At 71.9% G+C, this 55,389-nt stretch carries 49 protein-coding genes and 2 pseudogenes (1 of these 51 only partly in view); 26 read left to right on the forward strand and 25 right to left on the reverse strand.

All coding sequences use genetic code 11. The features are described from left to right. Window positions 1-50 precede the first annotated feature (50 nt). Both ABZX61_RS59855 and ABZX61_RS59860 read right to left on the reverse strand, forming a co-directional pair. A pseudogene (locus tag ABZX61_RS59855) lies at window positions 51-983 on the reverse strand (IS630 family transposase); the annotation flags it as partial. 820 nt (window positions 984-1,803) lie between these two features. After that, a complete protein-coding gene (locus tag ABZX61_RS59860) occupies window positions 1,804-2,259 on the reverse strand; it encodes a hypothetical protein (protein WP_355210674.1) in 456 nt (151 codons plus the stop codon). Window positions 2,260-2,443: 184 nt separating this feature from the next. Between ABZX61_RS59860 and ABZX61_RS59865 the strand changes: the two genes are divergently transcribed. After that, entirely contained in the window at window positions 2,444-3,535 is a 1,092-nt protein-coding gene (locus tag ABZX61_RS59865) for an aminoglycoside phosphotransferase family protein (protein WP_355210677.1), read from the forward strand. A gap of 28 nt (window positions 3,536-3,563) precedes the next feature. After that, on the forward strand, window positions 3,564-4,907 hold the full coding sequence (locus tag ABZX61_RS59870) for an MATE family efflux transporter (protein ID WP_355210680.1): 1,344 nt from the start codon (window positions 3,564-3,566) through the stop codon (window positions 4,905-4,907). A gap of 6 nt (window positions 4,908-4,913) precedes the next feature. Here the strand turns inward: ABZX61_RS59870 and ABZX61_RS59875 are convergent, their stop codons facing one another. Beyond that, a complete protein-coding gene (locus ABZX61_RS59875; RefSeq protein WP_350724486.1) occupies window positions 4,914-5,513 on the reverse strand; it encodes a TetR/AcrR family transcriptional regulator in 600 nt (199 codons plus the stop codon). Window positions 5,514-5,724: 211 nt separating this feature from the next. Then, complete coding sequence (locus tag ABZX61_RS59880) at window positions 5,725-5,964, reverse strand: hypothetical protein (RefSeq protein WP_355210683.1); 240 nt, start codon at window positions 5,962-5,964, stop codon at window positions 5,725-5,727. Between the two features lie 287 nt (window positions 5,965-6,251). Between ABZX61_RS59880 and ABZX61_RS59885 the strand changes: the two genes are divergently transcribed. Then, window positions 6,252-7,307: an LLM class flavin-dependent oxidoreductase gene (locus ABZX61_RS59885; RefSeq protein WP_350724484.1), complete on the forward strand. Its 1,056-nt coding sequence runs from the start codon at window positions 6,252-6,254 to the stop codon at window positions 7,305-7,307. A 17-nt stretch (window positions 7,308-7,324) separates the two neighbouring features. Beyond that, complete coding sequence (locus ABZX61_RS59890; protein WP_355210686.1) at window positions 7,325-8,809, forward strand: AMP-binding protein; 1,485 nt, start codon at window positions 7,325-7,327, stop codon at window positions 8,807-8,809. 327 nt (window positions 8,810-9,136) lie between these two features. On the opposite strand, the gene ABZX61_RS59895 is transcribed toward ABZX61_RS59890, so the two are convergent. Then, complete coding sequence (locus ABZX61_RS59895; protein WP_355210689.1) at window positions 9,137-9,721, reverse strand: TetR family transcriptional regulator; 585 nt, start codon at window positions 9,719-9,721, stop codon at window positions 9,137-9,139. A 125-nt stretch (window positions 9,722-9,846) separates the two neighbouring features. On the opposite strand from ABZX61_RS59895, the pseudogene ABZX61_RS59900 reads away from it, so the two are divergent. Then, window positions 9,847-10,953 (forward strand): annotated as a pseudogene (locus ABZX61_RS59900) (RNA-guided endonuclease TnpB family protein). A 22-nt stretch (window positions 10,954-10,975) separates the two neighbouring features. Then, the gene (locus ABZX61_RS59905; protein WP_355210692.1) at window positions 10,976-12,136 is read left to right on the forward strand and encodes a cytochrome P450; all 1,161 of its coding nucleotides are present in this window, start codon (window positions 10,976-10,978) and stop codon (window positions 12,134-12,136) included. A gap of 16 nt (window positions 12,137-12,152) precedes the next feature. Here ABZX61_RS59905 and ABZX61_RS59910 read toward each other — a convergent pair whose 3' ends face one another. Then, a complete protein-coding gene (locus ABZX61_RS59910) occupies window positions 12,153-13,310 on the reverse strand; it encodes a phosphatidylinositol-specific phospholipase C1-like protein (protein ID WP_355210695.1) in 1,158 nt (385 codons plus the stop codon). A gap of 101 nt (window positions 13,311-13,411) precedes the next feature. Next, window positions 13,412-14,320 carry a cyclase family protein gene (locus ABZX61_RS59915; protein ID WP_185071702.1) on the reverse strand — a complete coding sequence of 303 codons (909 nt, stop codon included), beginning with the start codon at window positions 14,318-14,320 and terminating at the stop codon, window positions 13,412-13,414. Window positions 14,321-14,358: 38 nt separating this feature from the next. Between ABZX61_RS59915 and ABZX61_RS59920 the strand changes: the two genes are divergently transcribed. Further along, window positions 14,359-15,501: a serine hydrolase domain-containing protein gene (locus ABZX61_RS59920; protein ID WP_355210698.1), complete on the forward strand. Its 1,143-nt coding sequence runs from the start codon at window positions 14,359-14,361 to the stop codon at window positions 15,499-15,501. Window positions 15,502-15,516: 15 nt separating this feature from the next. Here the strand turns inward: ABZX61_RS59920 and ABZX61_RS59925 are convergent, their stop codons facing one another. Then, entirely contained in the window at window positions 15,517-16,254 is a 738-nt protein-coding gene (locus tag ABZX61_RS59925) for an SDR family NAD(P)-dependent oxidoreductase (RefSeq protein WP_350725322.1), read from the reverse strand. Then, window positions 16,254-16,844 (reverse strand): isochorismatase family cysteine hydrolase, encoded by a 591-nt coding sequence (locus ABZX61_RS59930; RefSeq protein ID WP_355210701.1) that lies wholly within the window; start codon window positions 16,842-16,844, stop codon window positions 16,254-16,256. Before ABZX61_RS59930 ends, ABZX61_RS59925 begins: the two co-directional genes overlap by 1 nt. Before the next feature lie 167 nt (window positions 16,845-17,011). Here ABZX61_RS59930 and ABZX61_RS59935 point away from each other — a divergent pair, with 167 nt between their 5' ends. The 7 genes from ABZX61_RS59935 (at window position 17,012) to ABZX61_RS59965 (ending at window position 25,907) form a co-directional block, all read left to right on the forward strand. Next, entirely contained in the window at window positions 17,012-18,742 is a 1,731-nt protein-coding gene (locus ABZX61_RS59935; protein ID WP_355210704.1) for a serine/threonine-protein kinase, read from the forward strand. 53 nt (window positions 18,743-18,795) lie between these two features. After that, the gene (locus ABZX61_RS59940) at window positions 18,796-19,158 is read left to right on the forward strand and encodes an OB-fold domain-containing protein (RefSeq protein WP_355210707.1); all 363 of its coding nucleotides are present in this window, start codon (window positions 18,796-18,798) and stop codon (window positions 19,156-19,158) included. Then, on the forward strand, window positions 19,155-19,478 hold the full coding sequence (locus ABZX61_RS59945; RefSeq protein ID WP_355210710.1) for a VOC family protein: 324 nt from the start codon (window positions 19,155-19,157) through the stop codon (window positions 19,476-19,478). The genes ABZX61_RS59940 and ABZX61_RS59945 overlap by 4 nt, the downstream gene beginning before the upstream one ends. Before the next feature lie 15 nt (window positions 19,479-19,493). Beyond that, the gene (locus tag ABZX61_RS59950; protein ID WP_355210713.1) at window positions 19,494-21,002 is read left to right on the forward strand and encodes a class I adenylate-forming enzyme family protein; all 1,509 of its coding nucleotides are present in this window, start codon (window positions 19,494-19,496) and stop codon (window positions 21,000-21,002) included. Beyond that, window positions 20,999-23,020 (forward strand): acetate--CoA ligase family protein, encoded by a 2,022-nt coding sequence (locus tag ABZX61_RS59955; protein ID WP_355210715.1) that lies wholly within the window; start codon window positions 20,999-21,001, stop codon window positions 23,018-23,020. The genes ABZX61_RS59950 and ABZX61_RS59955 overlap by 4 nt, the downstream gene beginning before the upstream one ends. Continuing rightward, a complete protein-coding gene (locus tag ABZX61_RS59960; protein WP_355210718.1) occupies window positions 23,007-23,756 on the forward strand; it encodes a glucose 1-dehydrogenase in 750 nt (249 codons plus the stop codon). Before ABZX61_RS59955 ends, ABZX61_RS59960 begins: the two co-directional genes overlap by 14 nt. Window positions 23,757-24,032: 276 nt before the next feature. Further along, window positions 24,033-25,907, forward strand: a complete 1,875-nt coding sequence (locus ABZX61_RS59965) for a CHAP domain-containing protein (protein ID WP_355210720.1) — start codon at window positions 24,033-24,035, stop codon at window positions 25,905-25,907. Window positions 25,908-25,928: 21 nt separating this feature from the next. On the opposite strand, the gene ABZX61_RS59970 is transcribed toward ABZX61_RS59965, so the two are convergent. From ABZX61_RS59970 to ABZX61_RS59980, 3 genes are read right to left on the reverse strand one after another with little or no spacing between them, the layout of a single operon-like run. Further along, window positions 25,929-26,750, reverse strand: coding sequence for a TIGR03619 family F420-dependent LLM class oxidoreductase (locus tag ABZX61_RS59970; RefSeq protein WP_355210722.1), 822 nt, complete (start codon window positions 26,748-26,750; stop codon window positions 25,929-25,931). Then, a complete protein-coding gene (locus ABZX61_RS59975; protein ID WP_355210725.1) occupies window positions 26,747-27,772 on the reverse strand; it encodes an acyl-CoA dehydrogenase family protein in 1,026 nt (341 codons plus the stop codon). The genes ABZX61_RS59970 and ABZX61_RS59975 overlap by 4 nt, the downstream gene beginning before the upstream one ends. After that, window positions 27,769-28,872 carry an acyl-CoA dehydrogenase family protein gene (locus ABZX61_RS59980; protein WP_355210727.1) on the reverse strand — a complete coding sequence of 368 codons (1,104 nt, stop codon included), beginning with the start codon at window positions 28,870-28,872 and terminating at the stop codon, window positions 27,769-27,771. The genes ABZX61_RS59975 and ABZX61_RS59980 overlap by 4 nt, the downstream gene beginning before the upstream one ends. Window positions 28,873-28,934: 62 nt before the next feature. On the opposite strand from ABZX61_RS59980, the gene ABZX61_RS59985 reads away from it, so the two are divergent. Beyond that, window positions 28,935-30,026, forward strand: a complete 1,092-nt coding sequence (locus ABZX61_RS59985) for a helix-turn-helix domain-containing protein (protein WP_355210730.1) — start codon at window positions 28,935-28,937, stop codon at window positions 30,024-30,026. On the opposite strand, the gene ABZX61_RS59990 is transcribed toward ABZX61_RS59985, so the two are convergent. Then, complete coding sequence (locus ABZX61_RS59990; RefSeq protein ID WP_355210732.1) at window positions 30,004-30,969, reverse strand: alpha/beta hydrolase; 966 nt, start codon at window positions 30,967-30,969, stop codon at window positions 30,004-30,006. The genes ABZX61_RS59985 and ABZX61_RS59990 overlap by 23 nt on opposite strands. An 85-nt stretch (window positions 30,970-31,054) precedes the next feature. After that, on the reverse strand, window positions 31,055-31,723 hold the full coding sequence (locus tag ABZX61_RS59995; protein ID WP_355210735.1) for a type 1 glutamine amidotransferase domain-containing protein: 669 nt from the start codon (window positions 31,721-31,723) through the stop codon (window positions 31,055-31,057). A 73-nt stretch (window positions 31,724-31,796) separates the two neighbouring features. Here ABZX61_RS59995 and ABZX61_RS60000 point away from each other — a divergent pair, with 73 nt between their 5' ends. Next, on the forward strand, window positions 31,797-32,678 hold the full coding sequence (locus ABZX61_RS60000) for a LysR family transcriptional regulator (protein WP_355210738.1): 882 nt from the start codon (window positions 31,797-31,799) through the stop codon (window positions 32,676-32,678). Here ABZX61_RS60000 and ABZX61_RS60005 read toward each other — a convergent pair. After that, a complete protein-coding gene (locus ABZX61_RS60005) occupies window positions 32,675-33,475 on the reverse strand; it encodes a helix-turn-helix transcriptional regulator (RefSeq protein WP_350724444.1) in 801 nt (266 codons plus the stop codon). The genes ABZX61_RS60000 and ABZX61_RS60005 overlap by 4 nt on opposite strands. A 97-nt stretch (window positions 33,476-33,572) precedes the next feature. Between ABZX61_RS60005 and ABZX61_RS60010 the strand changes: the two genes are divergently transcribed. Further along, a complete protein-coding gene (locus ABZX61_RS60010) occupies window positions 33,573-34,295 on the forward strand; it encodes a dienelactone hydrolase family protein (RefSeq protein ID WP_355210741.1) in 723 nt (240 codons plus the stop codon). Here the strand turns inward: ABZX61_RS60010 and ABZX61_RS60015 are convergent. The 3 genes from ABZX61_RS60015 to ABZX61_RS60025 are packed head-to-tail and all read right to left on the reverse strand — an operon-like array spanning window position 34,287 to window position 38,766. Continuing rightward, window positions 34,287-35,027 (reverse strand): ABC transporter ATP-binding protein, encoded by a 741-nt coding sequence (locus ABZX61_RS60015; RefSeq protein WP_355210744.1) that lies wholly within the window; start codon window positions 35,025-35,027, stop codon window positions 34,287-34,289. The two genes, ABZX61_RS60010 and ABZX61_RS60015, sit on opposite strands and share 9 nt — an antisense overlap. A gap of 2 nt (window positions 35,028-35,029) precedes the next feature. After that, a complete protein-coding gene (locus ABZX61_RS60020) occupies window positions 35,030-37,630 on the reverse strand; it encodes an ATP-binding cassette domain-containing protein (protein ID WP_355210747.1) in 2,601 nt (866 codons plus the stop codon). Then, window positions 37,627-38,766, reverse strand: coding sequence for an ABC transporter substrate-binding protein (locus ABZX61_RS60025; RefSeq protein WP_355210749.1), 1,140 nt, complete (start codon window positions 38,764-38,766; stop codon window positions 37,627-37,629). Before ABZX61_RS60025 ends, ABZX61_RS60020 begins: the two co-directional genes overlap by 4 nt. Window positions 38,767-38,999: 233 nt before the next feature. Here ABZX61_RS60025 and ABZX61_RS60030 point away from each other — a divergent pair, with 233 nt between their 5' ends. Further along, window positions 39,000-40,088, forward strand: coding sequence for an alcohol dehydrogenase catalytic domain-containing protein (locus ABZX61_RS60030; protein WP_355210752.1), 1,089 nt, complete (start codon window positions 39,000-39,002; stop codon window positions 40,086-40,088). A 42-nt stretch (window positions 40,089-40,130) separates the two neighbouring features. Then, entirely contained in the window at window positions 40,131-40,463 is a 333-nt protein-coding gene (locus ABZX61_RS60035) for a hypothetical protein (protein ID WP_355210754.1), read from the forward strand. Here ABZX61_RS60035 and ABZX61_RS60040 read toward each other — a convergent pair. Beyond that, entirely contained in the window at window positions 40,460-42,676 is a 2,217-nt protein-coding gene (locus ABZX61_RS60040) for an MMPL family transporter (RefSeq protein WP_355210757.1), read from the reverse strand. The genes ABZX61_RS60035 and ABZX61_RS60040 overlap by 4 nt on opposite strands. A 94-nt stretch (window positions 42,677-42,770) precedes the next feature. Here ABZX61_RS60040 and ABZX61_RS60045 point away from each other — a divergent pair, with 94 nt between their 5' ends. After that, the gene (locus ABZX61_RS60045; protein ID WP_355210760.1) at window positions 42,771-43,295 is read left to right on the forward strand and encodes a helix-turn-helix domain-containing protein; all 525 of its coding nucleotides are present in this window, start codon (window positions 42,771-42,773) and stop codon (window positions 43,293-43,295) included. Here the strand turns inward: ABZX61_RS60045 and ABZX61_RS60050 are convergent. Next, the gene (locus tag ABZX61_RS60050) at window positions 43,292-44,389 is read right to left on the reverse strand and encodes an ROK family transcriptional regulator (protein WP_355210762.1); all 1,098 of its coding nucleotides are present in this window, start codon (window positions 44,387-44,389) and stop codon (window positions 43,292-43,294) included. The two genes, ABZX61_RS60045 and ABZX61_RS60050, sit on opposite strands and share 4 nt — an antisense overlap. Window positions 44,390-44,489: 100 nt before the next feature. On the opposite strand from ABZX61_RS60050, the gene ABZX61_RS60055 reads away from it, so the two are divergent. Continuing rightward, window positions 44,490-45,707, forward strand: coding sequence for a Gfo/Idh/MocA family oxidoreductase (locus ABZX61_RS60055; protein WP_355210765.1), 1,218 nt, complete (start codon window positions 44,490-44,492; stop codon window positions 45,705-45,707). A gap of 12 nt (window positions 45,708-45,719) precedes the next feature. Here ABZX61_RS60055 and ABZX61_RS60060 read toward each other — a convergent pair whose 3' ends face one another. The 3 genes from ABZX61_RS60060 to ABZX61_RS60070 all read right to left on the reverse strand — a co-directional run bounded on the left by ABZX61_RS60060 (window position 45,720) and on the right by ABZX61_RS60070 (window position 50,124). After that, complete coding sequence (locus ABZX61_RS60060; RefSeq protein WP_355210768.1) at window positions 45,720-47,744, reverse strand: PASTA domain-containing protein; 2,025 nt, start codon at window positions 47,742-47,744, stop codon at window positions 45,720-45,722. A gap of 106 nt (window positions 47,745-47,850) precedes the next feature. Then, window positions 47,851-49,293: a serine/threonine-protein kinase gene (locus ABZX61_RS60065; protein WP_355210771.1), complete on the reverse strand. Its 1,443-nt coding sequence runs from the start codon at window positions 49,291-49,293 to the stop codon at window positions 47,851-47,853. Window positions 49,294-49,302: 9 nt separating this feature from the next. Beyond that, window positions 49,303-50,124, reverse strand: coding sequence for a TIGR03619 family F420-dependent LLM class oxidoreductase (locus tag ABZX61_RS60070; protein ID WP_355210774.1), 822 nt, complete (start codon window positions 50,122-50,124; stop codon window positions 49,303-49,305). Window positions 50,125-50,212: 88 nt separating this feature from the next. On the opposite strand from ABZX61_RS60070, the gene ABZX61_RS60075 reads away from it, so the two are divergent. Together ABZX61_RS60075 and ABZX61_RS60080 are read left to right on the forward strand one after the other, a co-directional pair. Further along, window positions 50,213-51,460: an LLM class flavin-dependent oxidoreductase gene (locus ABZX61_RS60075; protein WP_355210776.1), complete on the forward strand. Its 1,248-nt coding sequence runs from the start codon at window positions 50,213-50,215 to the stop codon at window positions 51,458-51,460. Beyond that, a complete protein-coding gene (locus tag ABZX61_RS60080) occupies window positions 51,457-52,326 on the forward strand; it encodes a TIGR03619 family F420-dependent LLM class oxidoreductase (protein ID WP_355210779.1) in 870 nt (289 codons plus the stop codon). Before ABZX61_RS60075 ends, ABZX61_RS60080 begins: the two co-directional genes overlap by 4 nt. A gap of 2 nt (window positions 52,327-52,328) precedes the next feature. Here ABZX61_RS60080 and ABZX61_RS60085 read toward each other — a convergent pair whose 3' ends face one another. Next, window positions 52,329-52,862: a TetR/AcrR family transcriptional regulator gene (locus ABZX61_RS60085; protein ID WP_355210781.1), complete on the reverse strand. Its 534-nt coding sequence runs from the start codon at window positions 52,860-52,862 to the stop codon at window positions 52,329-52,331. 78 nt (window positions 52,863-52,940) lie between these two features. Here ABZX61_RS60085 and ABZX61_RS60090 point away from each other — a divergent pair, with 78 nt between their 5' ends. Next, window positions 52,941-53,474 (forward strand): hypothetical protein, encoded by a 534-nt coding sequence (locus ABZX61_RS60090; RefSeq protein ID WP_355210784.1) that lies wholly within the window; start codon window positions 52,941-52,943, stop codon window positions 53,472-53,474. Here the strand turns inward: ABZX61_RS60090 and ABZX61_RS60095 are convergent. After that, on the reverse strand, window positions 53,471-53,935 hold the full coding sequence (locus ABZX61_RS60095) for a MarR family transcriptional regulator (protein ID WP_355210787.1): 465 nt from the start codon (window positions 53,933-53,935) through the stop codon (window positions 53,471-53,473). The genes ABZX61_RS60090 and ABZX61_RS60095 overlap by 4 nt on opposite strands. 54 nt (window positions 53,936-53,989) lie before the next feature. Between ABZX61_RS60095 and ABZX61_RS60100 the strand changes: the two genes are divergently transcribed. Continuing rightward, complete coding sequence (locus tag ABZX61_RS60100; protein ID WP_355210789.1) at window positions 53,990-55,159, forward strand: NAD(P)/FAD-dependent oxidoreductase; 1,170 nt, start codon at window positions 53,990-53,992, stop codon at window positions 55,157-55,159. Between the two features lie 42 nt (window positions 55,160-55,201). Continuing rightward, window positions 55,202-55,389, forward strand: partial view of a HipA family kinase gene (locus ABZX61_RS60105; RefSeq protein ID WP_355210792.1) — the 5' end (the start) only. It continues 643 nt past the right edge of the window; 188 of the gene's 831 nt are visible here — the first part of the coding sequence; it begins with the start codon at window positions 55,202-55,204; the stop codon falls past the right edge of the window.

A 55,389-nucleotide genomic window follows, 5' to 3' on the forward strand; every position in this document is an offset into this window, starting at 1 on the left:
ACCGGAAACTACACGATCGACATCAGCCGATCCTCCTTCCGTGTCTTCCACTCACTCCATGCGACCTCGTGTCGCACGATCGGGTTGGCCCAGGACGCGTAGGTCGGGGTGAAGTACAGCTCGACCTTGTTCGTCTTCGCCCAGTGGCGGATGTCGGCGCCTTTGTGGGCGGACAGGTTATCCAAGATCACGTAGAGCGGGGCGCCGTCCGGGCGGGCGGCGCGGATCGACTTCAGCGCGGTCAGCGTGTTCGCGGAACCCTTCCTGCGGTGGTTGACGCCCCACAGCCGGTTGTCGCCGATCGAGTAGCAGCCGTGGAAATACCGGACACCATGGGTGCGGTGGTAGGTGGCGGGCAGTCGGTCGGGGCGTTTGCGCTCGGCCCAGCCCAAGCCCGCGGTGGGACGGATCCCCAGTGGCCCGAACTCGTCGAAGGCGAACACCCGGTCGGGGAAGCGGTCAAGGACCTCCTCGATCCGGTCCAGCTTCCCCTCGCGGTCGGGGTCGGGAGATTCCTTCCAGGTTTTGGTGCGCTGGAAGGTGATGCCGCGGCGGGCGAGTAGGCAGCGTAACGCCTCGCGGCCGATCCGGATGATCCGGCCGTGGACCTTGCGCAGGTAGGCGACGAGCTTGCGCAGGGACCAGCGGGTGAAGGGCTGGCCGAGCTTGGTGGGGCGGGTGATGGCCGTCTGGATGACGAAGTCCTCCTCGTCAGAGCTGAGTTGGCAGGGACGGCCTCCCGCCCACCGAGGGTCCAGGCAGGCCAGGCCGATCTCGTTGAAGCGGTGGATCACATCCCGGACGGTGTCCTCGTCGGCCAGCACCAGCTGGGCAATCACAGGCACCCGGTTCCCGCCAGCCGAGGCCAGCAGCATCATCGCGCGCCGGTAGCGCACCGAGCTGGTGCTGCCCCGACGCACGATCTGCTGCAGCTTCTGCCCCTCCTGGTCGGTCAGTCCGCGCACATGGACAGGCTCGGCCACCGCGCCTCCAGCGGTCGGATCGGACGTCACCGCCCATCAAACCGCCACGATCACCAAACCGGCGAACCTATGCGGTCAGAGCACTAGAAACCGCCCCGCCACTTGCCGCCTCAACGCGTGGCGGGGACGTGCCGGCCAGTCAGCCTTCGGAGCATGCGGTCGTGTGGCCGAAACCCGGAAATGGCTCGCGGCACAAAGCGATTGGCCTGGCGCGGGTATGGTGTTCTGCATCCAGAGCGGAGGATCTTCCACCCGGGTAGCAAATTCTTCACCCGCGTATCAGGGTGTCCGCCGGTCCGCTCGTGAGCGGACCACTCGGCCACGGCCATCGTCTGGCCGCCTCGCAGGTCCTGAAGGTCGCCGGCGATCACGTCCCACCCACTGGTCCGGCCCGCCACGCCGATCGCGCTGAAGGGCCTGTCGCCTGTGTAGACGGTGGTCGGCAGGGTGGAGAAGCCCTGCAAGGCCGCGCCCACGGCATCGGTGAGGCCCCGGTGTGTCCTGCGGCGCGAGCACCCGGTCGGCCTGGACGGCCGCGGCGCGGCGCAGCCCGTTGGCCCCGACGTTGGTTTCCACCATCCCGGTGACCAGCACTGCGAAACCGACCGTGACCTGCACCGGCGCCGCTGTCGAGGCGGTGCGCCGCACAGCGGTCAATGCGCCCTGGCGCACCAGCATGCCGATCGCTCCACTCCGGACCGGCCACGACACGGCACGGCACGCACGAGCGGCGGGATGACCGCGGGCGCAAGCAGCGAGAGCGCAGTGGAAGATCCGCCGAGCCAGGGCATGGCGGCCTTGCGAGAGCGCCCGACCGAGATCAGCTTCTGGTCGATGCGCGGGAAGGGGAGTCTGCGCGTCCGAGGTTGATCATTGCCCGGTACAGGGCGGCGTGCGCGGGCGGGGCAGGGAGCGGGCCACGAGCCGGGGTCTGAAAGGACTGGATCATCAGGGCGAGAACGCGGCGCCAGGCGTCGGCGGTGGCGGTGATGACACCGGCGGTGGCCATGAGCAGCAGGGCCACGTCTTGCGGGGTGAAGTCGTCGCGCAGGTGGCCTGCGGCTTTGGCGCGGTCGATGAGGCTCACCACGCCGTCGTAGGCCTGGCTGCGGCGGCCCTCCAGGGCCTTGGCGGTGGGGAGGGTCATGGTCAGTACGTCGGCGAAGCCACGGTCGGCGGCTTGCATGGCGCACACCGTGTGGAGGTAGCCGGTGAAGCCGTGCCAGGAGTCGGAGTCGGCCAGGGCGGCGGCGACCGCGTCGACGTAGGCGTCCATGCGGTCGGCGAAGACGGCGGCGACCAGGTCGCCCTTGGCGGGAAAGCGGCGGAACAGGGCGGCGATGCCGACACTGAGGGCTGAAACGGGGCGCCAGTTCCCAGCGGCGAACCATGCCGAATCGTCGGCCCCAGCTGGCTCACCGCTCCATTTGGGTTTTGAGCTGGGGCCGGACCCTCGACCGGTGCCCGCAAGGCAAATCCCGTCACTCCTGCCGGTTTCTTGTAGGATCCCTCGGCAGGCAATCGAGCTGAGGCACGACAATGGCGGCCGGATGGGAGTTCCGATGGAGAGCATCACGAAGAACCGGCAGCCGCTGAAGACGCTTCGGGCGATGATCGAGCGAGCCTACGGGGCAGCCCGGGTGCCCGACAGCGACGAATTCGCCGAGGAAATCACGCACGGCTGGTTCAACGTGATCTACCACATCCGGCTCCGCGACGGGCAGCAGGTGGTGCTGAAAATCGCCCCTCCCGCGCACGTGCCGGTGCTGACCCGTGAGCAGAACATGATGCGCAACGAGCTTGCCGCGATGGCGCTGGTCCGGGACCGCACCGGGGTTCCGGTGCCGCGGGTCGATCACGCGGATCTGTCGCGGGAGCTGATCGACGCGGACTACTTCTTCATGGAGTACGTCGATGCCGACAACTTCGGCCTCGCGGCGGCAGCGGGCCACCTGACGGCTGAGGTCGTCACTGCGGCCGGACGACAACTCGGCGCGCTCAACCGGGAGCTGAACTCCATCGTGGGGCCGCGCTTCGGGCCGCTGGAAGGCCCGGGATCGGCAACCTGGCGAGAAGCGTTCACCACGATGATCGAGGACACGCTCACCGATGGCGCCCACGTCCAGGTCGACATCGGCTGGGACTACGACGAGATCCGCGCTGTGCTCGCCAAGAACGCGAGCACGCTCGATGCCGTGACCGAGCCCCGTTTCATCGAGGTCGATCTCTGGACGAAGAACTCGATGATCCGCGACGGTCAGATCGTGTCCATCCTCGACCACGAGCGTGCCGTCTACGGCGATCCGCTCATGGAGGCCGGACTCACCGGGATCGACCTGCCGGCCTTCGGAGATCCCACCGACTTCATGCAGGGATACGGGCTCGGCGAATTGTCCGAGGAGCAACGAGTGCGCCGTCGGCTGTACTCGCTGTACCTGGCCGTCATCATGATCGTCGAGACGAGGTACCGAGGTCACACCGACACCACGACCTACGACTTCGGCCGCGAGCAGCTTGATCTGCTGATGGCGCAGTTCGGCCGTACCCGGTGACACGCTGATGGGCCGGCGCGGACCGGCGGTGCGCGATCACACGCAATCGCTGGGCAGCCGCCCGATCGGGCGGCTGCTGTGGTGGACCTGCTCGCAGACGACGCTCTCGGTGGGCGTTTACGGGATCTACGCACTCACCAATGCTTGGTTCGTCGCCCGAGGCGTCGGCGAGACAGCGCTGGCAGCGGTCAACCTCGTCGCACCGGTCATCTTGATGCTGGGTGCGGTCTCGACGACCGTCGGGGTCGGCGGCGCGTCCGTGGTCTCGCGCAGCCTCGGTGCCGGCCGACCCGATCAGGCCGCACGCGCCGCGGGAAACGCGTTCGTCGTGTTCTGGCTCGTGGCGTTGTCCGTCACCGTGGCCGGTTTTCTCGCGCTCGATCCGCTGCTGACCCTGCTGGGTGGATCCGGTGCGACGATCGCATACGCGCGGCCCTACGCGGCAGTGATCATCGGCGGGTCGATCTTCTCGACCGGGTTCTCGGCTCTGGTGCGCGCGGAAGGGCGGCTGCGGTTCTCGACGATGCTGTGGGTCGTACCCGTGCTGGTGCAGATCGTCCTCGATCCGCTGCTGATCTTCGGCTGCGGCCTGGGTGTCGCCGGCGCGGCGCTCGGCACGGTCGGTGGCCAGGCCGTGTCGGCGGGCATGGCGGTGTGGTTCTTCTTCGTTCAGCGCGGTCGGCCGTACCGGATCCGGGCGGCTGACCTGCGCCCGCACCCGGCGACGATCGGGGCCGTGCTCGCGGTGGGCGCCCCCTCCTTCCTCGCCGGCTTCGGCGCCACGCTGCTGTCAGCACTGATCAACACGACTCTCGCCGCGACCGGCGCGGTCGCTCTGGCCGCCTACGCGGTGTGCGCGCGGCTGCAGACCTTCGTGTTCACGCCGCAGATCGGCATCACCCAGGGTATTCAGCCGATCGTCGGCTACAACGCCGGCCGCGGGTTGACCGGCCGTGTCGACCGGACTCTCACGCTGGCCATGCGAGCCACCGTCATCTACGGGGCGATGACAGCGGCGCTCATCGTCCTGCTCGCGCAGCCGCTCGTGGGACTGTTCATCGGCGATCCGGCAACCACGGCCGTCACGGTCGATGCGCTGCGCATCATCGCGATCGGATTCGTCTTCGCCGGCGTCCCACCTCTGATCTCCGCCTACTTCCAGTCCCTCGGCAGAGCCGCGCCGTCGTATCTGATCTCGATCGGCACGCTGTTGATCATCAAGGTGCCGCTTGTCCTGGCGCTCGGGATGCGCGGGCCGGGAGGGATCTGGATCAGCCTGCCGATCGGTGAAGCGATCTCGGTCGTGGCCGCCGCCGGCCTGCTGTGGAGGTTCGGCAAACCTGCGATCCCAGGGGCGCGAGCCGCCGCGTAGCGGTCATCAGGGCACCTCGACCAGGAGCATCTCGCTGAGCCGCTGCCGGAAGCGGGCACCCATGTCCACGCTGGTCGGGTCGAGGAGCCACTGCACCTGCAGGCCGTCGAGCAACGCCATGAGATCCGATTCGGCGCCCGCGATGCTCACTCCCGGCCGCACGAGCCCTCGGGCGTGGAGTTCCTCAAGCGCATCGCGAATATCCCGGCGGATATTCGTATACCGGTTGACGAAGTACGCATGCGCGGGGTGCGCCGGATCAGCGGCCTCGACCGACAGCATGGCGTACAGCCGCACGAGCTCCGGCACTGTCGCGTTGTATTCCACCAGTCGCGCCAGCCGGGAGAAATAGTCCAAGCCATCCGCCGTGGCGTCGAATTCGGCGAAGAACAACTCGCCGTTGACCCGATCCCGCTCTTCGAGCACGGCGGCGAGGAGAGCTTCCTTCGTCGGGAAGTGATGCGCCAGGCCCATCCGCGATACTCCGCAGTCCGCGGCGATCTGCACCATGCTCGCGTTGCGATATCCGACCGAGGCGAACTTGGCGAACGCGGCCTCGACGATCTCAGCACGTCGCCGTCGCCCCTTCGGATAGCCCGCCCTCATCGATCGACCCCCTTGGCGCATATCGGCCCCTTGACCGGCTCGACTGCAAAGTGTGGCAGCAAGGTGAGCAGCACCATCGAAGATACCCGCAGAACGCCGGCCTTCAGCGGCTCAAGGACACCCGAGCCGGCACAGCAGCGAAGCCTTGCCATCGACCCCGTACCGCGACAGCTCCGCCAGCCGTCACGGCGGCACCCTTGACCCATCCACCTCACCCCACATTCAACGCGGCGGTCTCGGTGGCCCGCTCCAACGCCCGCGTCATCTCCGGGCCCGACACCCGCACCGGCCCGCACCTCAACCGGTCCAGCTCCGGGACCCGCGCCCCCGCCGGCACCGTCAACAGCGAATCCGGCATCGCCCGCCGGCCGATCGTGGGCGACACGCCGAGGTGCTGCGGCGGCTTGGGACCTGTCCTCTCGCGGGCGGGAGAGGGCTCCAGCGAGCCCATCCGGTAACCACGCACCGGGCGGTCGGGTGGCGAGCGAAGCGAACGGGGTTTGGGTGGGCTCCAGCAGGTCAAGCCGGTGACCGGGCAAGGGGTGGGGGCGGGGTTTCGGGGGGTCGAAGGGGAGCGGAGCCCCTTCTGGGAGGCGCTGCCTGGAGCTCCCGTCGCGCGGAGCGCGCCCATTGGCGGAGGACCTTGCGTTTCGCCCGGTATTCCCTAGGGCAACCCTGGGCGGCGTGGTACGCTCCCAAGCGAGCGCTTGGTTTAGTTGCCTGCCGAGAGGTCGCCGCATGAAGTTCTCGACCTTCCACCTCTTCCACCGCTTCGACGGCCATGGCTTCAAGGACGTCTATGACTACCATCTGGAGCTCGTCGAGCTGGCCGAGGAACTGGGGTTCGACGGGGTACGGCTGGCCGAGCACCACTTCCGGGACTACGGCGTCGTCCCCAACCTGTTCACGATGCTGGCTCACGCCGCCGCCCGCACCTCCCGCATCCGGCTCGGCACGGGCATCGTGGTACTGCCCCTGCACAATCCGGTTCACGTGGCCGAGGAGGCCGCGATGGTGGACGTGCTCTCCGGAGGGCGGCTGGACCTGGGGATCGGGCGGGGGTATCAGAGCTTCGAGTTCGAGGGGTTCGGGATAGACCTGGCGGAAGCGCGCGACCGGTTCAACGAGGCGCTGGAGGTGATCCTCGGGCTCTGGACGCAGGACTCGTACCAGCATGAGGGGAAGTTCTACAAAACCGGCTCCGAGGTGAGCCTCGTCCCGAGGCCGCTGCAGTCGCCGCACCCGCCGCTGCACGTGGCGGCCGTCTCCCCCGAGACCGTGACCATGTACGCCGAGCGCGGGCTGCCCATTCTCGCCGACCCGGCGGCGCCGTTCCGCAAGGTCGTCAAGGCGGCGGAGACCTGGCGGGAGACGGCCGCGCAGGCGGGCCACCCCGAGGGCGCGGAGCTGGTGGTGGCGCGCAGCGTGTACGTGGCGCCGACGCTGGAACAGGCACGCGAGGACCAGGCGCGGTTCGAGGCGTCGTTCGACCGCTCGCGGATCTTCAACGAGCGCAGCGCCCCCATCGACCCGAAGACCGGCCGGGCCGCGCAGGGCTTCGAGTACTACCAGGACCGCTACCTCAAGGGCGGCACGCTGTCGACCGACTTCCGGTGGGAGCAACTGGACGTGATCGGGGACCCGGAGCGGGTGATCCAGCAGATCTCCCTCCTGCGGGACTCCGGCTTCTCGAACCTCCTGTGCGACTTCGGCAGCACCCGCCCGATGCCGCTGGAGGACATGAAGCGGATCATGCGCTTCTTCGCCGCCGAAGTCATGCCCGCGTTCCGGTAACCCCTCGGGAGGCTCAGATGATCCACAGCCTGTCCCTGTCAGACCTCCTCGCCGATCACGCCCGCAGCCGTCCCCAGGTCACGGCGGTGGTGGACGGGGATGTACGGCGTACGTACCCCGAGCTCGACGCCCGGGTGACCCGGCTCGCTGACGCCTTGGCGGGGCGGGGTGTGGCGGCCGGGGAGCGGGTGGTGTGGCTCGGCCAGAACTCCCACGCCGTGCTGGAGCTGCTGCTGGCCTGCTCTCGACTGGGCGCGATCCTCTGCCCGGCCAACTGGCGGCAGTCGGAGGACGAGCTGCGGTTCGTACTGTCCGATCTGACCCCAAAGGTCGTTGTATGGGAGCCTTCGGACGCCACCACGGCCGTGTCCGAGAGCACGTGGGTGCGGGCCGGGGACGAGTACGAGGAGCTGGTGGCCGGCGGATCCCCTAGGGACTTTCCGCAGGTGGACGACGGCGATCCGGTCCTCGCCCTCTACACCGCCGCCTTCGACGGACGTCCCAACGCGGCCCTGCTCAGCAGCGCCGCCCTGGTCGCCCACAGCGCCTCACTCCTCGTCGTACGCCAGATGGAGCCCGGCTTCACGTTCCTCAACAACGGCCCCCTCTTCCACGTGGGCACGATGATGTTCTGCCTGGCCACGTTCCAGATCGGCGGCACGAACGTGTTCACGCCCGCTTTCGACCCCGAAGAGGTCTGCCGCCTGATCGACGCCGAGCGGGTGACGCAGGCGTTCCTGTTCGGGCCGATGATCGACGCGGTGACGGCCGCGAACGCCGGAGGCAAGTACGACCTGTCGTCGCTGAGGTTCGTCTCCCATTCGGCCGAGTGGGACAGCATGATCACGGTGGACGACTCTCCCTGGTGCCGGTCCAAGATGGGCGGGTACGGGCAGACCGAGGTCGGCGGGATGCTCACGTTCCTCGGGCTGGCCGATGGGGGCTCGGGGTTCGCGGGACGTCCCTCTCCGCTGGTCCAGGTACGCATCCTGGCCCCGGACGGGACCGAGTTGCCGCCCGGCGAGGTGGGCGAGATCTGCGCCCGCGGCAAGACCCTCTTTTCCGGATATTTCGCCCGGCCCGACTTAAATACGGCCAAGTCCGCGTACGGCTGGCACCACACCGGCGACCTCGGCCGCCGCGAACCCGACGGCACCATCACCTTCATCGGCCCCAAACTCCGGATGATCAAATCGGGCGCCGAGAACATCTACCCGGCCGAGGTGGAACGCGCCCTCAAATCCCACCCGGCCGTGGCCGACGCCGCCGTCATCGGCGTCCCCGACCCCACGTGGCACCAGGCGGTCAAGGCCGTCGTCGCCCTCAAACCCGACGCCACCGCCACGGCGGACGAGCTCGTCGAGCACGTCAGGACGCAGTTGGCGTCGTACAAGAAGCCGAGCCACGTGGCGTTCGTGGACGCGATACCGAAGCGCGGCTTCACCCCTGACTATGACGCCCTGGACTCGGCACACGGCGGCGGCAACTACCCGGGCACCTGACCCCAGGCTGCCGCTACCGGCCAACGGCCGCAGGACGCGGGCGCATGGACGCGGGTGGACGGGCGCGGGCGGATGGGAGGGCACAGCCAGGCGGAGTGCCCGTCGGCCAGCGCCTGCGAGCGGGCATGCGCGCGGGAGGGCGGGCGCTGGACAGACGGGGGCGGCGGGCGCGGCGTGCGATGGCTGGGGGCTTGGCCGGGCGGGTGTAGCCGGACGAGCCCGGATGGACAGCGGGCCGGGCGGGCGCGTGAGGGCAGGCGTGGCCGGGTGGGCGTGGGCTGGGCGGATTGGGGCCAGGTGGGTGGTGGTCAGCCAGGTGGGTGGTGGTTACAGGGGGAGGCCCGCTTCCAGGTGAGCTAGGGCTTTGTCGAGTTCGACCGAGGCGTCCAGAGCCGGGTTCTTTACCAAGTCAAGCCAGACCGCCATGAGCACCCCCACGATCGCCCCCGTGACATTACGCAGCTCCGGATCGTCGGCCGGCCGGCCCTCCCGGGCTGCCAGTTGCTCGTGCATGGTCCTGACCACGCCGCTGATGTTGTCCAGGCTGGCCGCCCACAGCTCGGGCACCGTGAACATGAGCTTCTCCCGCTCCATGCTCTCGGCGAACTCCTCCGCCGTCTGCCCGGCCAGGATCACCCGCATCGCGGCCCTTACCGCCGGCACGGGCTTGAGGTGGGCTGGGACTGACTGGAGCGCCTCCATGAAGGGCGGGAACTGGTCGACCAGCACCAGGTCCTCTTTGGTGGCGAAGTAGCGGAAGACGGTGCTCGGCGCCACCTCCGCCGCCTCCGCGATCTGCTCGACCGTCGTCGCGGCGTACCCCTGCTCCTGGAAGAGCCGCAGCGCCTCCTTCTGGATCAGCGCCCTGGTCTTGGCCTTCTTCCGCTCGCGCAGGCCCGGACGATCGCTCATCAAATCTCCTTGAGCAAGGAAGCCCGTCCTTCAGGGCGGGGGTACGTGGAAACAATGCAGCGGCATCTAACATATGCACAGCGCGTAACTGATCGCGTACTAGAATTTTAACTGCGGCGCAGGCCGTGAAGCGGGCCTACCGATACCGCTTCTACCCGACCCCCGAGCAGGCTGACGAGCTTGCCCGGACGTTCGGTTGTGTCCGCCTCGTCTACAACAAGGCGCTGGAGGAGCGCACTCGCGCCTACGCCATCGAAGGGCGTCGCGTCTCCTACGGGGAGTCGTCGGCGGTCCTCACAGCATGGAAACGCAGCGGCGATTAGGACTTTCTGTCGCAGGTCTCCTCCGTGCCGTTGCAGCAGGCGCTGCGCCACCTGCAGGCCGCGTTCGCGAACTTCTTCGCCAAGCGGGCCAAGTACCCGACGTTCAAATCGCGCAAGAAGTCGCGAGTGTCGGCCGAATACACCCGCTCGGCCTTCCGCTGGCGCGAAGGCCGGCTGTGGCTGGCCAAGATGGACGCGCCGCTCGACATTCGCTGGTCGCGTCCGCTGCCGGAGGGCGTCGCCCCGTCCACGGTGACCGTCTCGCGCGATGCGGCGGGCCGTTGGTTCGTCTCCCTGCTCGTGGAAGAAACGTTCACTCCCCTCCCGCCGGTGGAGCAGGCGGTGGGGGTGGATGCGGGCATCACCGCTCTGGCCACGCTGTCCACCGGGGAGAAGATCGTCAATCCCCGCCACGAACGCCGCGACCGGCGCAAGCTGGCCAGGGCACAGCGGGCGCTTGCGCGCAAGGCCAGGGGAAGCGCCAATCGGGTCAAGGCCCGGCTCAAGGTCGCTCGCGTCCACGCCCGGATCGCCGACCGTCGCCGGGATTTCCTGCACAAGCTCACCACTCGGCTCGTCCGTGAGAACCAAACGGTCGTGATCGAGGACCTCTCCGTCCGCAACATGGTGAAGAACGGCAAGCTCGCCCGCGCGATCTCCGATGCCTCGTGGCGGGAGTTGCGGGGCATGCTGGAGTACAAGGCCGCCTGGTATGGGCGGGTGGTGGTCGTGGTGGATCGCTGGTTCCCCTCCTCCAAGCTGTGTTCGGCGTGCGGGGGCACGCAAACCGAAATGCCGCTGAACGTCCGGCAATGGGTCTGCGTGTGTGGCGCGACTCCGCATTCTCCGGTGTACGGCCTCCCGAGTCCAATCGTAGGAGAAGATGACGATTCGCTATACAACTCTTAATTGAGAGTCTACTCTCAAAATTATGAGACTTCCCATCGAACGCAACCAGGAGTGCCCCTTCGACCCGCCCGCGCGGCTGCGCGACCTGCCGCCGATGGCCCGGCTGGAGATGGCCGACGGGCATCAGGGCTGGCTGGCCACGACGATGGCGGCGGGCCGCACCGTGCTGGGCGACCCCAGGTTCAGCGCCAGGCAGGAGCTCAAGCACACCGCCGTGCACGTGGCGCGCCCCGGGGGTGCCGCCCGGCCCGCCCCGCCGGGGTTCTTCGCCGCCACCGACCCGCCCGAGCACACCCGCTACCGCCGCCTGCTCACCGGGCAGTTCACGGTGCGCAGGATGCGCCTGCTGGAGCCGCGCATCGAGCAGATCGCGGCCGACCATCTCGACGCCATGGCGAAGGCGGGCCCGCCGGTCGATCTGGTGACGGCCTACGCCCTGCCGATCCCGTCGCTGGTCATCTGCGAGCTGCTCGGCGTGCCGTACAGCGACCACGACTTCTTCCAGGACCGCAGCGCCGCCCTCGTCACCCCCGACAGGGACGGCGCGCAGGCGACGGCCGACCTCACCGCGTATCTCGGCGAGCTGGTACGCCGCAAGCGGGTCGAGCCGGGCGACGACCTGATCAGCGGCCTGACCGGCGAGCTGACGGACGAGGAGCTGACCTACGTCGCGCTGATCCTGCTCGTGGCGGGCCACGAGACGACCGCGAACATGCTGGCCCTGGGCGTGTTCGCGCTGCTGAAGGAGGGACTGCCTTTCGAAGAGGGCCCAGTGGAAGGCGCAGTGGAGGAGCTGCTGCGCTGGCTGTCGATCCTGCACCAGGGAGCGCCGTCCAGGGCGGCGCTCGAGGACGTGGAGGTGGCGGGCGAGCTGGTCAGGAAGGGGGAGACGGTCGCCCTGTCCCTGCCCGTGATCAACCGTGACGGAGCGGTGTTCGAGGATCCGGACGCGCTCAGGCTGGACCGGCCGGACGCGCGGCGGCACCTGGCGTTCGGCCATGGCGTGCACCAGTGCCTGGGGCAGCAGCTCGCCAGGAACGAGCTGCGCATCGGCTACCGGGCGCTCTTCGAGCGCTTCCCCGGCCTGCGGCTGGCCGTCCCCGCCACCGAGGTGCCGCTGAAGCACGACGCCTCGGTGTACGGGGTGAGATGCCTACCGGTGACCTGGCCGACTGCTGACTGAAAGGTGACCTGGCCGGCTACCGGCTGAGGTGCTCCAGGGTCTGGTCGCGGCAGCCGGAGGGGGCGTTCACCGGGTTGCAGCGGGCCGTGGCGCCGCCGGGCAGCTCCGCCACGTAGTCGCTGCCGTTCCTGGCGGACAGGCCGATCACGGGGAAGTCGGTGCTGACCATCTGCGCGCCGCTGTCCAGCGCCGCCTTCAGCCTGCTCGTGTCGCCCGACCTGGCCTCGGTGAAGGGCACGTCGGACCGGGTGCGTACGTAGTACCCCTTCCGTACGAGGTCCTGGATCTGCGCGGTGTTGGCGCCCTGCGGCTCGTTCCAGCCGACGAAGGCGGCGTCGGGGCGGCCCGGACGCGAGTTCGTGAACAGCACCCGTCCCTCCAGGCTCGGCCGGCCCGCCTTGTAGGGCGTCTGGATGTTCTCGCCCTGGTTGTCCATGAAGAACATGACCTTGCCCCGCGAGGAGGACAGCTCGGGCCAGCCGTGCTTGAGCACGGACTGTTCGAGGGTGAGCCCCGGCCGACGGACGTCGTCGGGCGTGATGAGCCGATCGCCGGGGAACACCGACCGGATCTCGGCGTCCAGGGCGTCCATCAGCGCCGTGTCCCACGCCGGGCTCTTGGCGCCGCCCATCGCCTCCTTGGCCGGGTCGGTGCTCTTGAACTCGGTGAGGATCGTCAGCGGCACGTGCCCGGGATGCGCGTCGGACCATTCGCGCACCTGGCGCAGGCAGGTGGCCAGGGCCGAGCAGTTGGTGCCGTAGTCGTGGTCGGCCCAGTGCAGCACCTTGAAGCCGGGCTTGGCGAGCGCGGGGTCGTTCAGCGGTGGCAGCCCGGCGTCCCGCCTGACCAGCGGGTTGGCGTAGAGGCCGCCCTGCGGGTCGGGGAAGACGTCCAGCTCGATGCCGCGCACGTGCTGGGCGCCGAACTGGTTCGGCAGGGCGGTGTGGGAGTACTGCAGGTTCCACCAGTTGGCGTCGGTCCTGCGCTGCACGTCCTTCTCGGCGTCGGTCAGCTCGCGGTGGTAGCTGTTGTGGGTGGCCATGGTCTGGATCTGGTTGATCCGCAGGTTCCCGCGTCCGGCCGTGGTGGCGGCTGTGGTGGCGTCCGCGGCGGGTACGGACGCGAGCGCGGTCAGGGCGGTGGCGGCGAGGCCGATCAGGGCGAGGCGGCGCATGGGTCTCCTAGCAAAAGGGTTTTACCGGGACAGACCATCGAAGTCAGGGGTTAACGGTCGATCACGAAATATCCAAACGAGCTAGGAAATATGCGGGAACGTCAGAGGATGGCCAGCGGGGTCACCGGGCTGCCCGTGCCGCCCTCGATCCTGAGCGGCGCCACCACGAACACGAACTCCGTACACCCCCTCTCCCCCAGCTCCTCCAGCCACAGCATCTCGATCAGGTGGACGCCGTGCCGGTGCAGCAGGATGAGGTGCAGGTCGTCGGCGAGGCCCTCGTCGGCGAGCCCGCGGGCGTTGAGCCCGCCGATGGCGGCGTTGTCCGAGGCCACCACGGACACGTCGTGCGCCGCGAGCCAGCGGCCCGCCTCCGCCGACAGCCCGGGCTGGCCCGACCAGTACTCCTCGCGCGAGCGCCCCCACACCGCGGGCCACCCGGTACGGATCACCGCGGCGTCCCCCGGCCGCGGCGTGGCGATCTCCGCCAGCAGCTCGGCCGGGATCCGGAAGTCGGCCGGCAGGTGGTCGAGGCCGAGGCGCCGGGGCACGTCGAACAGCACTCCCCTGGCCACCACGCCGCCCACCTGCTCGATGCCGCACCTGGTCGCCCCGTAGGAGCGGACCCGGGCCGCCGGGTGGCCGTTGTAGAGCTCGTCGCCGGACCACATGTGGCACAGCGCGTCCATGTGGGTCGTGGTGCCGTGGTGGCTGACGACCAGCGCGTCGTCGGCCACGTACAGGCCCTCCCCGATCGCGCGGGCGCCGGCCGCGTAGTCGCCGCCGTCCACGGACATGAAGTGCTGCGGCAACGGGCGGCCCGGCAGGTGCGGCACCGTCGTGGGGGCGGGCGAGGAGGTGGCGCCCCTGATCGGCATGGCCAGGCTCAGCACCTCGCCCGTGGTGGCGCTGCGCAGCGCGTCGAGCACCACGGCCGGGGTGAGGAGGTTGAGGGTGCCGCGCTGATCGTCTGGGCCGAATCGTCCCCAGTTGTTAGGCTCGTGAACCAAGTAAGCGCTTCCTTTCTCCTGTCTCACACGGAGGTGTGATGCACTGCGATCCGCGGTTCTCCCGCGTGCGCGAGGTGTTCGAGCGGCAGCTCGCCGACGGGGCGGAGCTGGGCGCCGCCTTCGCCGTCCACGTGGACGGCGAGCTGGTCGTGGACCTGTGGGGCGGCGTCGCCGACCGGCACACGGGCCGGCCGTGGGAGCACGACACGCCCGCCTTCGCCTACTCCTGCACCAAGGCGATCACCGCCACCGTGCTGCTTCAGCTCGCCGAGCGGGGGCTGGTGGACGTCCCGGGGGCCGTCGCGGACGTGTGGCCGGAGTTCGCGGCCCGGGGCAAAGAGGCGATCACCGTCGAGCACCTGCTCACGCACCAGAGCGGGCTGCCGGTGGTGGAGGAGCCGGTGCCGGTGGAGGAGTTCGGGGACCTGGCGGCCATCGCCGCCCGGCTCGCCGGTCAGGCGCCGCTGTGGGAGCCGGGGTCGGCGCACGGGTATCACGCGCTGTCGTACGGGTTCCTGGTGGGCGAGGTGATCAGGCGCGTGACGGGCAAGTCGGTCGGCGAGCTGGTGTCCGCCGAGATCGCCGGGCCGCTGGGGCTGGAGCTGTGGGTGGGCGCGCCGGACACGGTGATCGCCCGTACGGCCCGCCTCAAAGCAGGCGAAAGCCCCCAAACGGGTGCGGGCCCGGCACCCACCGAAGGGCAGGCCGAGATGGCCAAGGCCGCGCTCGATCCGCACAGCCTCATGAACCGGGCGCTCGGCAATCCCGGCATGCACCGGCTCAAAGGCGGCGCGAACCACCCCGTCATCCTGCGCGCCGGCTGGCCCGCGGCCGGGGTCGTCACCACGGCCAGGGGGCTGGCCGGGTTCTACCGGTCGCTGATCGCGGGCGACCTGCTGCGCCCCGAGACGCTGCGCGACGCCGTACGCCCCCGCGTGCACGGCCCCGACCGCGTCCTCTTCCTGGACACGTCGTTCGGCCTCGGCTACATGCGGCCGTCGATGACGTTCCCGATGCCGTCCGAGACCGCGTTCGGCCACTCCGGGCTGGGCGGCTCCCTCGGCATCGGCGACCCGGAGCGCGGGCTGGGCATCGGCTACGTCATGAACAAGATGGCCAACGCCGTCTCCGGCAACCTGCGCGGCCTGCGCCTGGTGCAGGCCGTCTACGACTCGCTCTGACCACCGCATGATCGCTCACTGCATCGTGACGCCGCCGCTCACCGACAGCGTCTGCCCGGTGATGTACGCGGCGCGGTCCGTACAGAGGTAGGACACCAGGCCCGCCACGTCGGCGGGCGTGCCGAGGCGGCGCAGCGGGATGCCCCGCGCGATCCTGTCCACCAGCCCCGGCTCGGCCGCCGACACCCGGCGGAGCATCGGCGTGTCCGTGGGGCCCGGGCAGACCACGTTGGAGGTGACGTGCGCCTTGGCGGCCTCCCGGGCGATCGTCTTGGCCAGGCCGAACAGGCCCGCCTTGGTCGCCGCGTACGCGCCCTCGCCGCCCGACCCCGCTCTGGCGCCGTCCGAGGAGATGAACACCAGCCGCCCCCGCCCCCTGGCCGCCATCCCCGGCAGCAGCAGCTTGGTGAGCAGCATCGGCCCGCGCAGGTTGACCTGCCACATGAGGTCCCAGTTCGCCGGGTCGCTCTCGGTGAACGGCTCCACGATCGACACCCCGGCGTTGTGCACCAGGATGTCCACGGGACCCACGGCGCCGCCGAACTCCGCGACGGACGCCGGCGAGGTCAGGTCGACGGCCAGCGCCCGTGCGCCGGGCAGGCCGGAGGCCACCTTCTCCGCGTTCGGCAGGTCCACGTCGGCGACGACGACCTCCGCGCCCAGCGCGGTCAGGTCCGTGGCGATGGCCGCGCCGATCGCGCCCGCTCCGCCGGTGACCACCGCGACGCGCCCGTCCAGGCGCAGCCCGTCCATCACTTCCACATCTCCACCAGGTCGGCGGTGGTGGCGCGAGTGGCGAGGAGGCTGATCGTGTGTTTCAGTACGGCCTGCGCGTACTCCTCCGGGATGCCCGCCACCGCGTCCCTGACCACGGTCACCCGGTAGCCCAGGTTGACCGCCTCCAGCGCGAGCCCGGGGATGCCGAGGTTGAGCGAGACCCCCAGCGCGACCACGTGGGAGACGCCCAGGGAGCGCAGCGTCATGTCGAGCGAGGTGCCGGTGAAAGGGGAGAACCCGTGGTGGCGGCGGCTCTCCAGGTCGCCGCCGTCCCACAGCTCCGGGAGGACCTCGGTGGCGGCCGTGCCCTCCAGCATGTGGCCGGGGTCCTTGAGCAGGGCGACGATGAACGGGCAGTTGTCCGTGTGGGAGCCGGACCGGTCGGGGCGGAAGGCCGCCGTGCAGTGGATCACCGGGATGCCGGCCGACCTGGCCGTGTGGAGGAGGCGGGCGGCGTTGGCGACGACGTCGTGCCGCGCACAGGCCTCCACCAGATCCGGAAATTTCGTGAGATCGCCGACGACGCCCCTTTGCATCTCCATCACCAGCACGGCCACGCGCTCCACGGGCGACCTCCGTCGATTTAGCCGAGCGCTTGCTTGGGACGCCTCAGCATATCACCCACGACACAGGGTTATTTCGCATTAACGCCCGGCGAAATATCTCCAGTCGTGACAACCCGAACCCCGGGTGAGACCGTCGAATCGATGACGGCTGCTGATGGGGGTTCGACTTGGTCCCTGGTTACCGTGAAGTTCGCCAGCTCGGCGCGGGCCGTACCGGCCGCGTGTTCCTCGCCACCTACCAGCAGACCGGCGCCTACGTGGCGATCAAGTACCTGAACGCCACCCTGCGCAGGGACACCGAGTTCATGGACCGCTTCCGGTCGGACACCCACGAGCTCGTCGAGATCGACGACCCCAACGTGGTCCGGCTCTACGAGTACGTCGAGACCCCCACCAGAGCGGCCGTCGTCATGGAGCTGGTGGACGGCGTGTCATTGCGTACGCTGCTGGACGAGCACCGCGGGATCAGCCCGGAGGCGGCCCTCACCGTGCTGAAGAGCACGCTGCTGGCCCTGGCCGCCGCGCACGAGCGAGGGGTGCCGCACCGCGACGTCAAGCCGGAGAACATCCTGGTCCAGGCCGACGGCACCAGCAAGCTGGCCGACTTCGGCGTGGTCGTGCACGCGGAGGAGCCGGGCGTGCCCGCGGGCAGCCCCGAGTACATGTCGCCCGAGCTGTGGACGCAGGACCGGGCGGGGCCGCCGGCGGACGTGTACGCGGCGGCGTGCGTGCTGTTCGAGGCGGTCAGGGGGCGACCGCCGTACCGGGCCGTCAAGGAGGGCGAGGACGGGGCGCTGGACGTCCCGGCCGTGCGGGACAAGCACCTGGTGGAGCCGGTGCCGCTGGAGGTCGCGCCCGACTCGCTGCGCGACCTGCTCAGGCGCGGGATGGCCAAGGACCCGGCGACCAGGTACGCCTCGGCCCGGCAGTTCGCGGCGGAGCTGGAGGAGGACGCGGTCGCCGGGTACGGCCCGGACTGGGAGAAGCGCGGGCGGCGGCATCTGGGCGAGCTGGCCACGCTGCTGGCCCTGCGCTTCCCGCTGGCCAGGACCGAGCGGGCCTCCGGAGCCACGACCACCCTCCGGGACCGGGTGCTGCGGATGCCCCGGCTGCCGCCGTACCTGTGGGTGGCGGGGGCGACGGTGGCCGCCGTGGCGATCTCGCTCATGATGTCGGGCGGGCGCATGCCTCCCGGGCCCGGCACGATCCTGATGCCGCCGCCCAAGACGGCACAGACCGAGCCGGAGCCGGCGCCCGTGGACGCGGCCACGCCCACCCGGACCCGGACCTCCGCGGCTCCCCGGCGCAGCACGCCCGCGCGCACGGTCTCCCCTCCTCCCAGCCCTCCTCCCACGGTGCGGCAGGGCGGGACCTCGGTGCCGCGTCCGACCGCGGTGCGGGCCGCCGGCATCGTGGGGTGGAGCGGCACGGCGGGGGCGATCACGGTCTCGGCGGACGGCACGGGGCCCGTACGGTTGCGGATCTCGTACACGCGGCGGGAGGGGGAGGGCGGGGCGGCCCGGACGGTGCGGCAGGAGACCCGGACCTTACGGGGGAGCACGGCTTACACCAGCGCCGTCACGCACGATCCTGGAGGCGTTTCCTGCGGGAAGCGGGTGTATGTCGGGATCGTGGTGATGACGGAGCCGGCGGCGGGGAACGGGCCGCAGGTGAGCGAGGTCGCCGTCGACGGTCCCGCCTGCCCCACGCCTACGCCGACTCCCCACCCGCCTACACCACCTACGCCTACGCCGAGTGAGGAGCACAGCAGGACGGCCGTCGGGACGCCTACGCCGTCGGAGGAATCTTTCGCCCGACCCTCGGACGAGCCCACCGGCCGGCCTTCCGAAGAGCCCATGGTGCTCCTCTCGACGCCCGAGGAGGAGCCACCCCTTTAGCGGCTGAGTGGGGGCCTTGTGGGGCAACCAAGCGTGCGCTAGCTTGGCAAGCGATGAGCGGTGACACCTCTGCGTACTGGGCCGCCTGCAGGCGCGGCGAGCTGGTCGTCCAGCGCTGTACGTCCTGCGACCGCCGCGTCCACCTCCCCGAGGCGGCCTGCCCCTGGTGCGGTGGCGGGGAGCTCGTCTTCGAGCCGGTCGAGGGCGAGGGCGTCGTGCACACCTTCACCGTCGTGCACCGCTCGTTCGCCCCCGCCTACCGGGGCCGGGAGCCGTACGTGATGGCCTGGGTGGACCTGCCGGCCGGCGTGCGGGCGTTCGGGCACGTGGTGGGGTGCGCCCCCGGCGAGGTACGCGTCGGCATGCCGGTACGCGTGACGTTCATCGACGAACTCCCCCATTGGAGGCCCGTGTGAAGCTCGGCAACGTGCTCATCCCCGTCGCGAACCTGGACGAGGCGATCGCCTTCTACGGGCTGCCGGTGAAGTTCAGGGACGGCGACAGGTTCGCGGCGCTCGACGGCGGCGGGGTCACCGTGGCACTGGCCGGGCCCGCGGAGCACGTCACGACCTCGGTCGCGCCGTCGTACAAGGTGGACGACGTGGCGGACGCCGTGCGGGGGCTGACGGAACGCGGCGGCGAGGTGGTGCGGGAGCCCGAGAAAGGGCCGCACGAGATCCGGGCGGTGCTGCGCGACCCCTCAGGAAACGTCTTCGTGCTCTATCAGCCCCTCTGACTGGAGGCCTCCCCCATGGCGCGATCACCTTACGGCAACTACGGCCACGCGATCCTGACCGCCGGAGCGCTGCGCACGCCCGACCAGGTCGCGCTCACGTACTGCGGCGAGCAGAGCTTCACCTACGACCAGCTCAACAGGAACGTCAACCGCCGCGCCCACGCGCTCCTGGAGAAGGGGATCGGGCCGGGCCGGCGGGTGGCGGCGCTGCTCAACGAGACGCTGCGGGTGGCCGAGGTCTACCTCGCGCAGGCCAAGATCGGGGCGGTGACGGCGGCGCTGAACCCGTACTGGCCGGTGGAGACGCTGCGTGACGTGGTGGCGGCCTCGGGGTGCACGGCGTTCGTGTACGACGCGACGGTCGAGGGCGTGGTCGCGCAGATCAGGGACTCGCTGCCCGGCGTGACCACGTGGATCGACGTGCGGGAGCTCGAAGGCGCCTCCGACGAGGAGCCGCCGATCAGCGGCTGGTACGACGACCCGCTGGCCCTCTACTACACCTCGGGCACGACGGGATTGCCGAAGGCGGTCGTGCACACGCACGCGTCGTCGCTGGCCACGGCGCAGATCTGGCTGGACGTGCCGCGCGGCCCCGACTCGGTGTTCGGGACGGGCGCGATCATCTGGGGCATCGGCTTCCCGGCCATCGTCGGGCCCGCCCTGTACGCCGGGATGCGGCTGGTCCTGGAGCAGGACTGGGGCCCGGCGAACTTCCTGCGCGTCGTCCCCCGCGAACGGGTCACGCATCTCTCGCAGATCCCCTCGTTCTACGCGGCGCTGCTCGCGTCCCCCGAGCACGAGGACGTGGACCTGTCGTCCATCCAGGTGATCATGCTGGGCGGTGAGCCCCTGACCGCGACCATGCTCGAACGGATCAAGGCCAGGCTGCCGCAGGCGGGCGTGTACTCCTACTACGGCCAGACCGAGGCCCCGTACACGTGCATGGGCCGGGTGGACGACGGCACGATCCCGCTCGGCTCCTCCGGCCGTCCCCGCACCGGCAACGCGGTGCGCATCACGGACCCGAACGGCGAGCGCGTGGTCGGCGAGGTGGGCGAGATCAACCTGGCCGGACCGCACCGCATGACCGGCTACGACGGCCTGCCCGAGCGGACGGCCGAGGTGCTGCGCGGCGAGTGGTACGTCGGCGGCGACCTCGGCACGCTCTCCCCCGACGGCGTGCTGCGCGTGCTGGGCAGGCGGGAGGACTCGATACTCAAGGGCGGCGTCTGGACGCAGCCGGTCGTGATCGAGGAGGCGGTCTCGGCGCTGGACGGCGTGGCCGAGGCCGGCGCGGTGGGCGTACCCGAGGGGGCCTCCGAGCAGGAGGTCCTGCTGGCGGTCGTGCCGCGGGCGGGGCACACGCTGGACGCGTCCAAGCTGGCGCTCGCGCTGGCCGACACCCTGCCGGCCCATCAACGGCCCGACCACATCGTGGTGGCCGACGCGCTGCCGCACTCGCAGGACGCCTCCGGCGGCCCCGGCAAGCTGCTGCGCGGGAAGATCCGCGAGCTGCTCGGGTGAGCGCGTACGAGCACGAGGTCAAGGCGCTGCTCAGCACGGCCGGGGTGCCGGTGCCGCGCGGGGTGGTGGTGCACGACCTGGACTTCGACCGGGCCGGGGAGCTGGCCGAACCGCTGGTGCTGAAGGCGTTCGGCCCGGGACTGGTGCACAAGTCGGACGTCGGCGCCGTCGCGCTGGGGCTCTCCAGGGAGGACCTCGCCGCGGCGGCGGCCGGCATGCGGGCCAGGCTGGAGGTCGCGGGTTTCCTCGTCGAGGAGCAGGCCGAGGCCGGCGTGGAGCTGATCGTGGGCCTGGTGCGGGACCCCGGGTTCGGGCCGGTGCTCCTCGCCGGGCTGGGCGGGGTGTGGACGGAGGCGCTGCGCGACACGGCGCTGCGGCTCTGCCCGGTCTCGGAGGAGGACGCGCGGCGCATGCTGGCGTCGCTGCGCGGGTCCTCCGTCCTGTACGGGAGCCGCGGCGGCCCGCCGGTGGACGTGGACGCGGTGGTCAAACTGCTCATGACGGTCGGCGGCCCGGGTGGGCTGTGGGAACGGCTCGAACTGGGCGAGTTCGAGCTGAACCCGGTCATCGCCGGCCCTTCCGGGGTGATCGCGGTCGACGCTCGCTACCTGCCTTCCCCGGGACCCGTGGCGGGCGCGTCCCGCGCGGCGACGGACTTCCTGCCGCTCTTCGAGCCCAAGGCCGTGGCCGTCGTCGGGGCCTCCACGACCAGGCCGAACTTCGGGAACATGTTCCTCGGCTTCTACCGCGCCGCGGGCGTCCCGCTGGTGGCCGTGCATCCGACGGCGGCCGAGGTGGCGGGGGTGCCGGCCGTGCCGTCGCTCGCCGAGGCGGACGTGGACTACGCCCTCGTGGCCGTGCCCGCCGAACGCTGCGCCGACGTGCTGCGGGAGGCGCGCGGGGTGCCGTTCGTGCAGGTGATGAGCGGCGGGTTCGCCGAGACCGGCCGGCCGGACCTGGAGGAGGGGCTGGTCGAGGCGGCGCGGGCGGCGGGCACGCGGCTGCTGGGGCCCAACTGCATGGGCGTGTACAGCCCTCGGGGACGGCAGACGTTCGTCGGGGGCGGGCTCGGGCCCGCCGGGACGGTGGCGCTGATCTCGCAGAGCGGCGGGCTCGCGGGCGAGGTGATCAAGGTCGGGGAGCGGCGCGGGCTGGCGTTCAGCCGGGTCGTCACCGTGGGGAACTCGGCCGACGTGACCCCCGCCGAGCTGCTGCGCTGGCTCGCCCGGGACGAGGAGACGCGGGCCGTCGGGCTGTACCTGGAGGACCCGCGTGACGGGCGCGAGCTGTTCGAGGCGCTGCGCGCCGCGGAGCTGCCGGTGGTGCTGCTGGTCGGCGGGCGGAGCGGGCAGGGGCAGGAGGCGGCCGCGTCCCACACGGGCGGCATGGTGAGCGACCGGCGGGTGTGGGAGGCGGTGGCCGAGCAGGCGGGGGCGGTGCTGGTCGCCGGCCAGGACGATCTGATCGGAGTGCTGGCGTACTTCCAGGCGCACGGCTCGCGCTCAGGCGCCGCCTCTGGCGGCGTGCTGGTGGTGGGGCCGAGCGGGGGCGCGAGCGTGCTGGCGGCGGACGCGTTCGACCTGGCGGGGGTACGGCTGGACCCGCTGCCCCCGGACGCGCTGGAGGCGCTGCGCGGGCTCGGGGTGGTGGCCTCCGGCAACCCGCTCGAAGTGCCGGTCGGGCCCCTGGGCCGGGCCGGGCTCGTGCCCGAGGTGGTCTCCGCGCTGCTGCGGTGCAGGCCGTACGGCGACGTGGTCCTGCACGTGAACGTCCAGGCGTTCTTCACGTACGGGGACGCGGCGGAGCCCCTGTACGCCTACACGCGGGTCGTGGCGCAGGCGCAGGCCGCGCTGCCGGGCACCAGGATCACCCTCGTCACCAGGAACGGCGAGTGCGCGCCTGCGGGCGTCGAGGACGAAGTGAGGCGGATCGCGGCGGAGGCGGGGATCCCCGTCTACCGCTCCATGGAGGCGGCGGCGGTTGCCGTCGCGGCTGGAGGGCGTTATGGGGTTGCTTGAGGGCAAGGTCGCGTTGATCACCGGTGGCGCTCGCGGGATGGGGGCGGCGCACGTGCGGCTGTTCCTTGAGGAGGGGGCGCGGGTGGTGTTCGGTGACGTGCTGGACGAGGAGGGGAAGGCGCTGGCCGAGGAGACGGGGGCCGCGTTCGTCCATCACGACGTGACGAGCGTCGAGGACTGGGAGCGGGCGGTGGCGACGGCCACCGAGCTGCACGGCCGGCTGGACGTACTGGTCAACAACGCCGGGATCCTGAAATTTCGGCGCATCAGCGATATGTCACCCGAGGACTTCGACCGGGTGATCGGCGTCAACCTCAAGGGCACCTGGCTCGGGATCAAGTCGGTGATCGACCCCATGAAGGCGGCCGGGCGGGGCGCCATCGTGAACATCTCCTCGATCGAGGGCTACGTCGGGGCCGAGGGGCTGTCGGCGTACTCGGCGTCGAAGTTCGGGGTGCGCGGGCTGACCAAGTCGGCGGCGCGGGAGCTGGCCCGGTTCAAGATCCGGGTGAACTCGGTGCATCCCGGCGCGATCAACACCTCGATGGCGATGGATCCCGACATGATGAACGAGGTCGACGCCGACGCCTTCGTGAAGTCCATGGTCATCAAGCGCTTCGCCAAGCCGGTGGAGGTGTCCCACGTGGTGGCCTTCCTGGCCTCGGATCGGGCCAGCTACTGCACGGGCAGCGAGTTCACGGTGGACGGCGGGCTGCTCACGGGCGCGGGCTACTGACTCGGGGCAAGCCTCTCACCTGGGACAAGGTAGATCTTTTTGGATTAAACCTCCTTAGCTTGGACATTTCTGGCAGCATCTTTGACCAGCGGGTTCTTGGTCTAGGAAAGCTTGAACGTCTCTTGGTGCTGGCTTGACCTGCCGGGACGGCACGGTAGCCTCGCTCATCACGGAAGACGACAAGCCTCCGGTTTTGTCCCAGTAGTCACAGGGTGTCCCTTTACCCGGGATCTATGCGGACAAACCGGCTTGCCCGGAAGGTGTCCCCATACTTCCATGACGCCAGAGATGCAGAAGTACATCGAGTTGCTGGAGAGCCAGCTCGGGTATGCCGAGAAATCAGGGGCATACACCAAGTTCGGCAACTGGTACGGCAAGAACGTCGAGTTCGACGCCGACTACAGCTCCGCCCCATGGTGCGACATGTACCTCTCGTGGGCCGCGCACAAGCTCGGGTACGAGGACTGGATCGGGCAGTTCGCGTGGACGGTGTCGCACGCGGAGTGGTTCAAGGAGCAGGGGGCGTGGGGCCACAAGCCCAAGCCCGGGGCGTTCGTCTTCTACGACTGGAGCGGCTCGAACAGCATCGACAACATCGACCACGTCGGCATCGTGACGAGGGTCGAGGGTGACACGATCTTCACCATCGAGGGCAACATCGACGGCGGCGTCGCCAAGCGCAAGGAACGTGACACAAGCAAGGTCGTCGGGTACGGCTACCCGGAGCGCATCAAGTCCCGCCTGGACGAGGAGGCGGCCCGGCAGCAGCGCGAGGCCCAGAAGAAGGCCGAGGAGCAGGCCGCCCTGCAGCCGGGGCCGGGCACCGACGTCGGTGCGCTCCAGCAGCTCTCCGGGAACGACCTGCTCACCTCCCTGATCCCCCACAGCGAGATCCAGGAGCCCGCCCGGGCCCCTGAGACCGGAAGCTCCCCCGCGAAGAAGGAGCCTCAGGCCGCTCCCACGCCCGCTTCCCCCAAGGTCGCCACCGGCTCCGCCGCGGACAGCACGACCGCCGAGAGCCCCAAGCAGCCGAAGAAGGCCAAGCACGCCAAGCCGGCGACGGCCGACACCACGGCGGCGACCGCCGAACCGATCCCCACGCACGCGGACGCCTCGGCCACCGGCCCGATGCCGGCCATCTCCTCGCCGGCGCTGGTCGGCTCCGCCCTGGTGGCGGCCCTGGCCCTGCTCGCCGTGGCCAAGACCCGCCGCCTGCGGGCCGCCCCGGTCACCGCTGGGGCCACGACGCCTGGCCCCGCCGCCAACCGCCGCCGTCGCCGCCGCAAGCTCGAGGTCGAGCCGGTCCGTACGAGCCGCCGAACGGCCGCACTCCAGCCGGCCGCGACCCTGGACCCCGTCACGGCCACCGCCGCCCTGGAAGCAGCCGCCCTGGAAGCCTTCCGGCCCGCTGCAGCCCTGGACACCGCCGTACTGGCCCCCGCGGCCCGGGACGCCCTCCAGCCCGCCACCGCCCTGGACGCCCTCCAGCCGGTTACGGCCCTGGAAGCCGTCCAGCCCGCCGCCCGGGCCACCGGACGCCGCAGGCGCCCGCTCGACACGCGCCCCTTCGACCTGGCCACGGACACCGACCCCTTCGACGCCTTCTTCGCCTCCCGCCCGGCCGAGCCCGCCCGGAGCGGGCCGGTCGAGATCCTGGTGGACACCGGGCCGCTGGAGCGCTTCGTGGACACCGGGCCGTTCGAGCGCATCGTCATCCCCCAGGCGACCAGCGCGTTCGACGCCTTCAGCCCGACCGACGGCAGGGGCGACGACGTTTTCGACATCGGCGCCACGTACCAGGGACGTCGCCGCCGCCTCGGGCGCTCTGGCGACGAGCCAGGAACGGCCGACCTCCCGCTGCGCGGCCGCCGGCACCGCCGTCCGGCGCCCACCCAGGGCGTGCACATCGGCGGCGCGCAGCCGTTCGCGCAGGACGCCCCGCTGGCGGGCCGCCGCCACGCCTCCGCCGGGTCACCGCAGCCGCACCGGCGTGAGGACGAGCGCCAGCTGGTCGGCGCGGGCGGCACCGGCAGGGGCGCCTCCAGCCACCCGGCCAGGAGCGGCCCGAGCCAGCCTGGCAGGAGCGCCCCCGGCCAGCCCGGCCGGAGCACGACCGGTCAGCCCCGGAGGCGGGGCCGCCACCGCGCGTGAGCGACCCTCACGAGGCGACCCTCACGAGGCGGCCCCCACCCCGTGGTCGGCGGCGAAGGCGGCCAGCCGGGACACCGCGTCCCGGCTGCGGCTCCAGGGCCGTACGATCAGCCGGTCCACGCCCAGCGCCGCCCAGGCGGGCACCTCGTCGGGCGAGGCCAGCGCGTACGCGTGCGCGGTCACCGGCACCCCCGCCCCCAGCCGGTCGAGCTGCGGCTTGATGGACTCGAGGGTGTGCGGCATGCTGATCCACCCGTCGCACAGCCGGGCGGCCCGGCGCAGCGCGGCGGCCGACTCCCCGCCCGCGAGCACCGGCAGCCGCCGCTGCACCGGCTTGGGCTCGAACGCGACCTCGGGGAACGAGTAGAACCTCCCGGAATGGGTGACCACCGGCTCGCTCCAGAGCCGCCTGACCACCTCGATCGCCTCGTCCAGCCGGGCTCCCCGGGTGCGGAACTCGACGCCGGCCGCCTCCCACTCGCCCCGGTACCAGCCGGCGCCGACCCCGCAGATCGCCCGTCCCGACGAGACCACGTCCAGGGTGGCGAACGCGCGGGCGGACACGAAGGGGTGGCGCAGCGCGAGGAGCTGCACCGCCGTGCCGAGCCGGACGCGGGAGGTCAAGGCGGCGAGCCAGCACAGGTACGCGGGCGCGTCGAACAGCGGCGTGCCGGGCTTGATCCCCGGGTCGGACGTGCCCGGGTAATGGGCGAGCGACAGGTCGGTGGCGAAGACGAGGTGCTCGGGCAGCCACACCGACTCGAACCCCAGCTCGTCCGCCGCCACCGCCACGTCCTTCCACGCGTCCGGATGCACCAGTCCGAGCGGCACTCCGAACTTCATGGCCACCTCCGCAGGTCGCCGCCCAGGAGGGCGGTTCGGACGCGTCCCCGGTGCGCCGCCGTGGTGCCGTACGCGGCCGACAGCGACCAGGCCCGCGCGAGCCAGAACCGCAGGTCCAGCTCCTCGGTGTAGCCGATCGCCCCGTGCACCTGCAGCGCCACCCGGGCCGCCAGCACGGCGGCCTCACCGGCGGCGGCCTTGGCGGCGCTCACATCCCGGTCTGTGGCCCCGCCGGCCCGATCCACGGTCCCGACGTCCCGGTCAGCGATCCCGCCGGCCCGATCCGCCCTCTCGGCCATCCGGTCCACCGAGAGGGCCGCCCGGTGCACCAGCGGCGCGGCGAACTCCACCGCCACGGCCGCGTCGGCGAGCTGGTGCTTGACCGCCTGGAACGACCCGATCGCCGCGCCGAACTGCGTCCGCACCCGCGCGTACGCGACGGTGACCGCGAGCAGCTCCCTGGCGACCCCGATGAGCTGCGCCGCCGTCGCCACCGCGGCCCGCCGCAGCACCCGTTCGACCGGGCCGCCCAGTTCCTCGGACTCGTCGAAGGCCACCTCGAACACGGGACGGCACGGGTCCGCCCCGGTCCTGGGCACCAGGCGTACCGACTCCCTGGCGACCAGGCGCCACCCGTCGTCCCGCGCCACCAGCAGCAGGTCGGCCAGGTCGGCGTCCGGCGCGTACGCCTGCCCCGGCGGCAGCACGGCGACGCACAGCGCGCCGGAGGCCAGCTTGGGGTTGTCCGGCAGCAGGTACGGCGCCACCACGGCGGTCTCGACGACCGGCCCCGGAAGGCACGCCCGCCCGGTCTCCTCCAGCGCGGGCAGGACGTCGGCCAGCCCGAGCCCCAGCCCGTCGGACTCGGGAGGCGCCAGCAGGCCGAAGAACCCCAGCGCGGCCAGCTGCTCCCAGGCCGGCCGCCGCTCGGACCGCAGCGCGGCCGGTGGGCAGTGCGCCCGCAGCACGTCCCGCACAGTGGCGGCCAGCGCGAGCTGCTCGTCCGTGAATCCGAAGTTCATCGTGGCAGCCCCAGGACCCGTTCGGCGATGATGTTGCGCTGGATCTCGTTCGTGCCCGCGTAGATGGGCCCGGCCAGCGAGAACAGGAACCCGTCCAGCCAGCCCTCCTCCCCCGCCCGGTCCCCGAGCAGTTCCATGGCCAGGGCGTGCATGCGCAGGTCCAGCTCGGACCAGAAGACCTTCCCCATGCTGGACGCGGAGCCGATCTCCTCCCCCGCCATGAGCCGCCGCGCCGTCGCGAACGTGTGCAGCCGGTACGCCTCCGCCTCGGTCCAGCACCTGGCGGCCCGGTCGGCCGCCACGGGGTCGCCCGAGGAGCGGGCCAGCGCGACCAGCCGGTCGGCCGTGGCCAGGAAGCGGCCGGGGCTGCGCAGGGTGAGGCCGCGTTCGGAGGACGTGGTGGCCATCGCGACCCGCCAGCCCTCGCCGACCTCGCCGAGCACCATCGAATCGGGCGTGAACACCCCGTCGAAGTGCAGCTCCGCGAACCCCGGCAGCCCGTCGAGCTGCGCGATCGGCCGCACGGCGACGTCGGAGAGGGGGAAGAGGAAGTACGTCAGCCCCTTGTGCCGCGTCCCCGACGTGCGGAACAGGCCGAACCCGTGCGTGGCGTAGGCGGCCCGCGAGCTCCACGTCTTGTGCCCGTACAGGCGCCAGCCGCCGGGCACGCGCTCGGCGCGGGAGGTGAGGGCCGCCAGGTCGCTGCCCGCCTCCGGCTCCGACCAGGCCTGCGCCCACACGTCGTCGCCTCTGGCCATCCTCGGCAGCCACCGTCTGCGCTGCTCAGGCGCGCCGAAACGCATCAGCGAGGGGCCCAGCAGGAAGATGCCGTTCTGGGTGACCCGGGCGGGGGCTCCGGCGGCCCAGTACTCCTCCTCGAAGATCAGCCATTCGATCAGGGAGGCGCCGCGCCCGCCGTACTCCTCGGGCCAGGAGACGACGGACAGCCGCGCGTCCGCCAGCAGCGCCTCCCAGGCGCGGTGCGCGGCGAAGCCCTCGGGGGTGTCCATGGACGGCAGCGGTCCCGGCACGTGCGCGCGCAGCCAGTCGCGAACCTCGGCGCGGAAGCCCTGCTCGGCCGGGGAGAAGTCGAGATCCACATAACCAACCTAGCGCACGCTTGGTAACCCGAACAGCCGTTTACGGACATAGTCTGTTGGCCATGCAGGGACTGCTGCTGAAGCTGTCCACGCTCGACGCCGACGCGGAGAGCGCGGTGCGGGTGATCGCCTACTTCGACTCGCTGCTTCGCGACCACGTGAGCGTGCCCACGCTGCTCTCGGCCACGGCGCGGCTGGCGCAATGCCCGGTCGGGCTGCTCGACGCGGCCACCGGCCGCCGCACCCGCACGTCGCCCCGCGGCGCCGTGGACACGCCCGCCGAGGCCCCGGCCCAGGTCAGGGAGCTGAGCGACGGGCTCGGGGCGGTCTGGATGGAGCGTGAGGGGCCGGCGCACGGGCTCGACGAGATCGTCCTCGAACGGTACGCGGTGGCGGCCGAGGTCACCCTGGAACGCGCGGCCGCGCTGGCGCGCTCGGGGCAGGACCCCGCGCTGGTGGAGCTGGTGCTGTCGGCCGAGACCGGCGAGGCCGAACGCGCCCGGGCCCTGCGCCTGCTCGGCTTCGCCCCCTCCACCCCGCTCCAGGCGCTGGCGATCGCCCTGCCGGACCGGGGGCCGGACCGGGGGCCGGACCGGGGGCCGGACCGGGGGCCGGACCGGGAACTCGCCGCCGGCCTGCGCGCCATGGGCCACCAGGTGCGTGCCGCCAGGATCGGCGACACGGAAGCGGTCCTGGTGGCGACCACCCTGCCCCGCGACCTTCCCGAAGGGTCGCGGGTGGGCATCGGGCCCGAGCTGCCGGGCGCGCGGGCGGCCGAGTCATGGGCCGGCGCGCGGACGGCGCTCCGCTTCACCGGCCCGCACGATCGCGTGATGCGCTGGTCCGAGCTGGGGGCCCTGGCGCTGTTCGCCGACCTGCCGGAGCCGGCGGTCGCGGGGCTGGCCGACGTCCGGGCGATGGAGCGGCTCGGCGAGGAGTCCCTGGCGGCGGTGCGGGCGCTGTGCCTGGCGGGCTCGGTCCGCGGCGCGGCCGCCACCGTGCACCTGCACCACAGCTCGATGGCCGCGCGCATCGCCAGGGCCGAGTCCGTGCTGGGCTTCTCGCTCGCCGACGCGGCCGGTCGCCTGCGTGCCCACCTGGCCCTCGCCCTGGTACGGCTGCGCGCCAACCTCAGACCGCGAACGCCCGCCTGAGCGCCGCCAGCCGGGCCGCCCGCGCCCGCTTGGACAGCTCGGCGTCCGGGACCATGCCGTCGAACCCGTGGAAGGCCCCCGGGTAGAGGTGGAGCTCGGTGGACACGCCCGCCTGCGACAGCCGCAGCGCGTAGTCGACGTCCTCGTCCCTGAACACCTCCAGCTCACCGACGTCGATGAACGCCGGCGGCAGCCCGGCCAGGTCCGTGGCCCGGGCGGGAGCCGCGTACGGGGGCACGTCGTCGGTGCCGATCCGGTCGCCCAGCAGGGCGGTCCAGCCGAAGAGGTTCGCGCTGCGGTCCCAGACCACCGCCTCGGTGAACTCGTGGCTGGACGGGGTGATGTTGCGGTCGTCCAGCATCGGGCACACGAGCAGCTGGAACGCCACGTCGGGGCCTCCCCGATCGCGGGCCAGCAGCACGGTGGCGGCGGCGAGCCCGCCGCCCGCGCTGGCGCCGCCGACCACGATCCTGGCCGGGTCGATGCCCAGCTCGCCCGCCGCCTTGGCGGTCCACACCAGCCCGGCGTAGCAGTCCTCGACCGGCGCGGGATGGGGGTTCTCGGGCGCCAGCCGGTAGTCGACGGAGACCGCCACGCACCCGAGCTCCTCGACGTAGCCGATCATCATCGCCTCGTCGATCTCGGGCGTGCCGATGATCATCCCTCCGCCGTGGATCCAGTACAGACCCGGGCGTCCCTCACCGCCGCCCGCCGGGCGGTAGATCCGTACCCGGACGTCGGGAGCGCCGTCGGGCCCCGGCACGTGCCGGTCCTCGATCACCACGTCGCTGTCGGCCGGCGGCGCGGCGGCGAGGAACGCGTTAATCTGCGCACGGTGCCCGGGCAGTTCCTCGGGCGTCAGGTTCGCCATGTCGAACGTCGGGAGCGGAGTCTGCTCGAGAAAGGCGCGAATCTCTGGGTCGAGGTTGGGGTGGAATGCCATCTGATATCCCTTCTATGGGGCTACTCCTCGATGGTCAGAGCCCGCGCCGTGGCAGACAACCGCCATCCGGCGGCGATTCCGCTCCTCAGTCCCGCCGTTCGGCGAGGACGTCGAGGACGCGCTCCGCGAGGGGCGCGGCGCTGGCCGGGTTCTGGCCGGTGGCGAGCCTGCCGTCCACGACGACCTGAGCCTGCCAGTTGGCGCCCGGCTCGTGCTCGGCGCCACGCTCCACCAGTTTGTCAGCCAGCAGGAACGGCACCACGTCGGCCACGCCGCGCAGCCGCTCCTCCTCGTTGGTGAAGGCCGCCACCCGCTTGCCCGCCACCAGGTACGAGCCGTCGGAGAGGGTCAGGTTCACCAGCGCGGACGGGCCGTGGCAGACCGCCGCGACCACGCCGCCCCGCTCGTACACCTCGCGCCCGACGCGGATGACGTCCGGGTCGTCGGGGAAGTCCCACATGGTGCCGTGGCCTCCGGCGTAGAGCACGGCGTCGTAACGGGAGGCGTCGACGTCCGCGAGGCGGTCGGTGTCGCGCTCCCCGATCGCGGCGAGGAAGGCCACCTGGGTCTGGTCGCCGGCGTCGAACCCGTCCTGGGGCGGCTGCCCGCCCCGCACGCTGGCGACGTCCACCTCGTAGCCGGCCTTGCGGAAGATCTCCCAGGGGTGGGCCGCCTCCGGCACGTAGTATCCGGTCCGCTCGACGCCGCCGAGGTCGTCATGGCTGGTCAGGGCGATGAGAATGCGCTTGTTCATGTCTCACATCGTCGCCCCGGCCCGCCATAAGTAACAAATAACGAAATATCGTCTTAGGTATCAGAATAGTGATATGTCGCCAATCTCGCTCGACCTGCTGCGGACGTTCCTCGCGGTGCACAGGACCGGCTCCATCACGGCCGCCGCGCAGACCCTCGGCCTGTCGCAGCCGGCCGTGACGGCGCAGGTCAAGACGCTGGAGTCGGTGCTGGACCGGCCGCTGTTCGACCGGCTGCCGCGCGGGGTGGCGCCCACGCCGGCCGCCGACGAGCTGGCCCGCCGGGTGGCCCCCTCGCTCGACGCCCTGGACGGGGTGGTGGAGTCGGAGCTGCCCTCGGACGCGGCCGTGCACCTGGGCGGGCCCGCCGAGTTCCTGTGCGAGGAGGTGATGCCGATGCTGGCCCCGCTGGTGCGCTCCGGGCTGCGGCTCCGCACGACGCTCGGGCTGTCCGACGACCTCCTGGCGGACCTCGCGGCCGGGCGCCTGGACCTGGTGATCTCCACGATCCGGCCCCGGGTGCGCGGCGTGCAGGCGGACCCCCTCTACGACGAGGAGTTCCTGCTGGTCGCCGCCCCGTCCCTGGGGCTCGCCGGGGTGGGACCGAGGGAGCTGGCGGCGGTGCCGCTGGTGGCCTACGCCGAGGACCTGCCCATCGTGCGCCGCTACTGGCGCTCCGTGTTCGGCAGGCGGCCCGCGATGGCGGCGCAGGTCGTCATCCCGGACCTGCGCGGCGTGCTCAGCGCCGTCCGGGCCGGGATGGGCGTCTCCGTGCTGCCCGCCTACCTGTGCCGCCGCGACCTGGCGGCGGGCACGCTCGTCACGCTGGCCGAGCCCGACGAGGCCCCGATCAACACCGGCTACCTGGCCGTCCGCTCGGGCGCGCTGGCCAAGCCCGCGGTGGCCGCGGTACGCGCGCACCTCATCGAGGCATTCCGCGCCTCCCCCACCTACTAAGCGGACCAGGAGGCCAGCAGCCGTAGCGACTCCTCGTTGGCGCCGCCCGGCTCGGGGTGGAGCAGGCTCAGCCGCTGCCCCGACCCGCCCGGCAGGTCGAACGTCTCGTACCGCAGCGCCAGCTCACCCACCACCGGATGCGTGAAGCGCTTGACCCCGTTGGTGCGCTCCTTGACGACGCGCCCGGCCCAGAGGGTGCGGAACCGATGGCTGTGCACCGACAGCTCGCCGATCAGGGCGGTCAGCGCCGGGTCGTCGGCGTGGCGGCCGGTGGCCAGGCGGAGCTGCCCGACTGTCGCCCGGAGCACCTCCTCGCGGTCGGCGTACAGGTCGGGCTCGGCGAGGAAGTTGTACCTGGCCAGGTTGGCGCCGGGGCGGCAGAGGCCGGGGAAGAGCGCGTCGGCCAGCCGGTTCCAGGCGAGCAGGTCGAGGCGGTGGTCGAAGATCATGGCCGGGATGTCCGTCATGCGGTCGATGAGCTCCACCAGCTCCCGCCGCACCCCGCCGGACGGCCGCGGCCTGCGGGGACGCGGCGCGGCCAGGTCGAACAGGTGCGTCCGCTCGGCCTCGCTCAGGTCCAGCGCCCTGGCCAGCGAGTCCATCACGGACGCGGACGGCTGGGCGGTACGGCCCTGTTCGAGGCGTACGAGGTATTCGACGCTGATGCCCGCCAGCTCGGCCAGCTCCTCGCGGCGCAGCCCGCGCACCCGCCTGCGCGGCCCGCTCGCCAGGCCCACGTCCTCGGGCGTGACCTCGTTCCTGCGGGCCTGGAGAAATGCCCCGAGTTCCCGGTTCATGGGTACAAGTCTGCCCGTGGATGGCCCTGCCGGGACACGCCGAACCTGCCACTCCGAGTACCTGGATAGCCGGAATCACGGCGGGCATGCTGACCTCATGTGCCATTCCACCGACAGCAGGCCGCCCGCACCGCCGATCCAGGGCGAGGTGGCCTCTCACGAGCAGATAGAGCTGACGGCCGCCGACGGCAACCGGCTGCTCGCCTACCGGGCCGAGCCCGCCGAGCCGAACGGCCGCAGCGTGGTGATCCTGCCCGACGTGCGCGGGCTGCACCCGTACTACCGAGACCTCGCGGTGCGCTTCGCCGAGGCGGGCTTCCGCACGATCGCGATCGACTACTTCGGCCGCACGGCGGGTCTCGGCGAGCGGGACGACGACTTCGACTTCATGAAGCACGTCGGGCAGCTCAAGGCCGAGCACGTCAGGGCCGACGCCCGGGCGGCCACCGAGCAGCTCGACGGCCCGGTCTTCACGGTCGGCTTCTGCATGGGCGGCGCCCACTCGTGGCGGCAGGCGTACGAGGGGAACGGCCTGGCGGGCGGCATCGGCTTCTACGGCGCGCTGCGCGCCATCGAGGAGCCGGCGACCGGGCCCGGCGCGCCCCTCCTGATGCTGCTCGCGGGCGCGGACACGGCGACCACGCCCGAGCAGTTCGAGACGTTCGAGGCCGCGCTCGACCGGGTGGGCACGGAGCACGAGAAGATCGTCTACGAGGGCGCGCCGCACTCGTACTTCGACCGCACGTACGCCGAGTGGGAGGACGCGTGCCAGGACTCCTGGCGCCGCATCCTGTCGTTCACCGAGCGCCACTCAGCCTAGGTAGGCGGCCCTGACGACCGGGTCCTCCCGGATCTCGCCCGGCGCGCCGGCGGCGATCACCTTGCCGAGGTCCAGCACGACGATCCGGTCGCAGGTGTCCATGACGAAGCCCATGTCGTGCTCGACCAGCAGCACGGTCGTGTCCAGGGCCTTGACGACCTCTCCCAGGCGTGCGGTCTGGGAGGCGTCCAGGCCCGAGGTGGGCTCGTCCAGCAGCAGGAGACGGGGCCGGTCGGCCAGGGCCCTGGCCAGCTCGACGAGCCGGCGCTGCCCGACGGGGAGCGCGGCGGCGTACGCGTCGCGCAGCGGGGTGAGCCCGCACAGCTCCAGCACCTCGGCCACGCGCTCGCCGCGTTCCCGCTCCAGCCGCCGGCGGGCGGGCCAGCCGACCAGGTCGGCGGCGAGCCCGCCACCGCCGCCGTGCCAGTCGAGCGCGGCCAGCACGTTGCCGGCCACGGTGAGCCGGCCGAAGACCTGGGTCCGCTGGAACGTGCGCCGCACCCCGGCCCTGGCCCGCCTGACCGGGGACACCCCGGTCAGGTCCCGGCCCGCCACGCTGACCCGGCCCTCGCTCGGCCGGCGCAGCCCCGACACCACGTCGAACAGCGTCGTCTTCCCGGCCCCGTTCGGCCCGATCACGCCGCACACCTGACCCGCCGCGACCTCGAACGACACCTGGTCCAGCGCCCTGACCCCGCCGAACGCCACCGACACGCTATCCACGGCCAGCATGTTCACCGCACCCCCAGGTAGGCGGCGGTCAGCCGCTCGCTGTCCACTTCCGAGCGCGGCCCTGCCCACGTGACGCGCCCCAGCCGCATGAACGCCACCCGGTCGGCGAGGGCCAGCGCCTCCGTGGCCTTCTCCTCGACCAGCAGCAGCGCCACGCCGCGAGAACGCAGCTCGGCGAACACGTCGAACACCTGCCGCACCATCATCGGCGCCAGCCCCAGCGACGGCTCGTCGGCGATGAGCACCCGTGGCGGCCGCACCAGCGCGGGCGCGAGCGTGAGCAGTTGCTGCTCGCCACCGGACAGGGCGCCGGCGAGCACGGTACGGCGCTCGGCGAGCTGCGGCAGGCGCTCGTAGACGGGGCCCGGATCGGGCAGCCAGGTCCGCAGGTTCTCCTCCACCGTGAGCCCGGGGAACACGCCCCGGCCCTCGGGCGCGAGCAGGATGCCCGCGCGGGCCCTGCGGTGCGCGGGCCAGGCGGTGACGTCCTCGCCGTCCAGCAGGATCCGGCCGCTGGTGACGGCCAGGTCGCCGGCGGCCACCGCGCAGGCCGTGGACTTGCCCGCCCCGTTGGCCCCGAGCAGCGCGACCACCTCGCCGGGCCGGACGGCCAGGTCCACGCCGCGCAGCACCGTGCTGTCCGCGTAACCGGCGACCACGCCCTCCAGCCTGAACAGCGGCCCTTCCACCTGCACGGGCGGCGGCATCGGGACCGGCTCCGCCGGGGTGCGGCGGCGGTGGCGCAGCTCGGCGAGCTGGGTGAGCACCCCGTCGGGGTGCTTGGCCAGGATCACGCCGCCGGCTCCGAACAGGATGGCCCCGACGTGCGCGGACACGCCCCAGGTGGCGAGCAGTTCGGGCACGGCCACCGCGATCAGGCCGCCGAGCACCGCGCCGCCGACGCGGCGCACGCCCTGGAGCACCACCACGGCCAGCCACACGAACCCGGAGAATGCCGGCAGGTCGGTGGCGGTGATCGAGCCCTTGGAGACGGCGAACAGCACCCCGCCCAGCCCGGCGATCGCCGACGCCAGCGCGAACAGCATGATCTTGGTACGGGGCGCCGACAGCCCGGACGTCGTCGCGGCGGCGGGGGCCGACCTGACCGCGAGGATCGCCCGCCCGGAGGCCGACCTTTCGAGGTTCCGTACGAGCAGGGCGACCGCCCCGATCAGCACGAGCAGCACCACCACTCGCACCCGGGGATCCGAGGTGTCCGCGAAGCCGAGCCCCAGAGCGGGCACCGGCCACCCGATGGTCCCGTTGCTGAACGCGTCCACCTGGAACAGCACCTGGTCGGCCAGCAGCGCCATGGCCAGCGTGGCCAGCGTCAGCACCCGCCCGCCCAGCCGCAGCGCGGGCAGCGCCACCAGCATCCCCACGGCGGCGGCCGCCAGCACGCCCAGCACGATCGCCACGAAGAACGGCAGCCCGGACGAGAACGCCCATCCGCAGGTCAGCGCCGCCATCGAGGCGAAGGCGGCCTGGGCCAGGTTGACCATGCCGCCGATCCCGGTCACCACCACGAACGAGCAGAAGATCAACGCCAGCACCAGCCCCTGCGCGGCCACGCCCACGTAGTACTCGGACGCGAGGAAGGTGAACCCGAGCAGCGCGGCCAGGGCGAGCGCCCACGGCATCCTGCGGCGCCACGGCGGCAGCCCCGCCAGGTGGTCGGGCGGGGGCGCGTCCTCGGCCGCGCTGCCCGCGACCCGCTCGCGCGACCTGTTCAGCAGGACGAGCCCGGCGAACAGCAGGATCACCGGCACGGCCGTGCGCAGCCCGGTGACCTCTTCGAGGAAGTCGGTGTATCCGGCGACCAGGTTCTGGACCACGCCGAGCGCGAGCCCGGCCGCGAACGTCCACGGGATCGAGCGCAGCCGCCCGAACACCGCCGCCGTCGCCGAGGCGAACAGCAGCACCGTGTACGCCGTCGCGTCCAGCCCCAGCACGGACACGGCCAGCACCCCGGCGAGCCCGGCGAGTCCCGAGCCGAGCATCCAGGCCAGCGCCGAGGTGGCGTCCGCGTCGATGCCCCGGAGCGTGGCCAGGCGCCGCCGGTCCACGGCGGCCCGCATGCGCAGCCCGTACGAGGAGTGCCGCATGAACGCCCACAGCCCGGCCGCCGCCACCGCCGAGAAGCCGAACGTGATGAGCTGGTCGGTGTCCAGCCGGGCCCCGAGCACCTCGAAGGAGAGCGCCGGATGCGGGCCGACGCCGCGCGGCAGCGAGGTCGCGTCCGCGCTCGGCAGCCCGGCCAGGTCCACGACCAGCAGGCCCAGCGCGGGCAGCGCGATCGTCAGCCCGATCGTGGCGACGATCTGCGCGGTCTCGCCCGCCTGCGCGAGCCCGCCGAACATGGTCCTGTGCAGCACGTATCCGAGCGCGGGCGCGAACAGCGCCACCGACACCAGGGCCGACAGCCACGCGGGCAGCCCGGCCGCCTGGTTGAGCTCGTAGAACAGCAGGGCGGACAGGAATCCGACGGCGCCGTGGGCGAAGTTGAACACCCCGGTCGCCGCGTACGACAGCGTCAGGCCCGACCCCATGACGGCGAAGATCGCCCCGGTGACCAGGCCGCTGAGCACGTATCCCAGGATCATTTGAGCGGCACGTTGTCGAAGCACTTCATGCTCTTGGCCACCTGGAAGGCGCCTTTATCCAGCTTGACCAGCGCGCCGCAGCCGTTCGGCTCGCTGTGGTCCTTGGGGTACTGGATCCTGCCGAACCCGGCGTTCTCGTAGAGGTAGTCGCCGTTGCCGACGGCCAGGAACTTCTCGCGGGTGAGGTCCTTGCCGGCCTTGCCGAGCATGTCGAGGAAGATGTCGGCGGCCCAGTAGCCGATCGCCATGTGCTGGGTGGGCACGGCGCCCGGCGCGACCTTCTCGACGTCCTGCTTGAACCGGGCGATCTCGGGGGCGGTGGACTCGAACGGCTCGAACATCGGCGCCGCGATCACGCCCTCCAGGGCCTGCGCGCTGGCCTGGTCCTTGAGGATGGCGGCGTCGTAGCTGGTCGCGTCGGTGAGCACGCCCTTGTAGCCGGCCCGCTTGAGCGCCGAATAGAGGCCGACGTTGAACTTGGTGCCCGCGATCACGGAGACCACGACGTCGGGGGCCTTGCCGCCGTTCGAGGTCATGATCTTGTTGACGTACGGGAGCCAGTCAGGGGGTGGCGCGGCGGCCGGGAGGCCGGAGTTCACGCCGACCAGCTTGAATCCGGCGGCGGTGAACGACTGGGAGATGGTGGTGCCGCCGTACTTGCTGCCGCTGGAGTCGGAAGTCTGGACGTACACGCTCTTGCCCTCGGCGCCGCCGAGCAGGTCGGCCAGTTGCCGGCCCCACCACGTCTGGGAGCCCGCCCCCTGCTTGGGCGCCAGGCAGCCGTTGTAGCCGAAGCCGGTTTTCGTGCCGCACCACTGTGGGCCCGTCGCCCAGCCGAACCAGGGCACGCCCTGCTGCTCGAGGAAGGCGGCGCCGCCGAAGTTCGGGGCGTGCACGGGGACGAGGGCGAAGACCTGGTCCTTCTGCACGAGCTTCTTGGCGGCCGCGTCGCCCTTGGCCGCGTCCTGGCCGTCGTCCTCCGCCCCGATGAACTCGATCTTCCGCCCGTTCACGCCGCCCTCGGCGTTGGCCCGCTCGAACCTGGCCTTCGCCCCGATCTCGGCGTCCTTCGTCGAGTAGCCGCTGGCGCTCGTCTTGGTCAGCACGCCGCCGACCTTGACCGTCGTGTCGGTCACGCCGGGCGCCGCCGAGCCGACCGGGCTCTTCTGCTGGGCCGCGCACCCGGAGACGAGCAGTGTTGTTACCGTGAGTGCCGCCGCGACCCGCCGTACCATCCTGGCCTCCCGCGATTTGGCCTAGCGCTCGCTTGGTTTTGCGCCGAGCGTAAATTCGCCCAGGAAGGGTGTCAACCGGAGGTGACCGAGCAACCGCTTGCTCGCAATCGCGAGACCGGGTTACCGTGTGGCGCATGCTGATGCGCGCGGCCGTCCTGACCGGCTTCCACGCCCCCATGGAGATCCGCGAGGTGGAGATCGCCGACCCGGGTCCGAGCGAGGTCCGCGTGCAGATCAAGGCGTCGGGCGTGTGCGGCTCCGACCTCAAGGCCATCGACGGCAAGAGCCCGGTGGTCGGCAAACTGCCGTTCATCCTCGGGCACGAGAGCGCCGGAGTGGTGGAGAGCGTCGGCGCGGGCGTCACCGGCGTCCGGCCCGGCGACCACGTCATCGTCTCGATGAACGGCCCCTGCGGGCGGTGCCGCCACTGCGGGGCGGGCCGGTTCCACCTGTGCTCGGGCCCCGCCAGGCTGCAGACGATCATGGGTGGCGCGCCCAGGATCACCCTGGACGGGCAGGAGACGCGCCGGTTCATCGGCATCGGCTCGTTCGCCGAGTACGCGGTCGTCGCCGAGGCCATGTGCGTGAAAATCGCGAAAAACGCGCCTCTGGATGCCATGTGCCTGCTGGCCTGCGGGGTCGTCACCGGCGTGGGCGCGGTCATGAACGTCGCCGAGGTCCCGCCCGGCGCGAGCGTCCTCGTCGTCGGCTGCGGCGGCGTCGGTCTCAACGTCATCCAGGGCGCGGTGCTGGCGGGCGCCACCACGATCATCGCCGCCGACGTGGCCGAGCAGAAGCTCAAGCTGGCCGAGCGCTTCGGCGCCACCCACACGCTCGTGGCCGACGACCTGCCACGGCAGGTGGACGAGCTGGTGAAGGGCGGCGTCGACTACGCCTTCGACGCGACAGGCGCACCCGGCGTCCTGTCCAAGGCCTTCGCCGCGACCCGGTCCGGCGGCACCACGGTCATGGTCGGCAGCCCGCCCCAGGGCCAGGCCGTGGAGGTGGACCCCGGGCTGCTGTTCGCCTCCCGTCGCCTCATGGGCACCCAGGGCGGCGACGCCGCACCCCACCGCGACCTGCCCATGCTGGCCGAGCAGTACCTGCGGGGCCGCCTCGACCTCGACGGCCTCATCTCCGAGCGCCTGCCGCTCGACCGGATCAACGACGCCGTGGCCCACGTACGGGAGGGCTCGGTGGCGCGTACCGTCATCACCTTCTGAAATACGAACACCCGGCGTCACCGCACTCTTACCCTGTGTGTCATGACGGAGAGAAGACTCAGGGTGCGCGTCCGGCGGGCCGCCATGGCCACGGTTCTGACGGCCCTGGCCATGACCGGCCCGGAGCCCGCCGGCGCCAAGGGCGTGTACGACTTCGGCAGCGAGGGCGTGGTCATCTGGAGCGACCCGCGAAGGGACGCCGTCCTCGTCGGCTTCGGCTACCCGGGCCAGGGCTTCGAGTCGGACCGGTCGGAGGAGCACGGCTTCTTCCAGTGCGACGACTACTTCGACAGCATCCTGTGGCACCACGGCCGCAACACGGCCACCGGCATCGTCGGCTGGGTCCCCGCCTGCAACCTCGCCGACGCCGACTAGACCCCCAGCTTGACCGGCTCGGGCCGCTCGGGCGCGGGCCGCTCCTCCTCCTCGTGACCCTCCACCGAGAGGTTCGGCAGGAGGCGGTCCAGCCAGCGCGGACACCACCAGTTGAGCCGCCCGAGCAGGACCATCGTCGCCGGCACCAGGAACCCCCTGATGATCGTGGCGTCCACCGCGATGGCCACCGCCAGCCCCACCCCGAACGTCTTCACCATCGGGTCCGGGTACGCGATGAACGCCACGAACACGGCCACCATGATCAGCGCCGCCGACGTGATGACCCGGCCCGTCGAGCCGAGCCCCTCCGCCACCGCCCGCGTGTTGTCCCCGTGCCGCAGGTACGCCTGCCGCACCGCCGTCAGCAGGAACACCTCGTAGTCCATCGACAGCCCGAACAGCACCGCGAACAGCATCAGCGGCACGAAGCTCTCGATCGGCACCGAGAAGAAGACCGTCTCCAGGTACGAGGAGCTGGCCGGGGCGTCCATGCCCACGAGGCGGCTGCCCAGGCCGATCGAGAACACCAGGGCGAGCGCGCCGAAGGCGGCGCCGAGCGAGATCAGGTTCATCACCGCGGCCTTCACCGCGACGACGGGCGCGCGGAAGGCGAACAGCAGGAGCAGGGCGCTCAGCAGCACCACCACGCCGATGACCAGCGGGGTGCGCTCGGACATCCGGGTGCCCGCGTCGGTCATGGCCGCCACCTTGCCACCGACGTGCACGCTCACCCCGGGCGGCGCGATGGCCCTGATGTCCTTGACCACGTCGGACGCCCGCGGGTCGCTGGGCTTGTACTCGGTGACGACCTGGAGCAGGACCGAGCGGCCCGAGGAGTTGACCTTCGGGGTGGCCACGTGCGCGACACCGTCGACGTCGCCGACCTCGCGGGCTAGCTGGTCGACGACCGGGTCCTTCTGGTCGGCCACCTTGGCGGGCAGTTCGGCGACCACGAGCAGCGGGCCGTTGATGCCGTCGCCGAAGCCGGCGGCCATCAGCTCGTAGGCCCGCCTGGGCTCCGAGCCCTTGGTGCCGTACCCGTCGTCGAGCGGCCCGAGCTTCAAGGCCAGCGCCGGGGCGGCCAGCAGGCCCAGCGCCAGCACGCTGCCGAACAGCACCTGCCACGGCCGGCGCGCCACCCATGACCCCAGGCCGGCCCATCCGGACCCGGACGAACCGCCGCCGCGCAGGAACGGCACCTTGAGCGCGTTGACCCGGTGGCCGAGCACCCCGAGCAGAGCGGGGACGAGGGTGACCGAGGTCAGCACGGCGGTGACGACCGAGATGCCGGTGACCCAGCCGAGCGTCGCCAGCAGCGGGAACCCGCCCAGCATGAGCGCGCTCAGCGCGATGATCACCGTGCCGCCCGCGAACACCACGGCCCCGCCCGAACTCGCCACGGTCCGCCGTACGGACTCCACCACCGGCACCCCGTCGGCCAGCAGCCGCCGGTGCCTGGACAGCAGGAACAGCGCGTAGTCGATGCCCACGCCCAGCCCGATCATCGTGGCCATGATGCCCGCCTGCTTGGGCATGTCCAGCACGTGCCCGAGCAGCCCGATCACGCCGAGCCCCGAGGCGACGCTGACCAGGGCTGTGAAGATCGGCACCAGCGCGGCCGCCAGCGTCCCGAACGCGAACACCAGCACCAGCAGCGCGCACACCACGCCGATGATCTCGCTGGGCCCCGTCTTGATGTCCTTGTCGGCGGGGGTGGAGCTGTCGGCGGCAACCACCTCGATCCCGGCGGCCCGCGCCGGGTCGGCGGCCTTCGACAGCGCCCGCGTGGTCTCGGCGACCTTGGTGCCGTCGTGGCCCTGCAGGCGGATGGCGATGAGCCCGATCTGCAGGCTGGCGGAGATGCCGCCGCGCCTGAACGGGGTGTCCACCCCGACGACGTGCGGCATCGTGCGCAGGCTCGCCAGGACGTCTTCGACGGCCTTCTTGCGCGACTTCTCGACGAGTGGCCCGCCCGCGGAGTAGAGGACGAGTTGCGCCGTCCCGCCGGTGTCGTACCCCGGCCCGAAGCCGGTCTTCATCAGGTCGTGCGCCCGCTGCGCGTCGGTGCCGGGAATCGTCGCGTCGTTGCTGACCGGGCTGCCGAGCACGAGGCTCCCGCCCATCAGCGCGGCCGCCACGACCACCCATAACGCCAGCACCAACCGCCCGTGCCGCGCGCACCAGCCGCCCAGCCGCCCAAGAAACCGCGTCATCGCCCAAGTCCCTCTCGACGGCCGTCCTGTACGGTCGTACAGGACTACGATAAAGCAGGAAATATCCGGAGGGGATGCATCGCATGGAAATGAGATGATGACCACACCCGACGACACCCGGACCCGGATCCTGGCCGCGGCCAGAGAGCTGTTCGCCGAGCGCGGTTACGCGGGCACCTCGCTGGCCGACATCGCCGCGGCCGTGGGCCTGACCAAGACCGCCGTCGCCTACCACTTCCACCCGAAGGACCGCCTGGCCTCCGAGTTACTCGCCCCGGCGGGGGACGACATGCTGGCGCTGCTCGGGACCGACTTCCCGAGCAGGGAGGCGTTCGTCGACGCGCTGGTGACCTTCGCGGTGCGCTACCGCTCGGTGATCCGCCTGTTCATGGAGGACCTGGCCGCCGAGGACCCCGGCGCGCCGGAGTCGGAGCGCGCGACGGTCAGGACGTTCAGGGACGAGATCTTCGGCAGGCTCGTGGGCGACGACCCCGATCCGGAGACCAGGCTGAAGAGCTGGGCCCTGCTCGGCGCGCTGCAGTGGGGCGCGGTCAGGACCATGGACCTGCCGGAGGAGCGGGTCCGCGAGGTGCTGCTGGAGGCCTGCCGGGCTTTCTAGAGACCCAGCACCTCCCGTTCGACGTGGTCGAGCGCGAGGCGTACGGCGCCCAGCGCCACACCCTCGTCCCCGAACGTGGAGGCCACCACCTCCGGCACGCTCACGCACAGCTCGGCCAGGTGCCGGCGGAGCGGTTCGAGCAGCACGTCGCCGGCCTGCGAGTGACCGCCGCCCAGCACCAGCAGGTCGGGGTCGATGGCCAGCGCGAGCGCCGAGGCGCCGATCGCGAGGTTCTCGGCGTAGCGGTCGACCCGCCGCGCCGCGTCGCGGTCGCCCGCCAGAGCCGCCTCGAACACCTCGGCCGCCGAGGCGTCCTTGACCAGCTCGCGGGCCGCGTCCTCCCAGCCGACCTGGCGCAGCGTGCCGATCTCGCCGGCGGCGCCGTTGCGCCCCGGGTGCAGCCGCCCGCCGATGAGGATGCCCGCGCCCGCCCGGTGGCCGATGAGCACGTACACGACGTCGGAGGCGTGCTGCGCGCTGCCGCGCCAGTGCTCGGCGAGCGCGGCGAGGTTGGCGTCGTTGGCGGCCAGCCCCGTGCAGCCGAACCAGCGCCCGGCCAGCTCCGCCAGGTCCACGCCCGTCCAGCCGGGCAGCGTGATCGACAGGGTCACCCGGCCGGTGCGGTCCACGATGCCCGGGGTGCCCGCCGCGACCGCCCACACCCGCGTGCGCGCGACGCCCGCGCCGTCCACGCACTTCAGTGCCGTACGCCGGGCCGCCTCCAGCCGTTCGTGGGCCGCGGCGTCGCCGGAGACGTCGGCCCGCTCCCAGGCGATCACCTCGCCGTTGAGATCGGCCAGCGCGGCCACGATCCCGTCGCCCCCGACCTCCACGCCCACCACGTAGCCGGCGTCCGCGCGGAACCCGAACCGCCGCGCGGGCCGCCCCATCACGCCCTCGTCGGGCGGCACCTCCCTGACGTGGCCGCGCTCGCCCAGCTCGTCGAGCACCGCCTCCACCGTCTGCCTGGACAGCCCGGTGATGCGGCCGAGCCGGGTCAGCGTGGCCACGCCCTCGCGGCGCAGGGCTCGGAGCGTCACCTGGGTGTTTACCTTGCGCAGCAGGGACGCGTCACCTGGGCGAAGCTCGGTCAACTTATGAGACCTTTTCTCATAACTCTCCCATTGACGGAGGACAGCCAGGATCCTAGCATCGGGCCGACATACGTGAACTGGTTACATATATGGAGGCGAAATGGTCACACTCGCCATCGTCGGCGCGGGTTCGCGGGGTTCCTCCTATGCCCGCCACGCCACCGGGAGCGGCCGGGCGCGGGTGGTCGCGGTGGCCGATCCGCTGGAGGCCCGCCGCGCCAGGTTCCCGGAGGCCGAGGCGTACGCGGACTGGCGCGAGCTGGCCGCGCTCCCCCGCCAGGCGGACGCGGTGATCATCGCGACCCAGGACAGGGACCACGTCGAGCCTGCGGTGCGCTTCGCCGAGCTGGGCTACGACATCCTGCTGGAGAAGCCGATGGCGGTTTCCGAGGACGACTGCCGGCGCATCGTCGCGGCCGCCGGACGGTCCGACGCCGTCTTCGCCGTCTGCCACGTGCTGCGGTACACGCCGTACACGCGGGCGCTGAAGGCGCTGCTGGACGAGGGCAGGATCGGCGAGATCGTCAGCATCCAGCACCTGGAGCCGGTCGGGTGGTGGCACCAGGCGCACTCGTACGTGCGGGGCAACTGGCGCCGCTCCGACGAGTCCACGTTCATGCTGCTGGCCAAGTCGAGCCACGACCTCGACTGGCTGGTGCACCTCACCGGCAGGCAGGTCACGCGCGTGTCGTCGTTCGGCGGGCTCAAGCACTTCCGCCCGGAGAACCGCCCGGAGGGCGCCGCCGACCGCTGCCTGGACTGCGCCGTCGAGGCGACGTGCCCGTATTCGGCCAAGCGCATCTACCTGCCGCTGGCCGGTCGCGCGGTGTGGCCGGTCTCGGTGCTCACCGACGACGTCTCCGAGGCCGGCGTGCTGACGGCGCTGCGGACGGGCCCGTACGGCAGGTGCGTGTACGCCTGCGACAACGACGTGGTCGACCACCAGGTCGTGAACATGGAGTTCGAGGGCGGCACGACCGCGTCGTTCACCATGACCGCCTTCACTCCCTCCCTGCACCGGCAGACCCGGATCTTCGGCACCCGGGGCTGGATCGAGGGCGACGGCGACCGCCTGACCGTCTTCGACTTCGTCACCGGCCGCGAGGAGACCGTCGACACCCGCCCCACCGGGGACGCGACGGCTCGGGGCGGCCACGGGGGCGGTGACGAGGCGCTGGTCGACGCGTTCCTGACCGCGGTCGCCACCCGGGACCGCTCCCCGATCCTCTCCTCGCCGGGCGAGAGCCTGCACAGCCATCTCATCGCCTGGGCGGCCGAGAGGTCGCGGCTGCACGGTGAGACCGTCACCCTGGAGTGACCTCGCGGAGGATCACTCCTCCGAGGTCGGGCCGGTGGTGGGGGTCTCACCGGGCTCACCCGGGTCCGGGCCCGACTGGCCGGCCAGGCCGAAGGCGATCTCGATCGCGCTGCCCGGCCTGGCGCAGGTGCCGGGCTGGAGGCTCTGGTCGAGGACCGTGCCCACCCGCGACTCGTCGTCCACGACCTGGCCCTTCGTCCGCACCGTGAACCCGGCCGCGGCCAGCGCCGCCCGCCCGTCCTCCAGCGCCTGGCCGACGACCGACGGGACCGTGGCGCCGTTGCGCGCGACCGTGAGCGCCACCGAGGTGCCGCCCGTGACGCGCCCGCCCGCCTTGGGCTGCGTGGAGAGCACCTGCCCGTCCGGCCGGTCGATGCAGGAGCGGGTGACGGCGCCCACCGCCAGGCCCGCGTCGGTGAGTGCGCTCTCCGCGGCCTTGCGCTGCAGGCCCGTGACCGCGGGCACGGGCACCCCGGCCGACACCTCCAGCGAGACCTTGCTGCCCCTGGTCACCAGCATGCCCGGGGCGGGCTGGGCGCTGAGGACCTGGCCGATCCGCTTCGGCGAGTCGAGCTGGGTGACGGTGCCGAGCACCAGCCCGGCCTGCTTGATCGCCTTCGTGGCCGCGCCCTTGTCCATACCCGCCAGGGCCGGGACCGGGACCGCGGCGGGGCGCACCGCCGACGGCGGCGGCGTCGTGGGCCCGCGCGCCTCCAGCGTCCCCGTGGTCTTGAGCGGGACCTTCTGCGCGGTCGTCTTGTCCGCCGGAGGGCGGGACTTCACCGGATCCGACTGCGGGGGTACTGACGGGCCGGCCCCCTGCGGCGCCTGGGGCCGCTCGGCCGTGTTCGCCGTGGGTATGTGGGCGGTGAGCAGCACGGCGGCCGTCACCAGCAGGGCCGCGCAGACCGCGATCGCGGCCCTGGGCCAGGCGACCCTGGACAACCCCGCCGGTGATGGATCGTTCCCCGGCCCGGAGCCCGCGGGTAACGACGCGGGCGCGGACACGCTCCCTTCCGTGGGCGCGGACGCGCCGGTCTCCGCCCTGGGTGTGAACGCGCCGGTCTCTTCCGTGGGCGCGGACGCGCCGGCGCGGGAGTCGGGCAACAGGTAGCCGCCGGCCACCCCCGTGGCCTCCGGCTCGGCCATCGGCTCCCGCTCCGACGAGCGCTGCCCGGGCACCAGCGGCGGCACCCGCAGGATGTGGGCCGGCGGCGAGCTCAGCACCTCCGACGGCACCTCCGACTCCCCCAGCAGCTCGAACAGCAGGTCCCTGCTGGTGGGCCGGTTGCGCGCGTCCTTGTCCAGGCACGCCTCCACGAGGACCCGCAGCCGCCCGTCCAGGCGTCCCAGCTCGGGCGGCGCGGTCAGGATGCGGTGCAGCACCGGCGCGACCGAGTCCTGCCCGAACGGCGCGGTGGCGTTGGCCGCGAAGCACATCGTCGCGCCCCACGAGAACACGTCCGCGGCCCCCGTGACGGCCGACGCCGTGATCTGCTCGGGCGCCATGTAAGCGGGCGTGCCCACTCCGCGCCCGCTCACCGTGGCCGCCGCGTCCAGCGCCTTGGCCAGGCCGAAGTCGATGACGCGCGGCCCGTCGGAGCCGAGCAGCACGTTCTGTGGCTTGAAGTCGCGGTGCACGATCCCGGCCCGGTGGATGGCCGTGAGCGCGGTCACCGTGCTGACCGCCAGCCGCTCCAGCGCCCCGCCCCGCCGCGGCCCGGTGAGCGCGACCTCCCTGTGCAGCGACGGCCCGTCGACATATTCGCTGACGATGTACGGACGCCCCTCGTCGAACCCGGCGTCGATCACCTGGGCGGTGCAGAACCTCGCCACGTGCTTGGCCAGCTCGACCTCCCGCAGGAACGCCGCCCGCTCGTCACCCACGGGTCCGTGCAGCAGCTTGACCGCGTAGGTCTCCCCGCTCCTCCAGCCCAGGAAGACCGCGCCTTGACCACCTTCACCCAGCCGCCCGGACAGCTCGTACTGTCCGAGTCGCTGCGGGTCCCCCGTTCTGAGCGGCTGCGCCGTCGGCACGGGCGTCTCCCCTCGCCGCCACCCTCGCCTGCTTTCTACTGAAGGCAACGGGCCGCCCCGAGTCAACTGTGGTCAGGGCATCGCCGCCTGACCGTGACACAGCTGGTCAGGATGCGCGGGTGACCGTGCCCGAATAGGTCACCTCGTCCTTACCTTCGCGCGTCACCTTGATGTCCATCTGGTTCGACGCCGACGTCGGGATCATCCGCAATGTCCCCGGATAGCATTCGTCGCCCGTGACCCGGTCGAGGGTGAAGACCATCCCGCTCCCGTGCCGCAGGAGCCGTCCCGAGCAGTGCAGGTCCGATCCCCACAGCATGGCCCCACCGTCGTTGTCGGGGCCCAGGCGCAGCTCGACGGGGAAGACCCGCTGGGCGGTGAAGTGCTCGGCCGAGCCCGTCCACGTCCCGACCAGCCCCGGCTCCTGGGCGCCGCGCAGCCAGAACACTAACCCGGCCACCGCCATGGCCACGCCCGCCGCGGCCACGCCCATCTGCCAGGCTTTCACCCGTCTGCGGGGCGGGGGCTCGGGAGCGGTGTCGCGGTTGACGGCGGGGAAGCTCGTGGTGGGGTCGGGGTCGTGGATGCGCCCCGGCTCGGCGCTGGGCGGCGCGGTCTCCATGACCAGCCGGAGCCCGGCGGTGCTCAGCTCGCGATCGGCGAACGTCCTGCCGGACCCGGTGACGGGCGGGGCACCGGACGGGCCGACGGCGGCCTGCGCGCCCGAGGACAGCACGTCGCCGCCCCCTGCCGCCTGCCCCAGCAGCCGCCGCAGCACCTCCTCCGCGTCCGGCCGCTCCCCCGGCTCCGGCGCCAGGCAGGCCGCCACGATCTCCCGCAGCCGCCCGGTCAGCGGCCCGAGGTCCGCCTTCCCGTACAGGATCCTGGCCAGGACCTCCTGGTAGGTGTCCGCCGTGTACGCGTGCCGCCCCGTCGCCGTGTACGCGACTGTCAGCCCCCACGCCCACAGGTCGGCGGGCGGCCCGGCGGGCTCGCCCTTGATGCGCTCGGGCGACAGGTACGCCGGAGTGCCGACGGGCATCGCGTTGGTGGTGGCCGCCGTGTCCATGAGCCGGGACACCCCGAAGTCGATCACCCGCGGCCCGTCGAGCCCGAGCAGCACGTTGCCCGGCTTGAAGTCCCGGTGGACCACCCCGGCCCGGTGAATAGCCCCGAGCGCGGTGGCGGTGCCGATGGCCAGGCGTTCGAGCGACCCGCCCAGGCGCGGCCCCTTGGCGACCACGTGCTCCAGGAGCGAGGGGCCCTCGACGTACTCGCTGACCAGGTAGGGCCGGTCGCCCTCGAGATCGGCGTCGATCAGCTGCGCCGTGCAGAACGCGGCCACCCTGCGGACCGCCTCGACCTCTCCCAGGAACCTGCGCCGCACGTCGGGGTCGCCCGACAGGCTCGCGTGCAGCAGCTTGATCGCGACCTGGGCGCCCTGCTCGGAGTGGCCGAGGTAGACGACGCCCTGCCCGCCCTGGCCGAGCCTGCGCGACAGGCGGTACGATCCCAGCTGTCGCGGATCATCGGCTCGGAGTGCGGACATATCTCCTGATTATGCCGGGCAATCGATCAGTCGCGCATAATCATCAAGGATCGGCAACACCGTATCCGCAGGGGCGCTGGGCAAGGTGGCCACCGCCTCCTCGATGCCGAGCCCGGCGAAATAGTCGAGCTTCTCCTCCGTCGGCAGCGTCCCGAACGGGATCACCTTGGCCATCGGCCGCCCGGCCTTCTCGCACGCCTCGCGGAGCATCGGCAGCGCCGACCTGATCCCCTTGCCGCCGATCGGCATCCAGCCCTCGGCGTACTCGGCGACGTGGGCGAACAGCTTGGGCCCCGCCGCGCCGCCCACGTACACCGGCGGGTCCTGGACCGGTTTGGGCCAGGACCAGGACGGCTCGAACCCGTCGAACGAGGCCACCTCGTCCCGCCACAGCGCCCGCATGGCGAGCATGTTCCGCCTGGCCACCTCGCGGCGGCGCGCGTACGGGACGCCGTGGTTCTCGATCTCCTCGACGTTCCAGCCGAAGCCGACCCCGACCACGACACGTCCGCCCGAGAGGTGGTCGAGCGTGGCGATGGCCTTCGCGGTCACGATGGGGTCGCGCTGGGCGGCGAGCAGGATGCCGGTGCCGACGCGCAGCCGGCGCGTCGCGGCGGCGGCGAAGGACAGGGCGACGAGCGGGTCGAGCGTGCGCTTGTACTCCTCGGGCAGCACGTCCTGCCCCGCCGCGGGAGGGGTGCGGCGCGAGACCGGGATGTGGGTGTGCTCGGGCACGTAGAGGGAGTCGAAGCCGCGCTCCTCCGCTGCTCGGGCGAGGTCCTGGACCGGCATGGCCAGATCCGTGATGAACATCGTGACCCCGAGTCTCATGGGACCTCCTCCTAGTTAACCAAGCGATTGCTCGGTTAAGATTTCCAGAGTACCTTGCAGAAGACCATTCCGCGGAAAGAGGTCCCCGGTGAAGTTTTCTATCTTCCTGAATCCGCAGATTCCCGGCTCCGGGTACGCGGCCGAGGAGAACGCCAAGGCCAAACGCCCGATCGGGCGCGACACGGAGTCGTACCAGAAGCTGCTGCACGAGGTGCGGGAGATAGCCGTGCACGCCGATCAGCTCGGGTTCGACGCACTCATGATGACCGAGCACCACTTCCACTCCGAAGGCATGGAGTTCTCGGTCAACCCGCTGATGTTCCTCACCGACCTCGCCGCAAGGACCGAGCGGATCCTGCTCGCGCCGCTCGGCCTGGTGCTGCCCGCCTGGGACCCGATCAGAGCCGCCGAGGACGTGGCGCTGCTCGACCAGTTCTCCAAGGGACGGCTGCGGCTCGGCGTGGCGCGCGGCTACCAGAACCGGTGGATGAACGTGCTGGGCCAGCGCTGGCACGCCGCCGCCGCGCGCTCCGACGGGTCGGCCTCCGACACGCGGAACTTCGACGTCTTCGGCGAGGTGCTGAAGATCATGAAGATGGCGTGGACGCAGGAGACGCTGCGCTACAAGTCGGACGTGCTGGACTACCAGGTGCCGTATCCGTTCGAGGGCATCGAGGGATGGCCCGCGCTGGAGTGGACCCAGACGTTCGGCGCGCCGGGCGAGCTCTCCGAGGACGGCAAGGTGCAGGCCGTCTCGGTCTGCCCCAGGCCGTACCAGAACCCGCACCCCGAGCTGTGGCAGCCGTTCACGATCTCGGACCGGTCGGTCATCAGGGCCGCCCAGGAGGACATCCTGCCGTGGATGTTCACCCCCAATCCCGACGACCACGCCGCCAAGGCCAAGCTCTACCAGGAGGAGTCGGCCAAGCAGGGCCGCGAGTACAAGCTGGGCGAGCACACCGGCATCCTCAAGATCGTCGGCATCGCGGACACCACAGAGGAGGCCATCAACACCTTCGGCCGCAGCATCCCCAAGGACTTCGCCGCCTTCTTCGGCCCGTTCGGCTACCTGGAGGTGCTGCGCAAGAAGGAGGACGAGAAGCACAAGCCCATCTCCCCCGAGAAGGGCGACGCCAAGCGGATGAACGACGTGGAGATGGCGCTGTTCGGCACGCCGGACGACGTCAAGCGCGGGATCCAGCGGATGCTCGACCGCATGCCCGACCTGGAGTGGTTCGGGCTCTACATGCAGGGACAGCAGGGCGTTCTGCCGCTGGACACGGTCAAGCGGAACCTGGAACTGTTCGCCACCAAGGTCATCCCGGAGTTCCAATGAAATTCTGGCTGGGGGCCTCGTTCGTCGACACCGACCAGTTCCTGGAGCTGGCGCGGGCGGCCGAGCGGTGCGGGTTCGACACGCTCACGCTGTCGGACCACCTGTTCTACGCCGACTTCGCCTCGCCGTACCCGTACTCGCGGTCCGGACGGCCGCGCTGGGACGCGCGTACGCACTGGCCGGACGTGTGGGTGACGATCGGCGCCATGGCGGCGGTGACCACGACCCTGCGTTTCTCCCCGAACGTCTACATCGCGCCCGCCCGCGACCTGTTCACCGTGGCCAAGCAGGTGTCCACGGCGGCGGTGCTGTCGAGGGACCGCGTGACGTTCGGGGTCGGGGTGGGCTGGTGCAAGGAGGAGTTCGTCGGCACCGGGCAGGACTTCCACACGCGGGGACGGCGGCTGGACGCGATGCTCCCGACGCTGCGCTCGCTCTGGGCCGGCGAGACGGTCGCCCTGGACGGCCTGCCCGAGCTGTCGATCTCGCCCACCCCCGACCGGCCGATCCCCGTCTACGTGGGCGGCGACAGCGACGCGGCCCTGCGCCGGGCCGCCCGGCTGGGTGACGGCTGGATCGGCAACCGGATCTACACGGAGGAGCAGTTCGACGTGGTGCTGGCCACGCTCCGCGGTCACCTCGACGAGAGCGGCCGGAGCGAGCCCCTCGACATCATCGCGCCGCTCGCGGTGATGCCGGACGCCGACACCTACCGCCGCTTCGCCGCCAAGGGCGTCACCGGGACCATGGCGGCGCCGTGGTGGCTGGCCACCCCGGTGGAGAAGGCCAGGTACGGCGAGGGAACGCTGGAGCTCAAGATCGCCACCATGGAGCGCTTCGCCGAGGAGGTCATCGCCAAGCTCTGACGTCACCTAGGCCGCAGGCCCAGCTCCTCCAGGGCCTCGGCCAGGCCCTTCGGCGACTCCGTCACCGCGCCGATGCGGGCCAGGGCGGCCAGGCCGAGATAGCCGCCGTACGCGGTCAGCGCCCGCCGGGCCGCCTCGTCCGGCGGCTGGCCGACCTCCTCCAGGACGGCTCGCATGAACGCCAGCCGCCGCTCGCTCACCCGCCGCACGACCGCACCCACGGCCGGGTCGTCGGCCTCGCTGATCAGCCGGAACGAGATGGCGGCGTCACGCCCGTCGCCGAAGGCCCACTCCAGCAGCGTCCGCATGCGCTCGGCCGGATCGGCCACCGGCTCCAGCCGGGCGATGATCTCCTCGGTGCCGGCCTCCCACCGCCGCAGCGCCGCCTCGACCAGCGCCTGGCGGTTGGGGAAGTGCCAGTAGAAGCTGCCCTTCGAGACGCCGAGCCGCACCGCCACCGGCTCCACGGCCACGGCGGCCAGCCCACCCTCCGCCAGGGCCTCCAGCGCGGCCCGCGCCCAGTCGTCCGCGTTCAACCGACCCACCCTCCCATCGTTCCATACGCCACCGTATAGTCAGACCATACGCATCCGTATGGAAAGAGGTGGCCTCCCATGCCCACGCTCACGGACCGGTTCATCCCGCGGCCCGACGCCTCCGAGCGGCACTCCATCGTGATCAACGCCTCCCGCGAGCGCGTCTGGGCCGCCGTCACGGACCCGGGCTCGTTCGACCTGCGGGCCGTCGTGGCCGTCCGCAACCTGGCCGCGCGCCTCAGCGGCGGCCGGCCGCACCGGAGCGCGCCCCGCTTCACGCCGCTCGGCGAGGACCCGGGGCACGAGCTGGTCATGGGGCTCATCGGACAGTGGTGGCGCCTCGGGCACGCCGAGAAGAGCGGCACGATCTCCGGCGCCGCCGACTTCCACGCGTTCGACCGCCCCGGCTACGCGAAGGGCACGCTGAGCTTCCGGCTGGACGAGGCGGGCGAGGGGCGGATCAGGCTCGTCACGGAGACCCGCGTGGTGGCCACGAGCGAGGACGCGCGGCGCGCGTTCCTGCGGTACTGGCTGGCGATCCGGCTGGGCAGCGGCCTGATCCGCCGTATCATGCTCGCCACCCTCCGCGCCCGCGCCACCCGGCCTCTCTAGGCGCCCGGCCCCTCCTCGGCGAGGTTCTCCAGGATCCGCCGCAGCATGTCGGTGACCTGCGCGACCTCCTCCGGGGAGAACCCCGCGAACACCTGGTGGCTGATCCTCCCGAAGATCGGCGGCAGGCTGGGCACCAGCGCCCGCCCCCCGTCCGTCAGCTCGATGACGATCGAGCGCCGGTCCTCGGGATGCCGCTCCCGCCGCAGCAGCCCCTTGGCCTCCAGCCGGTCGAGCAGCCTGGTCATCCCGGCCGTGTCCGTGCCGAGCCGGCGTTTCAGCAGGCTGGGCGTGCCGCCGCCGCGCGAGGCGTGCAGCAGCAGCGCGGCCTGCTGCGCCGTGAGCCCGAGGGGCGCCAGGCGCCGCTCGGTCTCGGTGTTCAGCTCCCTGCCCACCTGCACGAGCAGCGACCCTCCCCCCAGCACCAGCTCGAACGTCGACTGCGGCCCACGGTTCTCGTTCATCTCCCGAGAATACCCCGCATGGACATTTACTGTCGCGACAGTTACAGTCGCGACATGACCGACACACACGTCTTGATCGTGGGAGGCGGAATAGCCGGATCGTGCCTTGCCCAGGGCCTGCGCCGGACGGGCCTCGCCGTCACCCTCTTCGAACGCGACCCCTCGGCCGCCCACCGCCCCCAGGGCTACCGCATCAGCCTCAAGGACACCGGCGCGCGGGCGCTGCGGGCCTGCCTGCCGGACCACCTGTTCGACCTGGCCGTGGCGACCTCCATCCGCCCGACCACCCGCATGATCTTCATGGACGCCGGCCTGCGGCCCAAGTTCGCCAAGGACATCCCCGAGCAGCGGCCGGGCGTCGACGGCCTGGGCGTCAACCGGCTCACGCTCCGCGAGATCCTCCTGGCCGAGCCGGCGGGCGAGGTCCGGTTCGGCATGGACTACCAGCGGTACGAGCGGCTTGACGGCGGCCGCGTACGCGCCCACTTCGCGGGCGGCCACCAGGTGGACGGCGACCTGCTCGTGGGTGCGGAGGGCGTGGGCTCGCGGGTGCGGGCGCAGCTCCTGCCCGGCACCGTGGTGGACGACCTCGGCTGGACGCTGTACGGCCGCACGTGGATCACGCCCGAACTGCTGGCCGCCACGCCGCCCGAGCTGATCGACTCCTTCAACCGGATCACCGCCCCCGACGGCACGGCCATCGCCGTCGCCACCTGCCGCCCGCTCACCCCCGTGCCCGAGGCCGTGGCCCGCCACGCTCCCGGCACGCACCTGACGAACGTCCCCGGCCACTTCTCATGGACGATGACCGTGTCCGGCCCCCGGCCCGACGGCGTTTCCCCGGCCGGGCTGCACCGGCTGGCCATGGACACGATGCGGGACTGGCACGAGGGCGTGCGGCGCATCGTGCGCGAGGCCGACCCGGAGGCGACATTTGTGCTGCAGCTCCATTCGGCACGGCGGGTGGAGCCCTGGGCCGAGCCCGCGGTCACGCTGGTCGGCGACGCCGTGCACAGCATGAGCCCCGGCCGGGGCGAGGGCGCCAACGTGGGCCTGCGGGACGCCCACCTGCTGAGCGAGCTGCTCGCGGCGGCCGCGGCCGAGGGGCAGCCCCTCGCCGGCGCCAAGGCCGCGTACGAGCGCCGCATGCTCGACTACGCCTTCACCGCCGTCGACGCCTCCCGCGACCACCCCTTCGCCCCCTTCCGCCGCCCGGCCGGCTGACCGGTCCCGTCGCGCGCCGTCCCGGGAGAAGGAGAGGCCGGGATGGGCGATAGCCTTCGTCCTGTGCTGGAAAGGATCTCAGCCACCCGTTACGTGACCCCGTTGCGTGAGGGTGGTTCGCTGCCCGGCGTCGTCGAGGCCGACGACCTGGGCACGTACGTGGTGAAGTTTCGCGAGGCGGGCCAGGGGCGGCGGGTGCTCGTCGCCGAGATCGTCGCGGCCGAGCTGGG

The sequence above is a fragment of the Nonomuraea sp. NPDC003709 genome (assembly GCF_040610775.1).
GTDB lineage: Bacteria > Actinomycetota > Actinomycetes > Streptosporangiales > Streptosporangiaceae > Nonomuraea > Nonomuraea angiospora_A.

Bases quoted from the DNA above. Each gene is read 5' to 3' on its own strand.
- ABZX61_RS59860 (WP_355210674.1), bottom strand. From the start codon at position 2,259: ATGGACGCCTACGTCGACGCGGTCGCCGCCGCCCTGGCCGACTCCGAC.
- ABZX61_RS59875 (WP_350724486.1), bottom strand. From the start codon at position 5,513: ATGAGGGCGGGCTATCCGAAGGGGCGACGGCGACGTGCTGAGATCGTC.
- ABZX61_RS60070 (WP_355210774.1), bottom strand. From the start codon at position 50,124: ATGAGACTCGGGGTCACGATGTTCATCACGGATCTGGCCATGCCGGTC.
- ABZX61_RS59960 (WP_355210718.1), top strand. From the start codon at position 23,007: ATGGGGTTGCTTGAGGGCAAGGTCGCGTTGATCACCGGTGGCGCTCGC.
- ABZX61_RS59890 (WP_355210686.1), top strand. From the start codon at position 7,325: ATGATCCACAGCCTGTCCCTGTCAGACCTCCTCGCCGATCACGCCCGC.
- ABZX61_RS60040 (WP_355210757.1), bottom strand. From the start codon at position 42,676: ATGACGCGGTTTCTTGGGCGGCTGGGCGGCTGGTGCGCGCGGCACGGG.
- ABZX61_RS59925 (WP_350725322.1), bottom strand. From the start codon at position 16,254: ATGGACGGGCTGCGCCTGGACGGGCGCGTCGCGGTGGTCACCGGCGGA.
- ABZX61_RS60045 (WP_355210760.1), top strand. From the start codon at position 42,771: ATGATGACCACACCCGACGACACCCGGACCCGGATCCTGGCCGCGGCC.
- ABZX61_RS60005 (WP_350724444.1), bottom strand. From the start codon at position 33,475: ATGAACCGGGAACTCGGGGCATTTCTCCAGGCCCGCAGGAACGAGGTC.
- ABZX61_RS60020 (WP_355210747.1), bottom strand. From the start codon at position 37,630: ATGATCCTGGGATACGTGCTCAGCGGCCTGGTCACCGGGGCGATCTTC.
- ABZX61_RS60010 (WP_355210741.1), top strand. From the start codon at position 33,573: ATGTGCCATTCCACCGACAGCAGGCCGCCCGCACCGCCGATCCAGGGC.
- ABZX61_RS59965 (WP_355210720.1), top strand. From the start codon at position 24,033: ATGACGCCAGAGATGCAGAAGTACATCGAGTTGCTGGAGAGCCAGCTC.
- ABZX61_RS59940 (WP_355210707.1), top strand. From the start codon at position 18,796: ATGAGCGGTGACACCTCTGCGTACTGGGCCGCCTGCAGGCGCGGCGAG.
- ABZX61_RS59970 (WP_355210722.1), bottom strand. From the start codon at position 26,750: ATGAAGTTCGGAGTGCCGCTCGGACTGGTGCATCCGGACGCGTGGAAG.
- ABZX61_RS59950 (WP_355210713.1), top strand. From the start codon at position 19,494: ATGGCGCGATCACCTTACGGCAACTACGGCCACGCGATCCTGACCGCC.
- ABZX61_RS59975 (WP_355210725.1), bottom strand. From the start codon at position 27,772: ATGAACTTCGGATTCACGGACGAGCAGCTCGCGCTGGCCGCCACTGTG.
- ABZX61_RS60015 (WP_355210744.1), bottom strand. From the start codon at position 35,027: ATGCTGGCCGTGGATAGCGTGTCGGTGGCGTTCGGCGGGGTCAGGGCG.
- ABZX61_RS60065 (WP_355210771.1), bottom strand. From the start codon at position 49,293: ATGTCCGCACTCCGAGCCGATGATCCGCGACAGCTGGGATCGTACCGC.
- ABZX61_RS60035 (WP_355210754.1), top strand. From the start codon at position 40,131: ATGACGGAGAGAAGACTCAGGGTGCGCGTCCGGCGGGCCGCCATGGCC.
- ABZX61_RS60000 (WP_355210738.1), top strand. From the start codon at position 31,797: ATGTCGCCAATCTCGCTCGACCTGCTGCGGACGTTCCTCGCGGTGCAC.
- ABZX61_RS59885 (WP_350724484.1), top strand. From the start codon at position 6,252: ATGAAGTTCTCGACCTTCCACCTCTTCCACCGCTTCGACGGCCATGGC.
- ABZX61_RS59905 (WP_355210692.1), top strand. From the start codon at position 10,976: ATGAGACTTCCCATCGAACGCAACCAGGAGTGCCCCTTCGACCCGCCC.
- ABZX61_RS59910 (WP_355210695.1), bottom strand. From the start codon at position 13,310: ATGCGCCGCCTCGCCCTGATCGGCCTCGCCGCCACCGCCCTGACCGCG.
- ABZX61_RS60055 (WP_355210765.1), top strand. From the start codon at position 44,490: ATGGTCACACTCGCCATCGTCGGCGCGGGTTCGCGGGGTTCCTCCTAT.
- ABZX61_RS59920 (WP_355210698.1), top strand. From the start codon at position 14,359: ATGCACTGCGATCCGCGGTTCTCCCGCGTGCGCGAGGTGTTCGAGCGG.
- ABZX61_RS59990 (WP_355210732.1), bottom strand. From the start codon at position 30,969: ATGGCATTCCACCCCAACCTCGACCCAGAGATTCGCGCCTTTCTCGAG.
- ABZX61_RS59895 (WP_355210689.1), bottom strand. From the start codon at position 9,721: ATGAGCGATCGTCCGGGCCTGCGCGAGCGGAAGAAGGCCAAGACCAGG.
- ABZX61_RS60090 (WP_355210784.1), top strand. From the start codon at position 52,941: ATGCCCACGCTCACGGACCGGTTCATCCCGCGGCCCGACGCCTCCGAG.
- ABZX61_RS59985 (WP_355210730.1), top strand. From the start codon at position 28,935: ATGCAGGGACTGCTGCTGAAGCTGTCCACGCTCGACGCCGACGCGGAG.
- ABZX61_RS60080 (WP_355210779.1), top strand. From the start codon at position 51,457: ATGAAATTCTGGCTGGGGGCCTCGTTCGTCGACACCGACCAGTTCCTG.
- ABZX61_RS59995 (WP_355210735.1), bottom strand. From the start codon at position 31,723: ATGAACAAGCGCATTCTCATCGCCCTGACCAGCCATGACGACCTCGGC.
- ABZX61_RS60095 (WP_355210787.1), bottom strand. From the start codon at position 53,935: ATGAACGAGAACCGTGGGCCGCAGTCGACGTTCGAGCTGGTGCTGGGG.
- ABZX61_RS59880 (WP_355210683.1), bottom strand. From the start codon at position 5,964: ATGGGCTCGCTGGAGCCCTCTCCCGCCCGCGAGAGGACAGGTCCCAAG.
- ABZX61_RS60100 (WP_355210789.1), top strand. From the start codon at position 53,990: ATGACCGACACACACGTCTTGATCGTGGGAGGCGGAATAGCCGGATCG.
- ABZX61_RS60030 (WP_355210752.1), top strand. From the start codon at position 39,000: ATGCTGATGCGCGCGGCCGTCCTGACCGGCTTCCACGCCCCCATGGAG.